A 57,671-nucleotide genomic window follows, 5' to 3' on the forward strand; every position below is an offset into this window, starting at 1 on the left:
GGTCCAATGCCATTGGTTGAATTATTCTACCGGATTAAAAACAATCATTGTTATCATAACTATAACATAAGACACCAATCCCGACAAAAAGGTTCTCAATAAAATATAATGAAACAATTTGAATTGAAAAATATCGAGAAGACTTATTGTAAAACAATACACTAATATCATAATTGCAGCGTAAGAGGCAAACCACCTAAAGGTAATACTTGAAATAGTAGGAGATATATTCACTTTGTATCCTCCCCGGGGTTGTAAATAATAAATTACATATGGCCTTATGAAACCAATGAGGGTTGCCGCACCTGCATTAACCCCAGGAGAATTATTAAAAATATCTATTACCAACCCCATCAAAAATGATATTAATATCAGTGCATTTTTGGGTGTACGAAGAGGAAGCAACAAAATGAATAATGGAAAAATATAAATTTCTATAAACGGTACGGCATTCCATTTGATTCCAAAAAAATTGAAAATAAATACTTGCGCAAAAATTAATAAGATAAACCTGATAATATTCACTCTGTATATGGACATTCCTATTCCTCCTCTTGCTTTTCAGATAAACGATCAACGTTCTCCCCATTGTTATTAGAAATTTCATTTCCCACTCCCCATTGGTCATTAACTACGAGGCAATTTTGCAATTGGTAGAGGTTTCCGATCAGACGAACCGAAACCGTATAATCATTTTCTCCGCTTTCTACATTATATTTTTCCACCACTCCAATTGGTACACCCTCTGGGAAAGAAAATGAGTAACCGCTTGTAACCACTGTATCACCCATTTCAATATCAACATGTCGGGGAATTTCTCTCATCACCATATACCGGAGGTCATAGGGTTCCCATCGTACTATTCCAAGGGCATTGTTCCGTTTGATCTTCGCACTTATTACAGTTTCAATATTGTACAGTGAGATAACCTTAGAATAATTATTTGAAGCACTTACGACCAATCCTACTGGGCCCTGGGATGACATTACTCCCATTCCTGGCCTAATATTCTGGTTCTTGCCAACATTGATTGTAAGATAATTATGCAGAGAGCTAAATGAATTGGATATAATCTCCGCATTGATAATCTTATATCGGTCTAACTCCTGATACTCCTTGCCAATAAAACCAGTGTCCTGAACTACGGTATCTACTCTTTTTTGATAATTTAGAATGGCCTTTTTCAATGCAGCATTTTCTCTGGAAAGGGTGACATTCTCTTCTTTGAGGTCAAAATAAGCATTTGCCGTACCCAGTTGAGACTGAATATATCCCGAAACAGTATTAGATGTGCTTAGAAACAGATTTTTTCTTCGATTGTCATAGTTTATAGCCAGATTAATACTTATCAACTCTAATATTAAAAATAGAATGATAGGTAAATTCTGTAAAATAAATCGAATATAGTTTCCCATATTTTCTTAAAATTCTCACACATTCTTGCGGTCGATAAGGAAAGAAAATTTGCCAATATTATCCAACGCAATACCGGTACCAATAACAACGGCTCTTAAAGGGTCTTCCGGGACATGCACATCAAGTTTGGTCTTGGCTGCTATTCTCTTGTCCAACCCCCTCAACGCTGCTCCACCACCTGTAAGATACAACCCCTTTCTATATATATCCGCGGCTAATTCAGGAGGTGTAGCCTCCAGGGCTTTCAGAATAGCTTCTTCTATTTTTGCAATGGATTTATCTATTGATCTTGCAATTTCCTGATAAGATATAATTTTCTGCTTGGGGATACCTGTCATCAAATCCCTTCCATTTACCGGAATATCTTCAGGAGGTTCATCGAGTTCTTCCATAGCAGACCCCACCTTCAATTTGATAATTTCCGCTGTACGCTCTCCTATCAATAAATTATGTTCTCTCCTCATGTAATTTACAATGTCAGAAGTAAACTCATCTCCGGCCGTACGTATTGATTGATCCGCCACAATACCAGAAAGTGCAATAACTGCTATCTCAGTTGTTCCACCTCCAATATCTATGATCATATTTCCTTCAGGTTCTTCTACATTCAACCCTATACCCAAAGCTGCTGCCAATGGTTCGTGGATCAAATATGTTTCTTTTGAGTCAACATGGTCTGCGCTATCAAATACAGCACGTTTTTCTACTTCAGTTATTCCCGAAGGAATACATATTACCATTCTGAGATGTGTAAAAAAGCTTTTTCGGCTGTCAATCATATTAATCAACCCCTCAATTAAACTCTCTGCGGCTTGAAAATCAGCAATTACTCCATCCTTAAGTGGACGAATAGTTTTTATATTTTCGTGAGTTTTTTCATGCATTTGCATGGCTTTAGTCCCCACTGCTATGGTTTCTCCAGTCCGTCGATCCATTGCCACTATGGATGGTTCATCAACTACAATCTCCCCATTTTGTATGATAAGGGTATTGGCCGTACCCAGGTCTATAGCAAGTTCTTGTGTAAAGAAGCTAAATAATTTCATATTTTCTATACATGAATAATTGCACTAAGTTAAATTAAAATCTAACCACTAAATTTATTTGTTAAGTATTTGTGAATCAAATTTAACATCAATTTACTACTACAGTGAATAATTGTTCTTTTTTCAAATATTTTTTTGCAAGTTCCATTATATCTTCAGATTTCACCTGGTCAATCTTTTCAAAAAAATCAAATACCCATTTTACATCCATACCCTCAATTGTCAATATTTTCACAATTTCAGCTTTGGAAAAAACGCCATCCAGAGAGCTTAACAAATACCCTTTGATATAATTTCTTACCATCCGTATCTCTTCCCTTCCTACCAACGTACTTTGTAGTTTGTATATTTCACCATATATCAATTCGAGAACTTTTTTGATATTTTCAGTTTTAATATCCGTACCAATAATAAAATAAGCATCATATTTCATCGGCTCTAGATCCGAATAAATATTATATGTCAAACCTTCCTTTTCTCTTATGTTTTGCATAAGTCGTGATCCAAAAAACCCTCCTAAAAGAGTATTTAAAAAATGAACCCCCAAATATTCATCGTGATCTCTCTTGATAATTCGCTTCCCAATCTTTATTGAACTTTGTGCATTAAAAGCATAATTGTTCTTCATATAAAATTCATTGGGGGGTTCTGCACTCACCTCCGGTATTGATTGTTCATTTGCATTCACAGGGTTGGGTATTTTATATAAATATTCCTCCACCATACTGATAATATCCCCATCAATGCTTCCTGATATATATGCTTTAAAAAATGAACTTCTATAATTCCTTTTATGAAACTGATATAAGTCATCAATAGTGATAGCTGTTATATCATCTTCTGTAGAATTATACCCATAAGGATGATCATTCCCAAATATTTTCTCTGTAATGATACGAAATGATAAAGCATCATTGTCTGCCGTTGCTAACTTGAGCTTTGACTTTGCCCTTTTCTTAAGCAATTCCAATTCTTCCGCATTAAAAGAAGGAGCTCCAATTATTTCAAAAAACAATGGAATTAATTTCCTCATATATTTTTTGATACACATCAAACTAAAAGAAGCATAATCAAGATGATAGCGAACTTGAAAATCCGCACCGTAATAATCAAAAAAATCGTTTATAGCATCACTTGAGTGATTTTCACTCCCTTCCTTGAGCATTCGGGCACAGAAACGCGAACTCAATCGCTTCTCCTCGTCGTATCGGCCCTTGTTAAGGACTACCTCTATTTTAACCAGTTCCAGTGAGTGCGAGGACGGGATTGAATATAATTCTATCCCATTTCCCGTAGAATAATAATCATATTCAAAAGGAGTGGGTGTCTCTATTTTATTGATTGGTGGTATTTGGATTAAGTTCACGTCAGATTTGAATTAGTGGATTGCAATATTAATGCGAAGGTGCAAAAATAAACGAATGTCATAAAAAATGTATGCAATGTTTTTAACCTTGAGGTTTTCACAGATACAGATACCAAGGTATTATTATTTTCCTTAAGTTTATCGATTTGATTATTTTTGCTTCAAATACGGTTTTTAATTTTTCAAAACGGAAAGTAATAGCAAATAAATATAATTTATGAAGTTTTCAGTTTCTTCTTCAGACATCCTAAAAAAAATTCAAATAGCCAGTGGCGTATTACCAACTAATGCTATTATGCCCATATTGGATGATTTCTTGCTTGAATTATCAGGTAATGAGCTTACAATGGTAGTTTCAGATTTAGAAACCACAATCCGGACCAGAATTCCCGTTAATGGAGAAGAAGACGGAACCATTGCAGTTCGTGGAAAAATCCTAAGTGATACCATTAAAGCACTTCCCGAGCAACCCATTCAATTCGTCAAAGAGGAAGGATCCAACACTTTACTGCTTAAAACCAATAATGGCGAATATCGACTCGCCTGTGACGATTTTGAAGAATTTCCACAAATACCTGAAACCGTTACTTCCGAACCAGTGGAAATTCCCATAGCTGTGATCGAGGGAGCTATCACTCAAACCATCTTCGCTACCAGCAATGACGAAATGAGACAGGCTATGATGGGAGTCTATATAAATATTCAAAAAGACAAAGTGATCTTTGTAGCTACGGATGCCCACAAATTGGTCAAATATACATACCTTGATTTCCAGGCACCTGAAGAAGGTACTATGATTATTCCTAAAAAATCATTGGTCCTGGTCAAGAACGCTTTAAAAGGAAGTGGAAACCTTAAAATTGATTATAGCAACTCCCATGTATTTTTTGAATTAGAAGATACGGAAATAGCCTGTAGGTTGATTGATGCGCAGTTTCCAAACTACAATGCCGTAATACCTACTGACAATCCCAACCTTCTTACTATCGACCGTGTTTCATTTTTGAATTCTATTAAAAGGATTTCTATTTACGCAAATAAAACTACTAATCAGCTCGTACTCGATCTTAATTCAGAACGTTTACTAATTAAAGCCCAGGACTTGGACTATTCAAATGAAGCAGAAGAAAAACTGGAATGCCAATATTCTGGAGACCCAATGGAAATAGCTTTCAATTCAAGATTTCTAATAGAAATGCTCAATGTCCTGGACAGCGAAGAAGTCATGATGGAATTATCCACTCCCAACCGGGCTTCGTTGATTCTTCCGTCTTCCTCTGCTGATGACGAAGATATGTTGATGCTGGTAATGCCTGTAATGGTGAACCGGTAATGTGATGGAGATAGGATTGTTTTTCGGTTCGTTTAACCCTGTTCACACCGGGCACATGATTATAGCCAACCATGTAGCGAATTGGTCCGGCCTCGACGAAGTGTGGATGATCGTAACTCCTCAAAACCCCCTCAAGGAACGATCCAATTTAGCCAAGGATTATGATCGGTTGCATATGGTTCAACTGGCGATCGGCGACAATCCCAAATTACGTGCTTCAAATATAGAATTTTCCCTTCCCAAGCCTTCTTATACTGTAGATACTCTGATTTATCTCAAAGAAAAATATCCCGTTCACGAATTCACCCTCATAATGGGAGGTGACAACCTACAGAATCTCCACAAATGGAAAAACTATAACGTTCTTTTGGAGAATTACAAAATACTCGTGTACAAACGTCCGGAATATTTGGAAAATCAGTATCAGGATCGAAAAAATATTTCTTTAGTTGAAGCTCCCTTAATGGAGATATCCTCTACATTTATTCGTAAATCTCTGAAAAAAGGTAAATCGGTCAGATACCTGGTTCCTGACCCTGTCTGGGCATTCCTTGAAAACAGCACATTGTACAGGTCCTGAAAAAAAATCTGTCGGTTCTATAGTGTTGGAACTACCTGCTTTTTTTCGTATTTGACACCCTTCAAGCTGAGATAATAAGGCTATTATTCTATAACCAAACTCGTAATACCTTCCGGAATGTAAATATAGGATTGATCAAAACCCAACAACACAAGTATTTCCATCATAGCCCCCCATACCAATTGGAGAACCGTCGGGGATTTTTAGTGAATACTGTGATCGGTACTCCACTGGATTTTCCAGGAATTGACTGATTCTTCGAACCATCTCTTTGGCAGTTTTATCTTTTCGACCTGATAATACAGCTCGAATTTCAACCAGGTTGGCCATAGTTATCGAATGAACCTGTGGATATGCTTCCTGTGTTTGTGCAAGATTCATCAAATGATCGAGAAAACGAAAGGCTATCATATTTTGCACCTCGTCAATGTATCCCTCCTGCGAACCGTTTGACATCGTACTTTGAAATGTGAAGTCAATGACTTCATCGAGACTGAGTTGCCCATTATCGAGGGCCTTTTGCTGCACCAGCCGGGACGCCCTTGCAGGGTGGAATAAAAATTGTAGTGTATAATCTGCAGCAGTCCCCGCAGCCGAAATAGCATCAAATGCAACACCTGTTTTGCCCTGGAATGATTCCCGGGTTCTCGGGTTCCCATATATCCTGGGAGGAAACAAATCCAGCAATTTTTCCGGCACTACAATTCGGGAAGCATTAACGGTCTTAAGCACTGCCTTCAGGGCTGCAATTTGTTGGTCACGCGGCAATGCCTTAACTACGGATTGTCCATCTCCCCTAATTGCGTAATTATATTCCAGCCCTCCGATTAATTTAGTTGTTGCTTCCGTCTGATAGCGATGGAAGAAATAAAGAGGGACAAACACATCTTCCAACTCAGAGTAACTTCTCCCATTCTTGATATTATAAATGGAAAATTGGCGAATAGCAACATCCCTTATTTTCAAAACTCGCTCCAATTCCGAAACTGCATCTCCTCCGTTATCCCACAGATGAGCCGAGACATGTGCGCCCCCTGCGGGACGTGCATCCTGATCCGTAATAAATTGCAACCCACCCCGGTACGCCTCCAGTAAGATCTGATCCAACAAATCACTTTCTTTAGTTCCTTCCGGAAAATCCTGGTATGCATAAGCCACTGAAACTTTATCCCATTCACCGATACCTTTATCATAGGCATCAGAAAAATCCAGTTTTCCGGTTTGATCATCCAAATCTATATAAGGATGCGGATAGTCCATAACCGAAGCCCTATTTTGAGTACTTGCTGAAAAATTATGGGCAAAACCCAATGTATGTCCTATCTCATGGGCCGAGAGTTGGCGGATACGTGCCAAAGCCAGTTGGAGCATTTTGTCATCATTATCATCCTTCTCTTTATATGGCTTATTCATCAAGGCCTGGGCAATCAAAAAATCTTGCCGGATTCTCAGACTTCCGAGACTCACATGTCCTTTTAAAATTTCTCCGGTCCGGGGGTCACTCACACTGCTTCCATAACTCCAGCCCCTGGAAGAACGGTGCACCCACTGGATTACATTATATCTGATATCCATAGGATCAGCCTCTTCGGGAAGTAATTTAACCTGAAAAGCATTTCGATATCCGATGGCTTCGAAAGCATCATTCCACCATCGGCCTCCTTCCAGTAATGCAGATCGCATGGGTTCAGGTGTTCCATTGTCCAGATAATAAATAATGGGTTCCACCGGTTCACTGACTTCAGCTGTAGGATCCTTTTTCTCAAGTCGATGCCTATAAATAAACCGCTGTTCTGTAGGCTCATTAACCGGAGTGGAATAATCGTAAAATACAAATGGAAAAGATCCCGACCGTGGGTCGAATCTCCTCATATCAAAACTTTTCTCAGGCAACTGTACAAAAGAATGGTGTTGAACAACTGTTACCAGAGAAGAATGTGGAACCACCGACCGTATCTCCCAACTTTCCGGTTTTCCAGCAAAAGTAAGCTCCGCTTCAAATTCTACGTTCTTTGGGAAAGCCCGCGTACGCGTCAGTGAAAGCGCACTTTTACTCAAGTCCAATCTATAGTCTCCCTGTCCCGTTTCCTGTAGTTTTTCAACAACTCCATGTGTATCCTGTAACAAAAAACCCGTAATATCAATTATATAGTGTCCATTTTTGATTTCATCTACAATAGGAAACCCATATAGAATCGACTTGGCAAAGGCCTGTTCCACTGATTTTCTCTCTAATTCATTTTGTGAACTTACCCTATATTTTAAATTAGGTTGTACCAATAATAATTTGTGACCTGCCTTCTTAAAATAAACCACTTTTTCTCCTCCCAATTGTCCCCGATCAAGACCGATATCATTGCTGCCGATACCACTGCTCAGGGAATGTATATAAAGAAAATCCTCATTCAATTTATCAACTTCCAAATATATTTTGTCTTCATGTTCATCATAATAAAAGTTGAATAATCCTGGGAATGCTTTTTTCCCTTCAGAAGAGAACTCCTGTGAATATATATTAATAGGTATCAGGAATAAAAGGATCAAACTACAACTTTTCATTATTATGTTTTTTCTAAAATTAAGAAAGTGTCTTTACAAAGCCAATTTTCTAACTGCTGTTGCGCTGCAAATACAGTCATCTTTTGAAAACATAAAATAATTTAAAATAATATCCCATATTAGAGTTGAAGTAATACCAAAAATAGCGCCAAAAACCAACATGAAGTTTAATAAAAAGAGCCTACTTATCATTTCCGGATTAATTCTATTTATTCTATTTATAAGTTTTGTCCGAATCGACCCGGATCGACCGGAACTTGTGTATACCGCCGGAATTGCCATACTTATGGCTTTCTGGTGGGTTACGGAGGCACTACCTATTGGAATAACATCACTTCTTCCGGTACTTTTATTCCCTGCTTTTGGCGTCCTGAGTAGTAGCGATACAGCTGCCGCTTATATAAACAATATTATCTTTCTCTATATCGGGGGGTTTATCATGGCATTGGCTATGGAAAAGTGGAACCTTCATAGAAGGATAGCTCTTTTTATCATGTTAAAAATCGGTAGGAAGCCCGTCACACTTTTGTTAGGATTTATGCTGGCCGGATACTTTTTGTCCATGTGGATGAGTAATACCGCGACCGCTATGATGATGGTGCCTATCTGTCTTTCTGTTCTGGCAAGCCTGAAATCCTATTATGATGCAGCCGATATTAAAAATTTTGGTAAATCCCTATTTATAGGCCTGGCTTATGCTTGTTCGATTGGGGGCATAGCCACCCTTATTGGTACACCTCCCAACTTGTCTTTTGCTCGAATTTTTAAACTTACATACCCTGAGGCTCCGGAGATTACATTCTCCCAATGGTTTATTTTTTCCCTTCCACTTAGTATTGTTGTTCTTGGTTTTGCTCTATTAATCCTGTATCTCATATATGTACCCAAAAAGGGGATGGGAGCTGTTCCCAATACCGTAATAATGGACAGTTATAAAAAATTGGGAAAAATTAGCAATGAAGAAAAAAAAGTATTAACGTTATTTATACTAATGGCCTTATTATGGGTGTTCCGTTCTCCAATCAGTATTGGTAATTTTTATATTCCCGGATGGTCATTACTTTTCAGAGAGCCTTCATTCTTAAACGATGGGACGGTGGCAATAGGGATTGCCATAGTGTTATTCCTCATTCCTTCCAGGTCCGGTCAATCTCTTATGGATTGGAAAACTGCCGTCAAACTACCCTGGGATATTGTATTATTGTTCGGTGGAGGTTTTGCTCTGGCCCAGGCAGTAAAAGATACCGGGTTGGGTCTGTGGCTGGGTCAAGCAGTTACTGAGAACTCCGACACCACGGCACTTGAAATGGTTTCTATCCTCACTGCTGGTATGTCACTAATAACTGAATTCACTTCCAATACGGCTACCACTGAAATGGTGCTTCCTATTGTTGCCGGAATTGCATCCTCAGCAGAAATTCACCCCCTTTGGTTAATGATCCCTGTTACCCTGGCAGCTTCAATGGCTTTTATGTTTCCCATAGCTACACCTCCCAATGCCATTGTGTTTGGAAGCAGCCCATTAAAAATGGTCGATATGCTCAAGGCGGGAATCTTTCTGGACATAATTGCAGTTATACTTATCATTCTTTCGCTCTATTTTTGGGGACAGAGTATATTTGATTTTGATCTATCCGTATTCCCGGAGTGGGCCAAAAAATAGCCTTTAACGAAATAAAACTTCATCTACAAAGATCCAGGCTTTGTCTCCTTTTCCCCGATGCCAGGCAGGAATTGGGTTTACAGATTTAAACTTTAATTTAACACCTTTTAAATCCTGCCCCGGAATTTCAATCGCCTCTATAGATTTTTGAAATTTACGTTTTTCGGGCTGTTCTGGTGTATGTGTCAAAAGTTGGCTAAAATCTTTGCCATTTTGCGTAACAAACACCTGGATTTCTTTTGCTGGAAAAATATAACTATCTGTTCTAATAATTCCACTTACTAAAATTTCTGATAATTTAATCGTACTGCCAAAGTAAAAATCAACTTCCATTTCATTTTTCCTATATCCTAGATATGCCCGGTCCTGGAAATCATCCGGTCCTTTTTTCAAATCAACGAGGCCATCTCCTCCTGTACCCGTATATTTTTCATTAGGTTTGGTTACTAATTTTACTGAATCAGGAGTATACTTCGATTTATAATAAGAAGCTTTGACAGGACCACTACCAAGCCACCCTTCCTTATAAGCTTTGAAAGTAAATTGCTTATCATCAGAAAAAAGTATTGGTCTTTCATACAGGTATGAAGACAAACTATCGGGCAAAGATTCATCTTCCGTATACCGTATTTGTACTCCGTTAATTACATGACTGGCAGTCAGTCGGATAGAATCCTTAAAAAATCCCTCTTCTGGTTCTAGAGAAGGTGCATTTAATGCTATCGGTTCTATTCCGAATTCATCGGATTTTCCTATTATTTGGAGTGCTGGAAACTTTTCCTGCAAATCATTATGCTCAATATCAGAAATATTGGTATTCCACACATAAATTTTGCGAATGGGATTTTTCTCAAGCAATTCAGAAACCCCTTCATATGAAACTTTTGTACCTATGAGAGATAATACAAATAATTCATTCAATTCATAGAGGGGAGCCAATGACTCATCTGTAATTCCTGTATTATTTAAATTGAGGACCTGCAAATTTTTAAACGCCTTAAGATACTCCATACCTGAAGCTGTTAATTCCAGGTTATGAAGATTTAAATCTACTAGTTGATCAGAAACAGCCTGCAATTCCGCCAATTGACTTTCTTCAAATTGATTCCTACTTAAAAACCTACCGTACAATGCCGGGGATTTGGACGCCAGAGGTTCGAGCAAGCGATAATTATCATTGAGTTTTTGAATAGTTCGATCACTTGCCGGCTTAAACTGATATGTTGGTTCTTTCTCCTCAGAATAAACAGCTTTTGACAACAGAAAAAGGGAGTCATTCTCCTCCAGTTCTGATACCTGTAAATTAAAGGGTGCCCCATATCCGACCCAGGACTTAATTAATTCGATTTCTATTGGGGTTAATTGAGGTTTGCCCTTAGGTGGCATATGATCATCGTGATTTATATCCAATAGAATGTTTTCCAACAGTAAACTTTGTATTGGATCATCGCGGTTGATAATAGCACCATTTTCTCCACCAGCCAATATATTGCTGCTATCAGAAAGGATCAAATCACCTTTGGACTTATTTGGGTTGTGGCAGCTAATGCATTTATCCTCCAGAACAGGAAAAATAATATGAGCAAATAACTCAGCTTCTACCAGAGGAGTTTTTTCAACTTTTTGTTGGATAGGTTCAGTCAAAAATCCTTCTCCGTGGGTAAGCGTAGCTCCAAAATGACCAGCAAATACTAAAATTGCCAGAGTAACTATAGAGCCATAATTTAAAAACTTGATATTATTATTGGTTCTTAATAATGCATATTCAATAAATAAGATACCAACCCACACAGCTACACCCGTCCATTTATGCCAAAAAACTGTAGAACCGCCGTAGCCCTCTTCCTGTGACAAGATTAAACCAAAAAGTACGGTTAATGCACAAAATACGTGCGTAAGGGATACATAGTTTTTTAAAAACTGATTTTGTAGTTCTTTAGTACTTTTCAAAAAATTGAACAGTACAGATAAGAAGGGCAAAATAACCAGCAAAACTATGGGAAAATGAAGAATCAAAGGATGAGCTCTCCCCGGAACTTGTACAATTTCCGGTATGACAATACGGTGCTCAAATAATAAAAAAAATATAATAAAAATATCTAGGCCAAAATTAATTTGGCGTAAGAGAGTCCATAGTTTTCCCATTATGAATACATTCTATTATCGGTCCTCAAGATCTTGTTTCAGGAGTTTTTATACCATTATATCATTTACCACTTTGCCTGCAACATCAGTTAATCTATATCTTCTTCCCTGGTGTTTGTAGGTAAGTTTTTCATGATCAAGTCCCAACATATTTAATATTGTAGCGTGAAAATCGTGAATATGCACGGGATCTTTAACAATATTGTATCCAAACTCATCCGTTTCCCCATACACTATTCCAGGTTTGACACCTCCACCAGCCATCCAGACAGAAAAACTGCGGGGATGATGGTCCCGGCCATATTTTTCTGCGGTCAATTTGCCCTGGCAATAATTTGTCCGGCCGAATTCCCCCCCCCAGATAACCAGGGTATCTTCCAACATCCCTCTCTGTTTAAGGTCCATGACCAATGCTGCAGATGCCTGGTCCACATCTTTTGCCTGCCCCGCCATTTCATTGGGTAGGTTGCCGTGTTGGTCCCACCCCTGATGATACAGTTGAATGAACCGAACACCATTTTCAGCTAATTTTCGTGCCAAAAGACAATTGGCAGCATATGTTCCGGGCACCAAACAATCTGCACCGTATAATTTTATTATATGATCTGGTTCTTTGGACAAATCGGTTACTTCCGGAACAGATGTCTGCATTCGATATGCCATTTCATACTGGCGAATCTTGGCGGTAATTTCCGGATCACCAAAAGCATCGTACTGATGTTGATTGAAGGCAGACAATTTATCAAGCATATTCCTTCTGGAATCCATATTTGTACCATGGGGATTGCTCAGATATAAGACGGGATTTTCACCCCCCATTAGTTGTACACCCTGATGGACAGAATCTAAAAATCCATTTGTCCATAACTTAGAATATACACCTTGACCATTCCCATCACCTTTAGATACAAGCACACAAAAACCCGGTAAATTTTCGTTTTCACTGCCCAACCCATAACTCAACCAGGCCCCCATACTGGGCCTGTTACCCTGTTGTGCCCCAGTCTGAAAAAAGGTAATGGCCGGGTCGTGATTAATAGCGTCGGTATGGAGACTCTTGATAATACATAGCTCATCAACGATCTTGGCTGTATATGGGAATAAATCACTCACCCAAGCACCGGATTCACCATATTGTTTGAAGCCATAATAGGATCCTACTAGTGGGAATTTTTCCTGGTTCGCAGTCATACCCGTAAGTCTCTGACCATCTCTTACAGAGGCGGGTAAATCTTCGCCCATTCTTTTATTTAACAAAGGCTTGTAATCAAAAGATTCGAATTGAGAAGGGGCACCACTCTGAAATAAATAAATCACCCTTTTAGCTTTCGGGGCAAAATGAGGAATAGCTTTTTCCAGTCCACTCATATCCCCTTTTCCACCGTTTAACAAATCGGGAATAAGAAGAGAGCCAAGTGCAGCACTTCCGATCCCAATACTCAGCTTTGAAAGGAATAACCTTCGACTCACCTGTAATTTTGCGTCATTTATTTCTTTATCATTCATAACTGAATTCTATGTTTTATTAATAGTCTCTTCCAGATTATACAGCAGGTGTATAACAGACATCAGTGTAGCGTGTTTGACAGGGTCTACTTTATCGTTAAAAGGGTATTCTCCTACATTTATAAATGAAGCTGCAGAGGTCGGATCGGACTCATATCTTTTTAATTCTTCCCGGTAATATTCCTCCAACATAGAAATCTCCTCGTCATCGGGATATCTGCAAAGAATTCTCATAAAGGACTCTTCCAACGCTCCATTTGTTTCATTTTCTTTATATTTAGAGATCAACTCTTGTGCCAAAACTCTCGAACACTCCAAAACGATAGGATCATTCATCATAACCAACGCCTGAAGTGGGGTATTCGTTTCTGCCCTGTCCAACTCACATAAATCTCTATTACTAGCATCAAATATCAACATATTAGGAGGGGGTACTGTTAATTTAATAAACACATACATTCCCCGGCGATAGATTTCCGATCCGTGGTCTTGTACATAAGTTTTAAGTGACCCTCTTCCCGAACTGGTCACTTCCCAAATTCCATCAGGTTGATAGGGTTTGTAACTGGGTCCTCCTATTTCCCGATTCAAAAGACCACTGGATGCCAATAGATGATCTCTGATTAACTCTGCACTTAACCGTATTCTGGTAGACCTTGCTAAATATATATTCTCGGGATCAAGCCTATTCTTTTTTTGTGACATCTTGGATGATTGTCGGTATGTCGAAGATGTAACGATCTGTCTTATTAAGCGTTTAATATCCCAACCATTTTCCATAAAATCGACAGCAAGCCAGTCCAATAATTCGGGATGACTTGGCAAATCCCCTTGATTTCCAAAATCTTCCTCAGTAGCCACTATACCCCGGCCAAAGATTTTACCCCATATATGATTTACGAATACCCTTGCAGTTAGCGGATTCTCACGATCAATGGTCCACTCTGCCAATCCCAGGCGATTCTGGGGATATTTTCCAAAATCAAATGCATGAATAGATTTTGGTGTCCCTGGACTCACTTTCTTACCATGTTGGTCATATCCTCCACGCTCCAACACATAACTTTGTCGGACGGAATCTTTGAGATCTTCCATCACTGAGACCAAAACTTTATTGGTATCCGGTGCATTAATAAAATTAAGAACACTATCGATTTGATGCTGATCAAACTCCATATAAGGTATTTTGGCAGGATAAGATTCTCCAACCGTAGCCTCTATCCCTACCTCTGGGGTATTGTTGAAAAATGAATACAATTGAAAGTATTCCTCTTGAGAAAAAGGATCGTATTTATGATCATGACATTGGGCACATTCCATTGTAATACCCAATATGCTTGTACTGTAAGTATTGGTTTTATCAATTACATAGGTTACGCGATATTCTTCCTGTATTACTCCTCCCTCTTCTGTAATTTTATGGTTTCGATTAAACCCCGTCGCAAGCTTTTGTTCCAGGCTTGCATCCGGAAGCAGGTCTCCTGCCAATTGCCATGTTATAAACTGGTCATATGGCATATTTTCGTTAAAAGCATGGATTACCCAATCTCTCCACGGCCATTGGGAACGAACTTCATCATCCTGATACCCATATGAATCAGCATATCTTGCTGCATCCATCCAATGCAGAGCCATTTTTTCTCCGTAGGCAGACCTACTCAACAAGTCATCAACCAAGGTGCTATAGGTTTCTTCAGACCAATTTTGACCATATTCTTCCAAATCCTCAACGGAAGGAGGTAATCCTGTAATATCTACAAACAGCCTTCTAATTAAACGCATTTTTTCAGCCTCCTTATTGGGTGCAAGGCCAATTTCATTCATTTTAACCAAGGTAAAATGGTCTATTTCATTTTTTGCCCAATCGCTAGAAACTTCTGGAATTTCTGGCTTTTGTGGAGGTATAAATGCCCAGTGATCTTCATACTCAGCTCCTTGTTCCACCCACTTTCTCAAAATCTCCTTTTCATAATCCTTTAATTTGAGCCCTGATTCTGCTGGCGGCATCATAATAGCCTCATCTTCCGAATATATCCTTCTTACTAATTCACTGTGACCGGGATCTCCGGGGACAATGGCAAACACATCCGGATTGTCTTTCAAGGCGCTGAAAGCTGATTCTTTAATATCCAGCCGCAAATCCGCTTCGCGGGCATTTTCATCTGGCCCGTGACAAGCATAACAACGATCCGATAAAATGGGCTTGACATGGAAATTAAAATCAACCTCATCCGGTATATTTGTCGCTAAATCCTCTGCATCCTTATTTTTGCATTGATACAATAAGACCAGTACAGAAACAGATAAAAGGGTTGCTATTTGTTTTTTATATATAATGATCATTAATTGTTCGTATTAAAAACACCTAGGTCAAAAGCCCTATAAATTTACAAAATTAATACAATTATTCAAAATATAAATTCCACAACAAATTAAACTGCCCCCATTGATATCTCTCAATATATTTAGCTTCCTCTATTGTAGTCCACTTGAACAAAATTTGGTCGCCAGGTCCGAGGTAAGCTAATTTATACATATCTCCCCGAATAACTTGAGCCACCCTTGGATATCCTCCCGTAGTCTGGCTATGGTTGAGTAGTAAAATAAGATTTTTTTCAGAAGAAGCTTGAATCGTTCCAGGATGTACGAACGAAGACAACATATTTTTATTTACTCGCAAAACAGGTATTTCAGAAACTAGTCGCAAGCCCATCCTATTACTAGTTCTGTCTATCGTAATTATATTGTCCGACAGATGGTTTTTTTTACCGTTTTTCAACAAGTTACTTTCCGGTCCTGTTAAAATTCTAATTGTTTTCAACCCGGTCCTTCTCACTAAGATTTCCTCTGGTATAGAGACACTGTAATCAATAGGTACAGTATCATTTTCAATAGATACTTTATCACCTTTCTTTAACGCCCTCCCCAATAAACCGGCAAATGGAGTCAGGAGATCTGACGAAACACTTCCTAAAGCTTTGTCCAGATTCCAATTTCCTCTAATTCCGAGATATATGGTTCCGTTTTCATTGATTTTACCAACTTTCAGTACCTGGCCTTTTTTTACCTTATATGGTCTAAAAAGATGCAATTTTTTATCATCTAAAAATGTCTCAGCCGAAAAACCAGTAAGTGCAATTAAATGATCCGTGTCAAATTCAATTTCTACACCAATCATCTTCATTTCAACAATGGGGTTATATCTGGAATTGCCCAATATCCCATTAACCCAGAAATATCTATATGGGTCCAAAACACCTGAAATGGGTACACCAGCTCCCCGAAATCCCATCCTTCCCAAATCTTTAATTAAGGATTGTAATCCACCATGTAAAACCTTAAATCCCATATTTCAAGAAAATTCCATTTAAATATTCCGCTGCATCAAAATCATCAAATTGCTTTTTGCTAATCGGAAAAAAAGTAATTCTATCCAAGGGCTTGAAAAAAGACAGCCGGTCTCCTTTGATACTAATCAAATCAATTGGAGTCCTGCCAATCAGGTTCCACCCCCCTGGACTTTCAGTAGGATAAATCCCGGTTTGCTTGCCTGCTATTCCAACAGATCCTTTAGGGACACTTTTCCTGGGATTAGACAGCCTCTTGCACCAAAGGTGTTCATCAAGTTCACCTAGGTAGAGGAATCCTGGCAAAAACCCCATCATGTAAACAATATATTGTTTACCAGCATGTAAGGCTACTATACTTTCAAATTCCAACCCCGTTTCCTCTTCTAATTTTTTATTGTCCAAGGCAAACCTTTTATCGTAACATACTGGAACCCTAATTTCCCTATATTCCCATTGTTGACTTGATGCTTTTGTTCGAGTAGCTATTTCTTCCAACACCTCTTTAATCTCTTCAAATGAATAAGCGAGACAATTATATACAACCGCCAATTCATTATAAGTGACAACGGTCTCCCGAATATAATTTTTGCGTTCGCTATTCAATAGTTCATCTACGGAATAAAGCCATTCCAACATTTCTAATGAAATCTCTTCCCTGCATTGAAGCAGGGCTACATTTTCCCCAAACGCTACGATATTAAAATTATGATTCATAAGTAAGGAGTGCTTTTTATCCATACCCCCTTACTTTCCAAAACTTCATTTACTTTTTTGGCAAGCGCAGCGGAATCATTGTGGTCACCGTGCAAACAAACTGTATCAGCGAATAAAGATATGGAACCACCATTGTAGGTCTTTACCTTATTATCTTCTATTATTGTCGTTAATTGATCAATACTATCTCTTTGATTTTTTATAACGGCACCCTTTTTTGTCCTTGAGGTTAATTCCCCTGAATATTCATATCGTCTATCAATAAAAACTTCCCTGCAAATTTTGATATTTTCTTTTCTGGCCGTCCTGGCGAGCACTGATTGATCAGGGCAATATAACCACAATTCTTCCGGCCAATTTTTGAGCACCTCGATAACTACTTTTGATATTTCCTCAGAATTATTGGCATCGTTGTACAATGCTCCATGTAATTTGAGATGGTGCAATCTCCCTGATTGTAGAGTTATCATTCCCGATAAAGCAGATATCTGGTAGCATATAATTGAATACAATTCCTTTGCCACAATTTTCATTGATCTGCGACCAAAACCCATAAGGTCGGGATAAGAGACATGGGCACCGATTGCAACATTCTTCGACAAGGCCCAACGAATTGACTCCTGAATGGTATGTGGATCTCCTCCGTGAAATCCGCAGGCAATATTACAACTGCTTATATAATCCATCATTCTCTCATCATTGCCAATCTGAAATCTTCCATAGCTTTCGCCGAGATCGCAGTTAATATCAATTGTACTTGTCTCCATATTAAAACTTGTAATTCTGCGCGAATTCAAGATAATAAGGAATTGTGAGTTTAGACCTAATTATTAAAGAACAATTTTTTGAAAAAACAAAGGCTGTAATTATAAAATTACAGCCTTATATATAAACTATGAAAAGATTATTAGCAATTAACCCTAGTATATTCTATTTGACAATGTCTATTGAGTAATTACCTCTGTCGTTCCTGCGCCACGCAGGGTAATATCTACTGGTTCATTAGTTTTCCAAGCTCCTGCAGTAAAATCCGGAACATCAACGGAAGTAGAACGATTGGCAACAGATTTTTCACTTAAAGGTGCCATTGCACTCCAAAGTGCGGCATCGTAGACATCCTGATCAAGGGAAATTCCATTTCGCAGGCAATCTATTAACCTCCAATCCATAATAAAGTCCATTCCACCATGGCCACCAATTTTTTTGGCCATATCGCCTACTTTACGTATAAGTTCTGGTGTATATTCCGCCTCCAGCTGTTTAAATTCCTCTTCTGTTTTCCATTCATGCCCGGTTGCTATGCGAGAAGGGGAAGGGTATTTTCTGGCCACACCTTTAGTTCCGCTTATCAAATGAATACGAGAGTAAGGTCTCGGAGATGTCACATCGTGTTGGATCATTATGGTACGTCCTTTCTTTGTCTTCACCGTAGTCGTATTCATATTACCCCGGTATTTTTTACTTGCCCACATATTGAAAAAAGGATCGTCCTCAGAAAGTTCTTTCGCATGTGGAGCCATCATAAAATCATTACTAGACATAGCGACAAGATAATCCATCTGATCCCCTCTATTAATGTCCATGGCCCAACAAACCGGCCCAAGTCCGTGCGTGGGATATAAATTCCCATCCCGGGTAGCATTTTCTTCCAAACGCCACATCTGATAATACCCCTCTTTGTTAAAGTTCAGTCCTAACAGATCATGTATGTAAGCTCCTTCTGCATGTATCAAATCGCCAAAGTACCCCTGGCGGACCATGTTTAATGTCAATAACTCGAAAAAGTCATAGCAACAATTTTCAAGCATCATACAGTGCTTTTTCGTACGCTCTGATGTCTCCACCAATTGCCAACATTCATCTAATGTGGTAGCAGCTGGAACTTCTGTGGCAGCATGTTTCCCATTTTCCATGGCATATACACACATTGGGGTATGCCAATCCCAGGGCGTACAAATATAAACCAGGTCTATATCATCTCGATCACATATCCTCTTCCACTCCATAGCTCCCCCAAAGTACAAATCGGGATTATGATTTGTATCTTTCAAACGCTCTTTCGCCTTTAACGCCTTGTCCTCCCGAATATCACAGAGTGCTTTAATTTCTACGCCCTGAATTTTACTTAATCGATTTACTGCCCCGGGGCCACGTTGGCCCAATCCTATGATGCCTACACGAACTTTATCCATTTTCGGTGCGGCAAAACCCGACATGTTTTGCAACTGTGTGCGCCCACTCTTATAATGCCGAGAAGAGATTTCGTTGTTCTTAGCTGACAAAAATCCAGAGCCTGCCAAGCCTAATCCCGCCAGTCCTGATCTTTTTATAAAATCACGTCTATTATTTCCCATTTCCTGATATTTACTTTAGCAATTAAATTCCTGACGTAATTTACATAAAATATTGATTAAATTAAATTTCGCTATAATAAAGTTATTTGTCTCTCCTGCCACCCCTAAAAAGAAATCAATTATTTTGCAACAACATCTATTTCCGCAATTATAAATTCCTTCTTATCACCTATCGTTTTGGTGGCCTCAAATTTTAAAAACCTGGCCTTTGAACTATTAAAATTCACTTCTTGTTCAATGGGATTATTTTTAATATTAGAAAACTCTCCGTTACTTACCTCTTTCCATTTTTTCCCATCTTTACTTACCAATATTTTGTAATGAGATGCGATCCCGGAAGCATACCGCCCCTGGTCTGGCAAATACTTTACACCCGTTAATTTATACTCCTTTCCCAAATCAATCACTAAAGGCATTCCTTTTTCTGTTTTCCCTTTCGTGGCCGGATTCCCATCGATCATATTTTTCCATGTTTCTATATTTTCTACATTACCAATCGGTTGCCAATTGGACTTAGAAATACCCATAATTACCGCAGTCACCGGGCTTTTCATACGGGTCAAAGGATCAATCACTACTGCCTTTATTATGCCTTTATTTTCATGTTTAAAAGCGCCCTCATACCGTGACGCATTTTTATCCGGTATGCTTCCATCAACAGTAAAATAGACTTCTACACTCTTATCAGCAGAATAAATCATCACATTATCCAATTCGTCCCTTCGTACAATCGGAGGACTCAATACCTTTGGAGCATTGTATATACTAATCTTACTAATTGCAGGTGAAGCCAGTGATGACACTATATTCAACCGAACTTTCCGGGTCCACCTATCTTCTAAACGCAGTATTCTTTTATATCCTATGGTTGTCTCTTCGGCAACTGTTTCCCAATCTCCACTTTCAGAAAGAACTTCTACAGTAAAGGAATCCACTCTTTGACCTAATGGAATGTACTCCTGAATTAACAACCTATTGAAATAAATTTTTTCGCCGAAATCAATTATTAATTTACCACTTCGAGTAAAATCATCCGTTGACCAATACGTTTCAGGATCATCATCTTTTACATTTTCAGCGGAAAACACAGAATTATTTAGCCTATGTGTAGAAGCTTTTACTTCAGCTTCTTTCATCAAATCATCGGCAAAATCCTTTTTCAGTTGATTAGCCAAAGCCATCAGCTGCATTGAATCCTTTTCATGTACCTGCCCTGTCCGGTCTATCGGTATATTGAGTAAAAAAGAGGCATTTCTTCCCAAAGAATTATAGTAAATATCCAGTAAGTTGGGTAAGCTCCTGACTTTATGGTCTTCAGATTCATGATAATACCAACCCGGTCGGATTGACACATCTACTTCGCCGGGCACCCAGTGCGTTCCTTGCTTATGACCACTAGTCAATTCTTTGTACCTGGGCCATCCCGGCCAAGCTTCATCCCTGTTCAGTGTAGCCCAATTCGTTTCTCCTGCAAACCCGCTTTCATTCCCTATCCATCTCACATCAGGCCCGGCATCACTAAATATGGTAGCTCCAGGCTGCAACTCCCTTACCAAATTCCATATCTCCGGCCAATTATAATAAGTCTTACGATCAACTTTCCTCATTTCATTCGCCCCGCCATAATATCCATCACCGCCATTGGCACCGTCAAACCAAACTTCAAAGATATCTCCGTATCCGGTAAGTAATTCTGTAAGTTGCTTATGAAAATAGGAAATGTATTGATCAGTTCCATAATCAGCATGATTGCGATCCCAGGGCGAATAATAAATCCCCATTTCCAACCCATAAAAGTCGCATGCTTCTCGTAATTCGCGTATGACATCTCCCTGACCATTCTTCCAGGGACTGTTCTTCACAGAATGTTCTGTATATTTCGAGGGCCACAGGCAAAATCCATCGTGATGTTTTGCCGTAATTATGATTCCTTTCATTCCCGCCTCCTTCGCAATCTTTGCCCATTGCATGCAATCGAGATCCGTAGGATCAAAAGTCTCCGGGGTCTCTCCTCCCAACCCCCATTCCATATCGGTAAACGTATTCATATTGAAATGTACAAACATGTAAAACTCCAATTCATACCATTCCAATTGGCGCTCCGAAGGTACAGCACCATAAGGTGAGGGGGGTTGTGAAAAACAAGTATTCAAATTAGAGACTAATGAGAAAACCAGTAAAATTCTTACTAAACCAATCATAGTGAGTTAATCAAATTTTATGGTGAAAATAATATTATTCTGATCAAAACAACCAGATAGTCATCCATTTTCGACAGTATAGTATAAGCAAATGGACGTCCATACTCTATTCCTTTATTCGATTTTTATTCTATCAATTTCGGCTGCCGACATTTAGGATATTTTCTTTTCAAAATAGGAATATTGAGTTGGGAAAAAGTAAAAAACCACTCAAGACAAACCCTATTATAATACCTGGGTCACACATAGATAATTATACCTCTATATTCGAAACTAAAAAGATCATTATACTCATTGAAAAATCAATCTAATTATCCTCAAATACTTCCCCGGCATAGATCTCCACTTCATGATTAGTGGAATAGGTCTCCATTACATTCGTGAAATTGGCCCTTACGGCTTCTTTCTTCTCTTTCAAAGTAGAAATAATATAATAAAAACCAACTCCTGGCTGTAATGCACTTAATTCCTCAGGTGTAAAAACCAATTCACCGGCATCCACTGAAGACTTTTTAAGAACCGTATTATTTTTGACATCTGAAATTACCACAGTTATTAAGAACTTTTCTTTCCCCTTGTCATCTCTTATGTTATAATCTGTAGCTTTCCAGCTAATCACCCATGGACGGTCACGAAATAAACTATCTACCTCAATATTTGGTGTCCGGGGCATACCCAACCTGACAGTTGCTTTATCAGGTAATATATTCAATTGAAATTCATTCGAATTGATAGTGTCTACCAGGAAATATGTAAAATAACTATTATCCATCTGACCCGAACGAGCCAGTTTTTCATCTATTTCAAAATGATATAATCTCGGATCTGGTACCAAAGAATCATTTTGTGTTAATTGATAAAAATTTAAATATCCTTTCAACTGTCCTTCACTTTCCAAATATCGGAAAGTAGTTTTAATTGTCCCCTTTTTTGGTGGAGAACTCGTACTTCCCGGACCGCATGATGGAAATAAGAAAAATAGACAACAAAACGTAAGTAATACCAATACAGGAAAAAGCTTACTTCGACCTAAGCCAAGCCAATAAAAGAACCGAATAGTCCACAAGTCCCTCCAAATAACTTGCATCAAAAATTAATTTTGCTCATATATCTAATAAAATTTTCGACTATCCCAGTATTTTTGCGTTTTTATAATATTGAAGCCGTTTTACCGCTTTTTGGGTAACTGCTCGGCAAATTTACAAAATGAAAAAGAAAATACTCATAACGGATGGGGTTCATCAGGTTTTGCTCAAGCAATTGAAAAATGCAGGGTTCACAGTAGACTATCGTCCTAAATTATCACTGGAACAGGTTCGAGAAATTGTTGCTCCGTACCATGGGATTGTTATAAATAGCAAAATCATTGTAGATGAAGCTTTTTTGACCCGGGCACCCAACCTCGAATTTGTTGCCCGGCTGGGAAGTGGGATGGAAATTATAGATCAAAACGCCACTGATAGGAGACACATTTCCGTTTTTAATTCACCAAATGGGAATTGTAATGCTGTAGCAGAACACGCTATGGGGATGATATTAATGTGGCACAATAATTTGTATCAGGCTAATAATGAAGTCAAATCTATGATCTGGAGAAGGGAAGAAAATCGAGGAACAGAGATCATTGGCAAAAATTTAGGCATCATTGGTTTTGGACATACGGGTTCAGCCCTGGCTCAAAAATTAGAGGGCTTCGGCGTTTCGGTTTACGCATACGATAAATACAAAAAGGGGTATGCCACAGGGACATCATATATTTATGAATGTACCTCGCTTGATGAAGTCCTGAAAAAAGCAGATATTCTGAGCTTCCACCTGCCCTTGAATTTTGAAACGGTAAAATTAGCCAATAAAAGTCTATTTAATAAAACCAAAAGAGGGGTACTTATCGTAAATACTTCCAGAGGCGGAGTAATTGATACTCCGGATTTGATGGAAGCTATTCTATCCGGACAGGTCGCAGGAGCCTGCCTGGATGTTTTTGAAAATGAAAAACCGGAAACGTATTCCCCTGAAGAAAAAAATATGTACCAGACTTTATTTGCCATGCCCAGTGTCCTCACAAGCCCGCATATAGCAGGATGGACAAAAGAGTCTAAATTTAAACTGGCGGATATATTACTCCATAAAATTTTAACACATTATGGAATAGATATTGAAGGAAGTAAATCGTTACGTTAATGTGCGTTTTAGGAAGAGAAGGAAAGCTTTCACCACCTGACGCCTTAAGCTTAATTGGAAGCTAAAGCAAGGAATTATCTTTGCCTTGGGTGAAACTAAGGACATAAATCTAGTAAGATTTTCGTTTCTGGCACTCATTTCCGCAATACGATATCTTAGGATATTGCCTTTTTACAATAACAAGTGAAAGAAACAAAGATCCATCAGATTCACGGTAAGTTAAGTAACTTACTGCTATCGAAAGAGCTGTAAATTTTAAATAAATTTTATATTTATACTCGAACAGGGAATGGTCTAAAATTTGATGGTATTATTCGATAGATCCATGAAGATTATATTCCCGCTGAGGCATCTTTGATTTGCAGTCTGAAATAGTAATTAAACATGAAAAGATTTTTTACAATTATATGCCTTCTGGTATCCGCACAAATTATGGCGCAAACTTCCATTGAAGGGAACGTAAAAGACGAGCAGAATGGAGATAATATAATTTTCGGGAACGTTGCATTATACAAAAATGATGTTCTGGTCACGGGAACGGAAACCGATGAAAATGGCAATTATGCTATTTCCAATATTGACCCGGGCACATACGATGTGGTCGCCAGTTACGTAGGATATCAACCAAAAAAAATCGAAGGGGTCATTCTTTTGGCCGGTAAAAATACACGTGTAGATATAGAGATTTCATCCGGAACCGTACTTGATGAAGTAGTCATTGTAGAATATAAGGTGCCGCTCGTCGAACAAGACAACACTACTACAGGTGGGATTATCACGGGCGAACAAATAAGAAACCTGCCAAACAAAAGCGTAAATAGCCTGGCGGCTTCCGCAGCAGGTGTATCCTCATTTAGTGGAGAATCTGTAGCCGTGCGGGGATCAAGAACGAATGCAACTGATTATTACGTAGATGGTATTCGAGTAAGCTCCAGCCTGGTTCCCCAATCAGAGATTGACCAGCTTCAGGTAATTACAGGTGGAGTAGAAGCCAGGTACGGGGATGTAACGGGGGGTATTATTTCCATTACTACAAAAGGGCCTTCGGAGATATTCCGCGTAGGTGCAGAGCTGGAAACTTCTCAATACCTTGATCCCTATGGGTACAACGAAATTAATTTAAATACCAGCGGCCCCTTATTGAAAAACAATGAAGGGCAGTCCATTTTGGGCTTTCGACTTGCCGGAAGGTTCAGGAGTTACCTGGATGATAGCCCTGGTGTACTTCCGAGCATTGAGGTGAAAGACGAGGTCCTACGTGAGATAGAACAAGACCCCATCCGGTTTGTAGATGGGATCCCCTTTTCCAATGCCGAATTCCTTCATGACAATGACGTTAATTTTGTATCGACCAATTCCAATAATCAAAGCCATTCTTACAATTTTACAGGAAAATTGGACGCCAGGATCACCAAAAATATTGACATCACCCTTTCAGGAAACTATACAGATGGATACGATCGATTTCGTCCATCACGCAGTTACGCTATTTTGAATAATGAAAATAACCCTGTAAGTAATTCAGATTCTTACCGGGCTAACCTTCGTTACAGGCACCGTTTCCTCAATCAAAAAGAAAAGAGTGGTATCATACGAAATGCTACATTTGTCGTCAATGGCAGCTACGAACAAACCAATGACCTCAATGAAGATATAAGACACAGGGATAATTTATTCAGATACGGGCATGTGGGGAATTTTGACTTTAGCTGGATCCCGGTAGAAGGAGAATCCCAATACTCCGGAGCTACAGAAGGCTTGGCCCATGCTGGCTATTTGCAAATCCTGGAATCTCCCTTTACACCATCTGAATATAATCCGGTACTCGCGAATTTCAACAATCATATCGATCAAACAAATTTCAACAATTACGTATCATATAATGGCTTTTTATCAGGCAACTTTTCATCTCCATGGAATTTTTACAATAACGTAGGATCTGTTTATAATTCATATTCAAAGAGTCACCTCGACAAGTATAACTTCAATGGCAGTTTGAGCTTTGACCTATTCCCCGGGGGATCTGACAAGGGTCGACATGCTATTGAAATTGGAGTGAATTATGAAAAAGTGAAGTCGAGAGGATGGGGTGTAGCTCCTTATGGTCTCTGGCTCGTAGCCCGCCAACAGGCCAATCGGCATATTATTGGTGTAGACACTACCTCTATTATCGGAGAATTCCAGGGGAGGGTATCCAACGGCGTTTATCCAGAATTTGACCGTTTGATCACTGACTTACCCGGTGGTAAATTTTACAGGGCGGTTCGTGAATTGATAGGTACACCAATTAACGACTATGTAAATGTTGACGCAATAGATCCTGACCTTTTATCTCTGGATTTATTTTCTCCCCTTGAACTTAACGACAACGGGATTGTAAATTATTTTGGTTATGACTACACAGGTGAAGAAGTATATGGTAATACATTCAATGATTTTTTTACCGGAAGGGATGAAAATGGCAATCGTACATTTTTAAATCCAGCTTTTGAGCCGATCTATGGGGCTGCATATATACAGGATAAATTCTCTTATAAGGACATCATTTTCCGGCTAGGGCTCAGAGTTGACTATTATGACGCCAATACCAAGGTTTTGAGAGACCCATTTTCTCTTTATCCAGTAATGAATGCAGAAGATTTCTATAGCCGCTTTGAAGGGGACCGTCCTTCAACGATTGGCGATGATTTCAAAGTGTATGTAGATGGTGCCAATTCTGATGTTGTAAAAGCGTATCGAGACGGAGACCAATGGTACTTTGCCAACGGAACACCAGCAAATGACGGGAATGTTATTTTCGGAGGAGAAATTGTTTACCCTAAATATTATGATGAAAATGTCAATGATATTAAAAATGATAATTACGACCCTGATATCTCCTTTAAAGAGTACGAACCTACTTTGAGTTGGATGCCCAGGTTTGCAGTTTCATTTCCAATATCAGACAAATCCAATTTTTTCGCCAATTACGATGTACTTGTACAAAGACCACCAAGCAACACTTTTACCACTCCACTTGAATGGTATTATTTTGAAGACCGTCAATATTCTGCAGGGAACCCTATTAACAATGCCAACCTAAAGCCCGAAAAAACTATTAATTATGAAGTAGGGTTCCAGCAATTAATATCGCCCTTGTCTGCGTTAAAGGTAAATGCCTTTTACAAAGAACTTCGGGATATGATCCAGCAGCAAACATACCTATATCTTCCTTCTCCAATTAGTACGTACACCACATATGGGAACCTGGACTTCGCGACCATAAAGGGCCTTTCTATGGAATACCACCTTAGACAAACACAGAACTTGTCAATGCAAGCCAATTATACATTGCAAATTGCCCAGGGAACCGGTTCTGATGCCAATTCCCAGGGAGGATTAACTACACGAGGGAATATAAGGACCCTTTCTCCATTGGACAGAGATGAAAGACATGCACTAAAGCTGGTATTGGATTACAGGTATGGAAGCGGACGAGCCTATAATGGGCCAAGACTTTTCGATGTGGATATTTTTGAAAATGCAGGGATTAATTTGCAATCTTTTTTGGTTTCTGGAAGACCTTATACCCAACGGATTCGCGCTACACCTTTCGGAGGTACGGGCTTTGAAGGCTCCTTTAACGGTGCCCGAAAGCCCTGGACATATACATTGGACCTAAGGGTGGATAAAACTTTTACATTACCGACAACCAATAAAGAAAGACCACTATTTCTCAATGTATCCCTGAGAGTATTAAATTTATTAAATACGGCCAATCCAAGATCTGTTTATCCCGTAACCGGTTCGGCGTACGACAGCGGATTTTTGGAATCACAGGATGGAGAAGCCAGCCTGGGGAATATTTCAAATGCAGGGGAAAATGTGATAGAACAAGGTCGCGATGTAGATGCCTATATTGATGCGTATAATTGGCTCGTTCAAAATCCTAATTTGTTTTATCCTCCGCGTCGTATATATTTTAGTTGTCGAATAGATTTTTAAGATGAAAAGAAACAACAATACCATATTAATCTTTCTTGGATTTCTGATTTTACCTTTTACAGGGAGGTCTATACACCCCGATTGGCTAAAAGAAGACTCTGACAAAAAGAAAGAAAAGAATGAAGTTCAGTTTAGTTTTAGGGCTGATTGTGCCCCTTCCCGATCTGAACTCGACATGTCTATTAATAATGTCCGGGCTAGATTATTAGGGGGAGGTGACGTTTGGTGGGACTTGTCCGATGGAAAATATATCGTACCTAAAGTAGAACCAGGCTCCGGTCTACCGGAAGTTTCTGCCCTGTATGCGGGTGCAGTCTGGCTTGGAGGGTATGACCCGGTAGGGAATCTTAAACTTGCTGCACAACAATTCAGGAACTCGAATGCCAACGATTTTTGGCCAGGACCTCTAAATCCTTCAACAGGAACTGTTGAGCGGGATGTATGTGCCAACTGGGACAAACATTTTCGCGTATATGGAGACGATATAAGACAATTTATTCAGGATTTTGAAGTAGCTCAGGAAAGCGGTGAAGAGTTAGATGTGAATGATATTCCCGAAGACGTCCTTGGCTGGCCGGCCAGGGGTAATCCACATTTCCGTGGAATTCATGGTTTTGATCTTCCCAACACTTCCCAGGGGCTAGCAGGCTTTTTTGATGCAAATAATGATTTTGCTTATGACCCATTGGATGGGGATTATCCCATAATTGAAGTTCGCGGCTGTCCTGTCCCCCAATATCCCGATGAGATGATTTTCTGGATTTATAATGACGCCGGTTCTATTCATACCCAAACCCAGGGAAACCCAATTCAAATGGAAGTTCAGGTCCAGGCATTTGCCTACGCTACCAATGACGAGATCAATAACATGACCTTCCAAAGATACAAATTGATTAATCGGGCAACACAAAGTATTGACAGCACTTTCTTTGCGATGTGGGTTGACCCGGATTTGGGATGTCCTCAGGATGACTACATTGGTTCCGATACTTCCAGAAGTCTGGCGTATGTATATAATGAAGACCAGGTTGATGGGATTACAGGTTGTGAATGTAATGATGTCAATACATACTGTGAAGATGTTCCTATGCTAGGGGTTGATTATTTTCGCGGACCATTAGATGAAAACAACGAAGAAATAGGTATGTCTTCATTTACCTATTATAATAATGGGGGCGTAGGTGAGTGGCCTGATGCCCAAACAGATCCGGAAATTGCCCTGGAATATTACCGCTACATGAGTGGCTCCTGGAAAGATGGCTCTCCATTTACCTATGGTGGAGATGCATATGACATCGGTGGAGATCCCATTGATTACGCATTTACAGATGCCCCTAATGATCCGGATGGCTGGTCTATGTGCAGTGCCAATTTGAATTTTGGAGATCGAAGGACTATTCAAGCTTCCGGCCCGTTCCGGCTTGACCCCGGAGCCGTAAATGAATTAATAATTGGAGTAGTCTGGGTCCCGGACATTACGGATTACCCTTGTCCCAGTATTGAACCCTTGATCTATGCTGATGAAACTGCCCAGGCATTGTTTGACAATTGTTTTGACATAACAGATGGTCCGGATGCCCCGGATGTAGATATTGTAGAGCTGGATAGAGAGCTAGTCCTTGTTTTGTCAAACGACATAGCATCCAATAATTACCGCGAAGCATATGAAGAAATTGATTTGAAAGCTCCTACTTCTCTTCCTGAAGAAGAAAAGAAATACAAATTTGAAGGTTATAAAGTGTATCAACTTTCAGAAGTAGATGTCTCAGCGGCGGAATTAGAAAATGCAGAAAAAGCAAGGTTGATCTTTCAAACAGATCTTGAAAATGATGTAACACAAGTTGTAAATTGGGATCCGATTCCTCATCCCACTTCAAGCGGTGAACTCATTTTCGAGCCTACAGTGGAAGTAATTGGCAACAACGATGGCATAAAACATACTTTCCGGGTCACGGAAGATCAATTTGCAAGCGGGGACAGGTCACTTGTCAATCACAAAAAATACTACTTCATGGCCGTAGCATATGGCTATAATAATTATGAAGAATTTGATTATAAGGCGGCTACTGGCCAACGCGCTCCATATCTGGAAGGAAGACGGAATGTAAAAGTATATACAGGCCTGCCCCGACCATTATCTTATACCCAGACCTTTGCCACCTATGGAGAAGGGGTACAGGTCACCCGGGTTGACGGTCAGGGAACCGGAAATAACTATTTAAATATTACCCAAGAAACCGAGGACGCTATTATTAATGGAACCTTTAATGGACGGATAACGTATGAAAAAGGACAAGCTCCTATTGAGGTAAATATTTACAATCCTCTGGAAGTACAAAACGGGGAATTTATCCTCCGGTTTGTAGACGAAAATCCCAATGATAATTTAGTGGACACCGCTGCCAGGTGGGAATTACAAAATCTTAATGCATCCGATGAAATAATTGCCTCCGAACGGACAATAGAAGCACTAAATGAGCAAGTAATTGGAAAATATGGGTTCTCTGTAACCCTTGGACAAGTGGAAGAAGTTGGAGAATTTTCCCAGGAAAATCGTGGAGTAATTGGATCTTCTATCAATTTTGAAAATGCAAATAATCAATGGCTTGGCTTTGTACAGGATGATGCAAATCCCACCTTGAATTTTGTAAAAACGGCAATAAGCGAACCAGATTACGATTTGGACCCTAATCAAATTTTTAGTACAGAATTCAATGGTTGGGTCCCTTTCTATCTATCGGATTACCGGTTGACTGAAGAAATTTACTTCTCACCAGCATGGATTGACCAATCAGGAGGTATGAGCCTTTCCCGTCAACGCACCTCTCTTGAAGATCTCAATAACGTAGACATTGTTTTCACTTCGGATAAGTCGAAATGGTCAAGATGTGTAATTGTTGAAACGGCACAACCTGCCCATTTTTCGCCCTCTTTAGGCGGCCAGTACAACACCATCGGAAATTCGGCGAATCTAGAACTTCGAAACTCTCCATCTGTCGGGAAGGAAGACGGCAATGGAGATGGCATACCGGACGAGGACGGGGATGGTATAGGTATGGGTTGGTTCCCGGGATATGCTATCGACGTAGAAACGGGCAAAAGACTGAATATCTTCTTCGGTGAAAACTCCGTTTATAGTGAAGCGAATGAAGATGTACTTAATAGTGGTGGAGAAATAGGGGGGGATATGATGTGGAACCCCGATGATCAACTTGTCTATGAGGAAAGTCCGGGAGACATTTCATTATTCAAAATTTTTGGACAACACTATATTTATGTAACCGATACGGAATATGATAGTTGTCAAATATTCCGTGACAGACTAGCACCTGGAAGTATCTTTGCCAGAAAGTTTAATGCCATGGCTCGAATTATTTGGGCGGGAATTCCCTATACTAACGGAACCTTGCGGTCTTATGCAGAGGGCCTTATACCCAACGAAGCCAAAATACAACTCCGGGTCACCAATCCTTATTCAGTAAATGAAGGAACCGGTGTAAACAACGGCCACCCTGCATACGAATTTCAGCTCCAGGACGTAGCGTCTGAAGATTTGGCTGAAAAAGGGGTTGATTCTACACTCCAGGAAATCAATGTAGTACCCAATCCTTATTTTGCCTACTCCGGATATGAAACTTCTCAGTTTACTAATATTGTCAAAATAACCAACTTACCGCCAAGGTGCCTGGTCACCATATATAGCCTGGATGGAAAATTTATTCGACAATATAAACGGGATGAATCGCCATTGAGCAACAATGACAGAATTAACCCCGGAACCAACTATAAACAGATTACACCAGATCTGGAATGGGACCTCACCAATAACAAGGGGATTCCTATTGCCAGCGGATTGTACCTTATTCATATCAATGCATATGAGCTGGGGGAAAGGACATTGAAGTGGTTTGGAGTCAATAGAAAATTTGATCCTAGTGGCCTTTAAAAATGCCTATATGAAAAGAAAATTAATACAATTAATCCTAATGGTACTTTTGCCATTGCTCACCTTCGGAGGGAATCCGGATCGTCAGGGAGAAGCAGGAGCCCGGGAACTATTACTGATTCCCTGGGCTAAAAGTGCTGGTATGCACAACATCGCCACTTCCATGATCCGGGGCATTGAATCCATGCGCCTCAATGTTGCAGGATTATCAGGGGTCCGCAAAACAGATATAGCTTTGGCTTCTGCAAGATACCTGGTAGGTACTGATCTAAACATGCATGCCCTGGGTCTCGCGCAGCGTACAGGCGAAAACAGCGTAATAGGATTGACACTGATGGCTATGGACTTCGGAGATATAGATATAACTACGTACGACCAGCCGGAAGGAATAGGCGCTACCTATTCACCCAATTTTTTTAATATAGGCCTGGGATATGCGTATACCTACGAAAACAAAATTTCTGTAGGTGCTACTTTGCGAATCATTTCCGAAAGCATTTCAGATTTAAGTGCGATTGGAGTTGCCCTGGATGCAGGTGTACAATATGTAAATGGTCCAAAGGACAATTTCAAGTTTGGTGTTTCTGTAAGAAATGTAGGCACTCCTATGCGTTTTGGGGGAGAGGGATTATCTTCCAGAGCTGACAACCCTACTGGAAGTCCGAGCTATGAACTCACTTATAATCAAAGAGCTGCCAGTTTCGAAATTCCATCCCTCTTGAATATTGGTCTATCTTATGACTTTTATCTAAATACAGTCAATAGATTGTCTGTTGTTGGGAATTTTACTTCAAATTCTTTTTCAAGAGATGAAATTGGTGCCGGAATCGAATACTGTTTCAATGACATAGTTTCACTCAGGGGAAGTTATAAAATAGAAGTAGGACAGACGGCAGACGGAAATATACCCGGTAGTGTTTATGATGGATTGAGTGCAGGTCTCAGCCTGGATATTCCTTTTGGAGAAAAAGACATGAAAAAGCTTGGAATTGACTATGCATACCGTACAACAAACCCCTGGAATGGAACTCATAATCTTACTTTGCGGTTGAGCATATAATAATTTTATTATTTTTGCATTATATATGGTAATGCGTGTTGTTCATCGAATATATGAACGATAAGAACAAACCTATAGAACAATTTCACTTTAGAAGTTTTGTTCTAGAAATATAACCCAGGTATTTGCAAATGATAGATTGGATAAACTGGACGAATGTAGTCGGGTTTATAACTTGGTTACTACCCAAAACATCCGATTTATGAGAGTAATTTCCTTCGCTTGGTGTAATAGTAAACTAGAGCGTAAAACAATTTGACACAATATTTAAAAATTTCACACCTTTTTCAGTTTGTTTATTATAAACAAAAGAACAGAGGTTCATTGTATAAAAAATACGATTATGGCAGATAATATTTATTTAACACAAGAAGGATACGATAAGATTAAAGCGGAACTAGACGATCTAAAGACCCGCGGACGAAGAGAAGCAGCTGATGCTATTGCAGAAGCCCGCGAAAAAGGCGACCTCTCAGAGAATGCTGAATACGATGCAGCTAAAGATGCTCAGGGCATTTTAGAAATGAAAATAAATGACCTGGAAAAGAAAATTGCACATGCTAGAATCGTGGATGCTTCCCAGATCGACACCGACAAAGTAAACATTTTAACAACTGTAAAACTCAAAAACATAAAAATCAACAAGAGCATTGAATATACATTGGTTGGAGAATCTGAAGCAGATCTGAAGGCAAAAAAGATTTCTGTCAACTCACCTATTGGCAAGGGACTGCTCGGTAAAAAAGTTGGGGAAGTTGCTGAAATTAAAACCCCCGGAGGTGTTATACAGTTTGAAGTATTGGAAATAAGTATAAAATAAAATATGAGTTCCATTTTTACTAAAATTATCAACAAAGAAATACCTTCCCATACCGTAGCAGAGAATGAAAATTTCATTGCTTTCTTAGACATAAATCCAATTTCCAAAGGACATACTTTGGTCGTACCTAAAAGAGAAATAGACTATTACTTTGATCTACCGGATGACTTGTTGGGCTCATTGAATATTTTCGCTAAAAAGGTAGCAGAAGGTATGAAGAAAGTAATTCCCTGCAATAGGATTGGGGTAACTGTAATAGGGCTTGAAGTCCCCCATGCTCATATACATCTGATTCCAATTGATGGGATATATGATATGGATTTTGGAAAACCAAAATTGGAAATGACACAAGAGGAGCTCGCTGAAATTGCAGCTGAAATCGGAAAAAATGTAAAATTTTAATACATTCTCCGAACTAAATAGGAATCATTTGAGAGACCAACAGGACATTTTGATTAATGACACAATTATTTACGTCAAAAACGAGCTTAAAAATGCCGAAGGTGGTCATGATTGGTGGCATATTCTCAGAGTTTGGAATACCTCCAAACACATTGCGGACCAAGAAAACTGCTGTCGACTTGTAGTAGAATTAGGTGCCTTGCTGCACGACATTGCCGATTCGAAATTTCACAATGGCGATGATACTATAGGCCCTGAAAAAACCAGGCAATTCCTTCAGGTAAAAGATGTGGAGACATCAGTAATTGATCACGTTGTAAAGATTGTAGAAAACATATCTTTTAAAGGAGGTAATTTACCAAGAAAATTTACTTCGATAGAACTGGACATTGTCCAGGACGCAGATCGATTAGATGCCATTGGAGCCATTGGGATTGCAAGAGCTTTTAATTACGGTGGCTTCAAGAACCGGGAAATACACAATCCCGGCATCCAACCGAAAATAAATATGACTCCGGAGGAATATAAATCGAATAAAGGACCAACTATCAACCATTTTTATGAAAAACTGTTAACTCTTCGGGAAAGAATGAATACCAAAACGGGAAAGTTTTTAGCTGATGAAAGACACCGATTTATGGAATTATATTTAGAACAATTTTACAGGGAATGGTCAGGGAAGCCTTCAAGAAAGACATAAGTAACATGAACGCTTCCAATCAAAATTCAGTAAGTCTCAATAAGTATATAAGTAGTACCGGAATGTGCTCGCGCAGGGAAGCAGATAAAATTATTAAAGAAAACAGGGTAACGATAAACAATGTCAACGCTAAGCTGGGGATGAGGGTATTTGATGGGGATACCGTAAAAATTGATGGTCAACCCATTAAGTCAAAAACTCAAACACTTTATATCGCTTTTAATAAGCCGGTAGGAATTGTATGTACTACCGATTCCAAAGAACCCAAAAATATCATTGACTACATCAACCACCCCCAACGATTATTTCCTGTAGGAAGATTGGACAAACCCTCCCAGGGGCTTATATTTTTGACCAATGACGGAGACATAGTCAATAAAATTCTCCGGGCCGGGAATAATCACGAAAAAGAATATATCGTAACGGTAGATAAAAAAGTAAATCAGAAATTTATTAAAAATATGTCCCAGGGTGTACAAATACTGGGGACCGTGACAAAAAAGTGCAAAGTTGAACCCATTGACAAGAATACATTTAAAATCACCCTGACTCAAGGCTTGAACCGGCAAATTCGCAGGATGTGTAAACACCTGGGTTACAAGGTACTTCGCCTTCAGAGAATCCGGATTATGAACATAACGATCGAAGGATTGAAGCCCGGAGAATGGAGGGAGTTTTCCCTTCAGGAGATTACTCAATTGCAGAAACTAATAAAAAACTCTTCAAAAACGGAAGAAGCATCTAAGCTTCCAAAAGCTATGAAAAAGAAAAGAAGACGATAAGCATTACCTTATCAGTAATACTTCTTTTCTCTTAATTAACACAATATATCCGAACATTTCAGCTACCTTCGCCCCCAATAAATTAAAAATCAATGACATTCAAAGACTTACATATATCTACTCCTATTCTAAAAGCACTCGAAATTCAGGGTTATTCTACACCTACGGAAATTCAGGAACGATCAATCCCTATACTTTTGGAAGGGAAAGATTTGTTAGGATGCGCCCAAACCGGCACAGGAAAGACTGCTGCTTTTTCAATTCCTATTATTCAACAATTATCCAGTCCTGAAAAAAATAGCAAAGGGAAAAGAAAAATAAAATGTTTGATCGTTACACCTACCAGAGAACTAGCTCTACAGATCGTCGAAAACATCAGGGCATATTCCAAGTTTACGAATTTGAACAGTACAGTAATTTTTGGAGGCGTTAAGCAAAAATCACAGACTGATGCCCTGAGAAGAGGAATAGATATTTTAGTTGCCACACCCGGGCGGTTACTTGATTTAATTGGTCAGGGTTTTATAAACCTTGATGATATCGAACATTTTGTACTTGATGAGGCTGATCAAATGCTGGATATGGGCTTTATTCACGATATAAAGAAGATAATCGCCAAACTTCCTGCCAAAAGGCAGTCTTTATTCTTCTCTGCTACTATGTCCAAAGAGATCGTGGAATTGTCCAAAAGGATTCTTGGAAACCCGGAAAAAATCACTATCAATCCAGAACAAACAACTGCAGAAAAAGTAAAGCAAGAATTATTTTTTGTCCATAAAAAAGATAAGATCAAGCTTTTAATAGATTTACTGAAAAAAGATAATACTGATACAGTCCTCGTTTTTTCAAGAACGAAGCACGGAGCCAATAAAATTGTGAAAAAATTGGATAGGGCTAGTATCAAAGCAGAGGCCATTCATGGAAACAAATCACAAAATTCCAGGCAACGGGCTCTCAAAAATTTCAAGACCGGCAGAACAAAAGTTCTTGTAGCCACAGATATCGCAGCTCGTGGAATTGATGTAGACGAATTATCACATGTAATTAACTACGATTTACCAAATGTAGCCGAAACTTATGTTCACAGAATTGGAAGGACCGGACGAGCAGGGGCGAGTGGAACGGCATTTTCTTTTTGCGCAGCGGACGAAAGACCCTATTTGAAGGATATACAAAAACTTATCAAACAGGAACTTCCTGTGGTAGAAGAGCACCCATATGTGGATGATGGTAAAGCTGTAGAAAATGAAAATAATGATAATCAAAACAGGTCTGAAAACAATTTCACAAGAAAAAGATCCAATAATTCCAGAAGGAACTTCCACAGGAAAAATAAACAGCGTACTAACCGACAAAAAAATCAAAGAACAAATTAAGTTCACTTTGAACTTTACCATATTTAGTTAGTTTTACTCAATAGATTATCTTATATTTGCACTCCATCTAAAACTAGGGTTGATTTAATAGTTTTCTCCATAGGGTGAATTCCGGTAAAATTGACCGTTTTATAGATAGTATGGTCGCGTGGCCGAGTGGCTAGGCAGAGGTCTGCAAAACCTTGTACGGCGGTTCGAATCCGCCCGCGACCTCCATTTTTTCCCACACAATATTAATTATCAACACTTTATGTTTTCCGCTTTGTCAATGCGGGCACTATGCGGGGAGTTTTTTTGTCAGTCATAAAATATCTAACCTCTAGCAAAAACACTTTAATCAGAAGTTTGCTCTCAAGGCTCAAGAGAGCACTTTACATCAAATTCGCAAACTTTAAAAATCCATTTTTGAAATTGGTTTTGTTGATTATCAATTATTTATGAAGATTTAGCGCAATAAAACGATCGATACCCCCCCTATTTGATTACTCCCCCTATTGAAAATTTTGACAACATTTTTGCAGGCTTACGCGCGGGGTTCCTACTGGAAATGTCCAGTGATTATCAACACCCCCCTACCTACTCCTGGTTACTGTACAGCTCTGTTATGTTACTTTGTCATTGTCTATTCTCCTGTATTGATATTCTTTCAATAATGCTAAGTGTTTGTATTCATTTCTGTACTCAACACTTCTATTTAGTTGAAATCGTGACAACTTGCACCTGATAATACAATAGTTTTTGATTGATTTAGGCTGGTTTATTTTTTACTTTATACACTTACGCTTCAATTACTAACTTCTTACTCATCCTATTACTATTAATTATATGATATCTGACATTCATAATAATCACAGCATATTAGCACTTGAAGGGGATTAATCGTTTAATTTCCGACTGCATGGAATCAGTTTATACAATATGTATTTTCAATCTTTCAATTGTTTATCATTGAGACTAACTAACACATATGACATTTGCCACTATTTGTAGTTACATGATATTAACATCAATAGAGGTTTCGCTCTTGACTTGTCTTATTGAAATCATAAGGACACATTCCTTTATAAATACAAAGGTCAAGTGTTACCTTAACCTTTATACCGACCGGGCTACCCCAATCCAATTTTATCAATCCTTCTATATTAATTCTTCGAATTGTGTGGCTTTTCTAATAACTCTACCATGTCGATATCAATCATCGCTCTTTTTATTAAATATATAAATAGAATGAAAAAAGTCAATTATAAACCAAATTACAAATATCCCAATTAATATTTTGTACCATTCCATACCACACAATTTCTTTTAAGGTAAATAAAAATTTAGCCCTATACAATTATTTGGATTTATTATTTCTTGCGTAGACGCATTCGATAATTAGGCAAGGCACTTGATGGATTGTATGCTAATAAAACACCATTCTCATATAACTCAAGGTTCAATTTAGTAGTTCGTCTACCACTTTTCGCAGATATGTACCAAAACTTAATACTAGCTTCATAAACATCTGTGGCAGGGAATATACTATACCTTCCCTCTTGTGTAGGGTTCACGCTTTGACTACTAGCATAATATTCATATGTTAGATCTTTGTAAAAAATATATCTCTCACCACTATCGTTCCATTCCCCCACTAACAGGGAGAGCAAATCATCATAGTTCTTGAAGTCTATTTCCTTTATTACCTCATTCTTTGAGCAGGAAACTATTAATAATAATCCGATAATGTAAATTACATTTTTCATCATAATTCAATTTGTTCTATTGGGTTAGTCATTTTACAGACTACTGCAAATTATTCTATTCTTACATGTACACTTTTTTCTATTTTTTCAATTCTGCCCACATCGGATATTTGTCTGTATAAACATAGCAAAAAATAAGCCTCCCATGCAAAATATTGAATGCTATACAAGCACTGTCAATTAACTTTCCTAAACAGTTTTTCAATATTTCTTAATAGAATCCTTCTGAACACACTAAATATTTTTTTGATGCCGAATATTGCAATTATGCTTATTAGGCTAATGTTACGTTTCAACACTTTACTATAGTGAATTCGTAACACTTTTTCAGTTTTAGTGTTTTGTTCATCTGCTTCACAATTTTGTAAATTCGTAACACTTTTTGTATTTCTTACATTGTTTATGTCTGGCAATTCTGATGCAAGTCCATCAAATTTGGATTCGATCTTTGACCGCAATTCATCCCGGATTTTTAAAAGATCGTACTTTGCTAAAATTTTATTGGCATCATTCCACTTTCTTCTAAATTGTGTCCTTTGATTAGTTTCCCGTGCTTTTTCCCTCAATGTTTTCCAATACACCGGATTGATATAATCCTTTAGTTTGTCATGGTCTATTTTATTATCAATCCGGTTCCAATCAATATTGTCCGCAATTAGGCAATTATTAAACTTTTCCAACAATTCCTTTTTTAACCGTTCAATGGTTTCTAACCTGAAAAGATCAGTACTATTTCCCAACTTCAACCGCGTACTACCTCTTTCCCTAATTTCATACCTCAATATATTTACCGGCCTTTTACATTGCCGGCCTTTGTCATAAAACTTAATGGTATGATTACTCATTTCAAATGAATGTAAACAACCATCGTGACCAATATTAAAATACTCCACTGTATCCTTTTTTAATGGTTTTCTATAATATTTAATATTGCTTGTGATTATTTCCATTGGGGATTTGATAGTATTTATATTTAGACCATATTCCGCACTCTTTACGTTCATTTTGTCCAATGGAGTACTGAAGGCCTTGCTAAGACTTTTAAGCGCATTATAGGCATTCATATAGCTAAAATCATTGTGATTTTGCCATCCATTACCGTTTATCTTATTCCAGTACTTATGTATTGACCCCGAAATAGATAATTTCTTACTGTCTGGGTAATACAATACTTCTAACCCTCTGTAGTCATATCTCAAACAATCTGTTCTATTTGAAATTTTAGTTTCAAGTAAATTTATCGATTCGATAACATCACGATCAACCCCGTAAATCATTATTTTCCCATGATCATACATCCACCATCGAAACTACCCCCTTGTAAGTTTCCTCGCTACATCGGGTCTTTGATTAAATATAACCCTCACTCTATTAGCACATTCTTTAAGTGTATAAACACCCTTTCTACTTGGAAAGTAAAGTTTTGCAATGCTATTGTTAACCGATATTCCTAAAATTATAAGGGTTTGAAATTCCCCCCGGTCATTGTTGCCAAAATATATATTTCCATATCCGTATAATTTCCATAAAAACGTATTAATAATAGTCTTCCCGTCCTTTTCTATTGTTAGTTTAAAAACTTCACTCCCTTTTGGTCGAGTTCTTTTGTAAAGGTTGACGCAGTCTATTCGGTTTGTATTTATCGGATTATAATGCCGTTGATTTTTTAGCCGTTTAAACTCCTCACATCTTATTACTCCATTCATGGCATAATAGATTTGTTGCAAGAATGATTTTTTTGCATCCTTACACATTAAAAAATGTACTTGCTATACTGTGAGATTCTTATTATTTAGGCAGGCTGTAAGTCAGGATTTTTGTATCTTAGCTTTCAGTCTGAATTACTAAAATGCTTTTTTCGGTATTGCGCTGGATTAAGCATTTTTTTTTGCCAGAATCAAGGCTTTTTTAATTTGTCATATAATTATCTTTCTAAGGCAGTCAAGGCCTTTTCTACTTCATCCATTGAATAAAGTACTCTTCGGCCTATTCTTTTATTATTAATTAATCCCTCCTTAGTATACTGATGAAGTGTAGGCAATGTAATGTGTAATTTCGCGGCTGTTTGCTTCCGGGTTAAATACTCCTTTTGCTTTTTGGTCTGCTCAGCATTTTTAATTAAGGCTTGCTCAATTTCTTCCCGGACTATATCCCGGATTGTTTCCCCTGTCGGTATTGTAAATTCCATCGTATCAAATTTTACGTTATTCAATATGACAAATTTATCTCTACTGTATTCTATTAAACCATGATAGGGTTATCATTTAGGGTATCTATTTATTTTTTATTCCTATATTTTGCAGTATTTCGTCTGCGTTCTTTATTGGAGTGTTTTTAAATGGGTAGTGTTTTGCATTGGCATTGTACCAACTGTTTATGGCAACTCTTAATGAATTTTCATTCTTACCTGTTATTTGGCTCAAAATATAGGCCTCTTTTTTATTGCTGTGATTAATCCCCATTCGTTCGCGCAATTTCTCTATCAATCCCAATTTGTCCATTAAAACTAAGATGGTATTGATTGAATTATCAATATTAATACTGTCTTCATCCAATATATTTTTGTCGTTAGTTTCGATGGTACCTTTTTCACTAGCTGGATTGTTAGAGTTTTCAGCTATTTCCTTATTTGTTCCCATGATAGTTTTTACTGTACTCTCTAATTCATTATAATCGCTTTCTGTCATAGAAAATGGGCCGCAATATAAACCTGTTCCATATTTTAATATGTGGTCGAATGGAGAAAATACATCACCTTCAATGACATTAAAATATAATTCAACAATATCCGATTTAAATACTAAAGCCCTGTAGGCAATACTATCCTCCGAATTTGACTTTGCCAGGTAATATAAATCACCATCTTTAAAGGCTCTTTTTATTTCCCTCCATATTATCCTTATTGCCGCTAAGTCATTTTCTTTATGTGCTAAAAATATTCGTTTCTCAAAGTAGCTTTTTAGGTAGCCAGATTCAAGTTCGATTTTTTTAGTAATGTGATCTGTCCAAAAACCAGGACTTATTTTATCAAGGATATCCTGATTAAAAATGATCTTGAATAAGGATTCATTTACTCGATTTAATAAACCCTCCTTTTCCTCATCCGGCAATGAATGGTAATGATCTTCGTCCTTATAGATTATACCTTTATCATAGTTAGGTACACTTGAATATTTTTTCATGATACATCTGAAATTGAATTATACCATAAAAGGTAATAATTCTATCCTTAACCGACATAGCTCATTTTATTTATTTTAATCCATACTAAATACCACTTGATACAATCATGTCTTATTTAGATTAAAATAAAGGAATGTCTATAAATCTAACTAAGGTTGTTCCCTTTAATCTGTTTAAAAGAATCTTTTAAAGTTTGTATCTCTACTCCCATTTTATTTACAGTATTTTTCAACTTTCTGATTTCATCAAGTACCTTTTGCAATTCAATTATTAATTCAGATTTTTCCATTGGTTTGATTATTTTAATGTTAGTAATTATTTTTCATCCGGATTATGGTTCTTAAATCCTATCGGCCTTCTTTCGTATTTCGGACTTAATAGGTAATTCAATGCCTGATTGATGTCCTCAAACTTTAGGTTCATTTCTTCCTCCAACCGCTTTATTTCCTCCTTTAAATCCTGATAGTCGGCCAAATGCTGCCGGAGTAGTACAAATGCTCTCATAATCGCGATATTTACCTCTATGGCCTTCTTAGAACGCAATACACTGGATAGCATGGCCACACCCTGTTCCGTAAATGCAAATGATTTATGTCGCAATCCACCCCAATCTGAACTTGACATCACAATTTGTGATCTCAAGTTTTCCATCTCTGATTCGGTCAATTCAAACATAAAGTCATCCGGGAATCGGTCAATATTTCGACGCACGGCTTGTTTCAATGTGCGGGTTTCGGTTTCATACAGTTCCGCTAAGTCAAAGTCCAGCATGATACGTGTTCCCCGGATCGTGTAAATCTTTTCTTTTACAATTTGTATTTCCATAGTCTTACTTTTACCGGTCGTCCCAAATTTGGATAACCTAATTATTTACAATTGTAGGTATCACATTTTGTGATACCACATTTTTTTTCACCATCGGAGAAAATGTTTTAAGATCACAATTTGTGATCTCAAGTTTATTACTTCGACACCTTCAAAGGATTTCCCCTGAAAAAGGCATTATTAATTAACCTGGTTGCCGTTTCCTGTTTGGTTGTCCGTATATACTTCATAAAACTTTTCTCGGTCTTATGGCCTGTTATTTTCATTATATCAATGGCCGGTATTCCTGCCAAATACATCAAAGTCGCTGCCGTCCTTCTGGCTGTATGGGTTTTGATTAATTCGTACCTGGGAATATTTTTAATGACCTCACTCCCTCCTATGATTTCCTTTTTTTCGATGGTCCCGGATATTCCTGCACGTTGGGCTATATCTTTGATTTCAGCGTTCATCTTTTGCTCATAAACCTTTGGCACTCGATATTCATATTTTTTCAATATGGCTTCTAATTCCGGTCGTATAGGTACTATAATTTGTTCCCCAGTCTTCTTTGTAATAATATCTATATACGATGGTCCGTTCTCTTCGTCTCTTTTGATGTTTTCCCTTGATATCCGGCTGAAATCTGAAAAACGCAATGCAGTATAACACCCGATTAAGAAAACGTCTCTCAATAGCTCTGTTCGCGGTTCCTTTGATAAGTCCAGTTCGTATATGGCCCTTACCTCCTTTTCTGTCAAATACACTTCATCAACCTCGGTACGCAATACTTTAAAATCTTCACTTCGGAATATTTCATTTTCGTGAATCCCTTCTTTATATGCATATTTGATAATAGACTTTAGTTGTTTGATGATCCGGCCGGTATAGTTGTATCTGTAGCCTTTTTTATTACAGTAGGTTATTAAGTTTTTGTGAAAATTCAAATCAATATCAGAGAAACGAAATCTTTGACGTTTGGCTTTTTCCAGTTCATCCCAAAAGGAATGAAATTGCTTATAGTTCTTTATTGTTCCTGGGGCATACTTACGTTCTTTATCCGGTGTCCGGCGCTCCCCTGTCTCCATACCATCAATGAAGTGATCCGTATAGTTTGATACATATTGGAAAGCCCTTTTGTCCGATGGTAAGGTTTCGTCTGACTTTATGCTTTTAAATTTCGCATTAAGTAGTGTTCTCAATTCCTGAAAGTCAAACACTTGATTATTTAACCGGGTCCGCTTATCATAGTCCCGTATAAAATGCTCTATTTCATCAATCCTTTCGCGTACATCTTCGATTTCATTCAATACGGAATTGTCCCCACCCATTATTTTTTTAAGCTCTGTAAGGCTATTTATGGGCCTGTCTGTTTCCGGGTTCCAATACTTAGGATTTATTGAAATTCCCGTTCCCCATTTAAAGCGTTTCACGTAGTTTAGGTTTAATTGAATGGAGGTATAAGTATCTGCTTTGGGTCTGTTAAGTCTGAACCTAATTTTCATAGTCTGTCTGAATTACTCCCCGCAATATACGAATTGCGGGCACTATGCGGGGAGTTTTTTCTTATTTTTCATTATCTTATTTTATTTCTATCGCTTTATTTAAAACGACACAACCCTTTATTTATAGTCATTTCAGGCAATATTGACTAAATATTAAGAATTGTACAAAATCAAGCGAAACAAATATTTTGAGGTCCGCCTGAGACCTCCATTTTTTATCACATCTACTTGCATTTCAGCAATTTAATTATTGAACTTTGCTTTTAAATACCTCCTTTAAATTGTGATATTATGAATCAGTTTAAGATTTGAAAAAATATTGTTACTATTTTTGTAAGATCAAAAGCTGAAACAATTTTGAATATACTTCGAGACTTATTTCGATCTCTTCGTTCCGACTTCGATTTCATGGAATTGGTTAAAGGAGGAAGCATTTTTTTTGCTGTGAAAATTTTCGGTACGATAGGGGCATATGCTTTTACATTGTTGGTCTCGCGCCATTACGGTCCGGGCGGCAACGGGACGGTGGCATTTGTGTTGACGCTGGCGGTTCTATTATCCTTTATTTCCAATCTGGGGCTCAATACTTATGCCGTAAAAATCATACCTCATTTTATCCAAGCAAAAGAATTTCTGTCCGTCCGTATTTTTTACCGAAAATCTCTTTTGTCAATTTTTGTAATTGCGACCGGTATTAGTGTATTAGTGTACTTCAGCTCGCATTTCATGCCATTCCCAGGGGATTCTAGCTATCCTGCCGAACTAAGACTTGCTTCGATACTCACCTTGCCGTTGGCCATTTTACTTTTTACCTCTTCCGCTTTCAAAGCGATAAAAAAAATTACAATATTTTCATTGTTACAAAACAATGTCATCCAGTTTTTCGCCCTGGTTATACTTGTTTTGCCCTTTTGGTCAGGAAGTTCTAATTCCGAACCTGCTATTGCATTGTGCATCGCAGCGGTAATATTTGCTTTTTCCAGTATAATATCTTGGAAGGTCCCAGAACAAAAATCCTTCAATACCCCGGATATTACATTCAAACTACCCACTCATCTGAAATCCGCCTTTCCAATGCTGGTAGGAGGTATTGCATTTTTCATCCTCAACCTTACCGACAGACTAATGTTACGGTTTTTGGACTCTACAGAAAATCTGGGAATATACGATGTAGCATTGCGAATTGCCAACCTCACCTTATTTGGACTACTATCACTCAATGCCATTGCCGAGCCTAAGTTTGCCGAATTACATACCAGGGGGGACTTAAAAGGATTAAAAAAATTTGTACAACGCAGTACTTTCCTCGGTCTTATCATTACTATTCCGGCCATACTTATTATAATTTCATTTCCTGATTTTTGGTTGGGGATGTTCGGTACCGATGGAAGCTATTTGAAAGGCGAAAAAACGCTTTTTATCTTGTGTGCAGGTAATGCAATAGGCAGCCTGTGCGGAGCGGTGCTCACACTACTCAATATGAGCAACAGGCAAAGGAAAGTTCAAAACATACTCATTTTTGCCGCATCCATAAATATTGGATTAAATTTGATCCTTATTCCCCATTTCAGTATCCAGGGAGCTGCAATCGCTACCCTGGTAAGTACTTTAATTTGGAATTTCCTAGGCTTGTATGTAGTCTATAAAGACCTTGGATTCTATACATTTTCCCTTAAATGATGAAAAAAGAAGTCGACTTTATAGGAATAGGAACCATTAAATCCGGGACAAGCTTCCTGGCAGACCTTTTAATGCAACACCCGGATGTACTATGGGCTTCAAAAAAAGAAGTTAACTATTTTAACGAATTCGAAGTTACCGGAAATATAAATCCCTATTCCAATTTACCTTTAAGCTTTTACTACAGTTTTTTTAAAGAAAAAAATAATCTAGACATAAAACAAGGGGAATTCAGTCCAATCTACATTTATGATCAAAATACCCTTATTAGAATTAAAAAAATATTTCCCCAAATAAAAGTTTTAGTTGCTATACGCAATCCCGTCCAAAGAGCATATTCACACTATTGGTACAGTATTAATTTTACAAAAATCATACCGAAGGACATAAGTTTTGATAAAGCCCTTACCCAATACCCCTTTCTTTTAGAACTCGGGCTTTATTCCAGCATGATTCGAAATACCATCTCAACTTTCTCTCCAGAAAATACCCTAATATTGACATTTGACCAATTAATTAATAACACAGCAGAATCAATTCGCTCAACCTATAATTTTATTGGGGTCTCAACTGATTTTTCACCCTCGATAAAAAAGGTTAATGAAAGTAAACAAGTGAAAAATGTAATGTTGGATAAGCTATATGGCTTTCCGGGAAAAGTAAAAAACTTCCTCCTTGAAAAAGAGATATTGAGTGAACCAGCATTCCAGGTGATATTAAAAAGTCGGCTTTATAATTGGATAAATTATAAAAAGTACAATGCTATTGACAAAAATGTTGAATCATTCAATAAACCTAGAATGCAAAAAGAAACAAAAGACTTTTTGTACAGCTTCTATTATGAAGATGTTATTAAATTAGAACATTTAACTGGCTTTGATTTAGCAGCCTGGAAAAATCCTTCTAGCGAAACATAGCATTTAATGCTACCCCCAGATAAGATCCCTCCTATTTAGAAATTAAATGGCAATTTGATTCATACCATTAACCATAAAACAGCTTCTCGACTATTCCGACAACAGCCAAGGTATATTAAATCTAGCTACCCGTCCGTTTTCTGCCCCTTCGTAAAACAAATAAATATACCCAGCACTCGGGCTATTATCTTTACCATAGGTCATAGATGAATAGGCAAAACTTCCAGCATCTATCAATTTCTTATATGGCCAGGTTTTGCCATCATCTTCACTAACCCAGACAAACCCATTTTTCCGGATATCATCTGATATTATATTGCTAAATAACAGCAAATCTTTATCTCCATGCGACAATTTTGTCAGCCCTGCCATTAGACCATAATCCCTGCCTTGATCACCGTCGGGGAGCTCTGATACCACCTTCAAATCCATCCAGGTTTTGCCCCCGTCTTCACTTATAGCTGTATGTCTTCTTTTGGGATCCCGTCCATCGGTTGATTTGTGACGCCTCGAATTGTAATATAATGTGCCATTGGATAACTCCACGATAGCTGCTTCTCCCGTACCTGTTGCTGGAAAAGGCTCTGAAGTCTGCCAGGTGTCACCATGATCATCACTATACATAGCATTGGTATAATGATCATCCCAAAAGGGACGGTCATTTCCCTTCCCGTAGTACCGGGTAGGTTTTATAATCCTTCCTTTATATTTTCCATACTTCAATGTAATGCCAGCTTCATTCATGTGCATGGAGGGGATATGTCCCAATGAATTTTCAGTTATTTTTATAGCTTTTTTGTGCCATGAAATACCGTCATCATCACTTATATACATTTTTGACTTCGCAGGTGGATGCTTTTCTTCAACAAACACAAAAACTCTCCCCGTGTTGTCGTCAACTATAGCGCCGCCACCATGCAATCCCCGCCCTATCGTAATTTCATGTGACCAAGTATTTCCACCATCTTCACTCCGCTTTACCCGGACTGTTTCTCTTCCCCAAATAGCCAGAACTGTGCCCTTCGTAGTTACAATTATATTTGGAAATCTTTCTCCATGAAAGATTTCTTTAATTTCAAAAAATGGAGGTTGCTCACTTTCTTCAACATTGATTTTATTTTGTCCTTGTAAGAAAATGGATTGAAAAAAAACGCAGAAGAATAGAAAATTAAATTTGTGATAAATCATCTTTTGACTATTAATGAAAACTAAGCTTTTGACAACATATACGGGAGTACATCCAATTCCTTAATTCGCTTTTCAAAATCATTAATTTGTTGACTCGATAGATTATGGGCCGGCGACCTTAAAGGTCCACAATCCACTCCAATCATTTTCATTATTGGTTTTCCGGCAATTACACCTCCCCCGAATCGGATCAGCTGGCGGACGTATTTAGCTGCTAGTTGCTGGTATTTTCGCGCATCCTCCATTTCTCCATTATTGAATGAATTAATTATATTATGATACAACGGGGCCATATAATTATACGTGCTACCCACCGCACCATTAACACCAAAAGCCAACCCGGCCAGCAATGTCTCATCCTGTCCGTATAGTATATCCCACTTCCGGTCGGATGCATTGAGGCACAAGTTCAAATCCATCAAATTGCTGTCAGTATATTTGATCCCAGCCAGAGAGGGAAGTTCTGACTCACCCTTTTCCAGAAATTCTATCATTGGAAAGTTTACACCCGAAATACCTGGGATGTGGTAGTAATAAAAAGGAATATCCCCTGTGCAACTCACAATTTCCGTGCAATAGTGGATCAAATCATCCAAATTCTGCGGCCTCAGGAATAATGGCCCCATGGTGCTTATCGCATCTGCCTTTATTTCACCTGCATGTTGACCAAGAGCACTGGCATCCCGGTATGAACTTGCTCCCACGTGGACAATAACCCGGAAGGTATCTGATTGGTGTTCGATCCAGGCCGTAGCCAAAGCCTTTCTTTCTTCCACTGTCATCAACATTCCTTCGCCTGTGGTTCCACCTACAAAAACCCCTGAAACTTTATTTCCCTTAAGAAAACTGGCATACAGTGGAATTACATCAAGATTAAGATCTCCTTTTTTAGTAAAAGGGGTATAAGGGGCCGCAATTAAGCCCATCAATTTTTTAAACTTCATTTATTTGCTTTTTTTATTTAGATCCCGGTACAAATAAAGATGGCCTTTAATAGCTGCCACATATTTCTTCCGGTCCTTTTCCTTCAATGTATTAAATAAATCCAGGTGAGTAATCAGTTTCCCTTCGGCCTTCAATTTTTTGTTAATAGGCTTTATATGAGAATCGTAATTGTTTTTAGCGTATTCAAAAATAATATGAACTATTTTCTGAAACTGACTTATAAATGGGTTACCTGCAATTTGATAAATGCGCATATGAAATGCTTTCTCCAGGTCCACAGGCCAATTATTATCATCATAGATACTCCCCTGGTTAACAATTTTATCCAATTCATTGATATCCTGATCAGTGATTTTATCAAATATAAAATCAGTAATTCCTACTTCGAGGGCAATCCGCATCTCTATGATACTCATTATCGTTTCTTCACTAAATAAATACGGATTCGTCACTTTTTCCAAACCGACAAATAATGGAGGCTCTACTATTGTAATACCTCTTTTTGTACGTGATTGAATCAACCCCAACATTCTAAGCCTGCTCATGGCTTCACGCGTAACATTTCTGCTTATCCCCATATCCTGTGAAAGCTGGGTCTCATTGGGCAACGTATCCCCGGGCTTCAACTTACTATCACGGATATAATTTATAATTCTTTCTTCCACCTGATCCACCAATGTCTTCGTAGCAAATTGGATTTTACCATTTCCTGAGTTCATATGTACCTTTTTCATTCACTTTTAAAATTACAATGCCGTCAACATTATAAAAACACTAATACAAGTTTACTTCTTATTTGTATTATTTATACTACAAATATAACATTATATATCCCTTCGTCAAAATATTTGTTTCAACCATAGTTTAAATTTAAGAGCCAACTTCTTTAATTTTTCCTTGCATAAAAAACCAAACTTACGATATAACTCAATACATAGCAGGAGACAAAACCCGTTGCCGCAAATAACAGCACATGCATGTGCGTATATTGGGTCAATACGTATTGAATAATTGTACTCATTATCAACCCTGCAACCGCTCCCTTCCCATTGGCTTTTTTACTCGTCATTCCCAAGAAAAACAACCCTCCTAATCCTCCGGCAAACAACCCGATATACAACTGAAACTGATCCCATAACGACTGTATATTCCAGGAAGCCATCATCAACGCAAAGGCCGTACCCATTATACCAAATATTAATGTAGAAACCCTGGCTGCTTTCAAATCACTTCCCCTGGAACCCCAGGAAAACCGATGATAAAAATCGGTAATAAAGGCTGTAGAAACCGAATTCATACTACTGCTTAAACTCGACATGGCCGCTGAAAAAATACCCGCAATCAACAACCCCGAAACACCCTTCGGCAATTCGGATACGATATACCAGGGAAAAATCGCATCGTCATTGGATATCGATGGATTAAGGTTGTAAGGGTGACCTGAATAATAAAGATACAACGCCGTCCCAATGGTAAAGAAAATCAGTGTAGCCGGAATCGCCAATAGGGCGAATGTCCATACACTCTGCTTTGCCTCCCGCTCATCCGTCGTGGTCAAATATCGCTGTACCATCGTCTGGTCACTACCACTGGTGATCAAATTCGCAAAAATACCACCCAGGATTACCACCCAAATGGTAGGCCGGGTAAAATCAAATGATGTATCCAGTATTTTGAATTTTTCTCCTGCCACAGCAGAGCTATAGGCCTCTGTTAAACTAAAATCCATCTGGGTCAGTAATAATATCAAACATAAAAATGCTCCCCCCATCAAAACAATAACCTGCAATACGTCGGTCCAAATCACTGCTTCTATTCCGCCCATCATAGTATATATAATACTCACGACCCCCATGACCACAATACATAGCTCTATACTTACCCCTGTCACCAAATTGATGGCGATCGAAGGAAGAAAAAGAACGATTCCCACCCTTCCCAACTGCAAGATCATAAATGACAGACTGCCCAACAACCTTGTCAGCAGGTTAAATCGATTTTCCAGGAACTCATACGCACTGGTTATATTCAGTTTTCGGAAATAAGGGATATAAATGGCTATCAATATCGGTGCAACCAAAAGAGGCGTCATTTGAAAAAAGAAATACCCCCAGTCCGTCATATATGTTTTGGCAGGGATCGCCATAAAAGTAATCGCGCTCAGGCTGGTCCCAAATAAACTCAGTCCGGCCGCCCACCATGGTATTCTCCCCCCGCCTTTGAAATAATCGTCGGTAGATTTCTGGCGCCGGGCATATTTTACTCCGATCAATATCATTACCAGGAAATACAAGGCAACAACTCCATAATTGATCCATCCGAATTTTCCATGAATTCCCGAAACATGACCTTTCCACAAAACAGGGGTCCGAATACCGGGATGGATTTCACCACTGGTAATAAAATAATCTTCATTCCATTTTATGGCATTAGTTGTCACCGGGAGATGGGAAGAAAAAGTATCAATAGTTGTCCAGGTATTGGTCACTGTATGATAGGATAGTATCTTCCTGGAAAACCCTTTGTGGCCTTCAAATAACCGGGAAAGCTTAACTTCCAGCGCATTTCGACCTACCAAACCAGATGCATTTTCAATTTCCTGAGAAATCTTTGCCCTTTCCAATAGGTCTTTCCCGCTATCTCCGCCAAAAACCAAAATATGACTGGCACCAATCTCTATTGAAGATGCTCCCATTATACAATGTGGTGCAGAACCATCGATGGAAATATTGCCCAGGCTATTCCATTTATCCTGTACCGGGTCGTACATATACCCATCTGTCAGCAATTGGATTTGTCCATCGGGATTCGTTGTCCTGCCACTAAACAGAAAAAATCCTTCCACACGTCCATTTCTTTGCACTTCCCCCACAGAAAAAGACCTTGGGGGGCCCGGACATCCCGATAATTTAATCCAGTTTCCTGAACTTTCATCCAACCGAAAGAGAACATTTTGATTCTCCTTTATTCCATGTACTAAAATTTCTCCGTCACAAACTCCTCCGTTCACAGCTCGAACCCCTTCCGGTAAAGAAGTCAATGACTTTATTTCCACTTCCCTATTTTCAGCATTCCATGTGAGCCCCACCACTTTAGTTACCGGACCATCTTTATTTTCCCCTCCTATACAAATTAATTCATTACCTCTTACTATTGACACTCCATATCCCATGGGTACAGGAAGTGAATACACCGAATCCTCCCACTCATAACTTCCATTTGTTTTCTTTTCCAATACATAAATATCCTCCCACCACACCTTTTGTCCACCTTTCCAGGGCTCTGCATACGGAAAGTTTGCCCCACCGGCTACGATTAATGCCCCATTCGACACTCCGGAATATGCACCTGCCAGACCGGGTTGCGTATTGTCTAATTCTTCGATTGCTAATGATGGATTGGGAGGTAAGGAATTCCACTCTTGCCAGTCAATTGAAATTTGGGCAATGGCAAAATTAATTTGAAAGAAACACCAAGCCAGTAACAGTATACTCTTAAATCCTTTTTTCATCATCGTATTTTAAACACCTTAGAGTTCTGAGTGAACAAATAATAGTCACCACTAAGACACGGAGTCCACTTAGTATCACTAAGATATTTATTTGTGACCTTAGGATATTTCCACCACCTGATATACAACACTCCTTTATTGCTTGTCTTCTCTGCAACCAAATTTTCATCTTCATACTTTTAATCCCTTAGTGTTTCTTTGTGCTCTATGTTCCTTAGTGGTAAATTTAGCACCTTAGCCCTCTTAGTATCACTTAAACCTTTTCAACTCCACCACCTGAAAAAAAATATTCTCGTACGGATTATCTCTCCCTCCTTCATAGAACAACGCCACATTGCCATTATCCAATTTTGCCAGGCTTGAATAAGCAGAAGGCCCCGGGAATACCGTCCGAATAACGGGCCAGGTTTTACCATCGTCATAGCTCACCCGCAAACTCATATTCCTACGCCCCCCCGAAGTAGCCGGATTCAAAAAAAGTATAGTATTTTTTGCGAATGTACCTGGCCAATCATATCTCAATATACTCGCTTGACAAACAGGCTCTACCAGCTCGTCCACATTGTAAGGCTTAGTCCACGATAACCCGCCGTCATAACTTTTCGAATGTGTCCGCTTATTATCACCGAAATACGATCGCATATTCATCAAGAGGGTTCCATTCCCATCCGCTATTTCCACTACCTGGCATTCATTCACTTTGGGACGAATAGTTCCACCCAATTGCCAGGTCTTACCGTGGTCATCACTATATATGGAATGAGAACCGTATTCATATGGCCCATTCCTTACATTACCTTCCGGATCGTCATAACTGTGGTCACAGGGTATGACCAACCACCCCCTTTTCGGACCGTGCTTGATTTGAATTCCCACTCCAGGACCTGTTGCATACCATCCCCATTCCTTCTTTTTGGTAGTAGAAGTAATATCCTGAGGTTCAGTCCATGTCTTACCATCGTCGCTGCTCCTCATTACCCAAACAGTCCGGGTAGACTCACTGGTTTTGTGGATAATGTCCGATTCGTGATCACTTCCCAGATTATGGGTCAATAAAAGATGAATTTCTCCAGTAATTTCATCCACTACCGGGCATGGGTTCCCACAAGTATTGCCTTCATCATCCCACAAAACAACCTGATCTCCCCAGGTTTTTCCGTTGTCCTCCGATCGCTTCATCACAATATCGATATTTCCTGCATCACCCCTTCCCTCCTTTCTTCCTTCACAAAAGGCAAGTAAGGTTTCACTGTTCGTGGTCACTATGGCAGGAATCCGGTAGGTATCGTACCCGTCGGTTCCGGAGATAAATAATGCGGTGGAGTCGAGGATGTTTACTTCCTGGGAAAAATTATTGGTAGCAATTAGCAGAGCAAAAAACAAAACAATATATTTTATATTCATAAGTTTTTGGTATTTATATGCAAAATATTTTAATTATACACTAGCTTTATTAATTTACTTTTCCATACGCTTCTAGATAATTCATCTTTTTATATGCCAGAATTCTTTTTTGTAATATTTTTGCTATTTCTCTATACATTGGATCTTCTGCCAAATTTAATTTTTCAATAAAATGGTCACCTTGATCTAAATGATATAATTCTTCTTCATATAAAATATCAGTATCTTCATCAAACCATCCTACATAACGATAGTCTTTTACTCTAACACTATAGCCTATATTCTCAATTTCATTTTCCACTTTGAACAAACTTTCATAAGGTCTAATAAATTGGTTAAATGCTACATCATTCCAGTCTTCCTTATATTCTAAATTTCCTTTCATTAGACCTTTTAAACTTCGTCCAGATAATTTATGTCTTGAATCAATGCCGCATAATTCAGTAACCGTTGGATAAATGTCAATCAACTCCACAATCTCTTCTACATTATCACTTTGGGATTCAATCCAGGGACAATAAATCAATAAAGGTACTCTGGCAGCTAATTCATAATTAGTAGATTTACACCATACTCCTTGTTCTCCCAAGTGGTACCCATGATCACCTACCACTACTATGATGGTATTATTATCCAAGTGATGTGCTTTTAATTCCTTAATTATCTTTCCAACTTGCGTATCAACATAACTTACACAAGCATAATATGCATGCCATAATTCTTTTTCTTTTTCCACTGATATTTCTCCCAAATCAGGAATATCTGTATAGCCTCTAAGTTCTTCAGAATTATGAAAAGCCAAATCCGGTGCTTCTTTCGGTCTACCTTTGAACTGAGGAGAATAAACCTTTTCTCGATCATATAAGTCAAAATATTTTTTAGGTGCGGTAAAAGGTAAGTGAGGCTTTAAAAACCCAACTGCTAAGAAAAACGGTTTTGCAGATTTAGATAAGTTTTTAAGATGTTGGATTGCCACATCTGTAAATTCCCCATCTAGATATTCATTGTCTTTAACATCAGCCATTTCCCAGGAACTTGCCTTCTTTCCAAATTTTTTATTTTCTTTCAAATAGTATTGCTCACTTTTGATTCCAATACTTTTGTAAGAAGGTATTGTCCAACTTAAGGTATCTTGTGTTCGCTTCTTGCCATGGAAAACTTTACCTACTCCAAAAGATTCATATCCATATTCCTTAAAGATTTGGGGTAAGGTATATATATCCGTCTTTTTCTCACGGAAATGACTCACCAAATTAACAACCCCTGTCTCATCCGGCCTTAAACCTGTTAGAAAAGAAGTCCTGGAAGGATTACAAACAGCACTTTGGCAATACGCTTTATTAAATACAGTCCCCATTTTCGCTAATGAATCTAAATTTGGTGTTATGGCTCTTTGATCACCGTAACATCCTAATGTGGGGCGCATATCGTCAATTGTTATAAACAGTACATTTTTGAACTCCGTATCGGAGATATTTGGGGAACAACCTAATACGTAGAATGTAAGAACGCATCCAATTATAATATACTTTAAATTAAACATAATAATTTTTTAATTCAAGTCATCTACTTGCTCAGCATTTAATTTGGGCATATATGCTTTTAAGTTATTAATAATCTCACTGTATTTTCCTGTACCTGCCAAATTATACCACTCATTAGGATCATTTTCATGGTCGTACAATTCCTCACTTCCATCATTATATTGAATATACCTCCACCTTTCAGTACGGACCGCATGGTTTCCTTTCAAATAAGTAGTCAATGCTGGTGGATACTGACTAATCGCTCTCTTTAATAATGGGACTGCACTTTTGCCGTCAAGCTCGTCGGGCTCTGTAAATCCACACAATTCAACCAGCGTTGGATATATGGTAGTCAAATCAACCGGGTTTTCAATAATTGTACCTGGGGGAACCTGTCCCGGGGCTACAATAATAAAAGGCACATGAGTTGCTTTTTCCCACAATGCAAATTTTTCTATATGCTGTTTTTCACCGAGATGAAATCCATGATCTGACCACAACACAATAATCGTATTATCCCGGTATGGACTATCATCCAATGATTTAATTACCTTCCCAATCATTTGATCTGCAAATGTAGCGCAAGCCTGGTATGCCTGAATGAATTCTCTATATGAATTGGGATGTTCCTCTTTGGCATTCATCATACCCTTCCAAAACCATTTGGTCTTGGCCATGAGCGCAGAAGCACCGTCAGGCAGGTCCTTCCAGTCCTCTTCATTTAGTTCAGGCATGACCAAATCAACCTGGGGATATTCATCAAAATATTCCTGTGGTGCAAAAAAAGGTGAATGGGGTTTGTATATTCCCACATTGAGGAAAAAAGGGGCTTTGTGTTCTTTTGATAAAAAGTCTATAGCGTATTCTGATGTTTTATAGTCCGCCGTCTTTTCAATTTTTTCCGGCCAACGGCCCCAATCCGTATTTCTTGAACCGTATTCTTGTAAATCGTTTATTTTCTCCGGAGGATAGGGTTCGTTAATTTTCATCATCAAAAATTCATCAAAGGAAGCATTGTCGTGAAAGGCCCAATCTTTGTGATGATGAAAGATTTTTCCCGCACCTCCCACATAGTACCCTTTCTCCATAAAGAACTGCTGAATCGTTTTTGCATTGGGAAGTGCTTTTCTCCAATCTGATTTATTGCCATAAACTCCTGTTTTATGGGGACGTGTTCCGGTCATTACAGAAGCACGCGATGGATTACATGCAGAGGAAGAACAATATGCCCTTACAAAAAAGGCACCCCGTGCAGCGAGATCCTTAATATTGGGTACTTTAATTGGATTGCCGGGATCATACAAAGTATTCCAATCGTTTAAATCGTCGACGGCTATAAATAATACATTGGGTTTATTTTCGGAACTCTGTTCTGAAAAAGGATTTTGTGTATAACATGTGATGCTTGATGATAACAAACATATAGTAAAAATCAAGTTCTGCAAAACCATTCTCATTTCTTTTTATTACCGAAATAATCCCAATTCATATACTGGTCATAGGGAATATCCACCCTTTCAATATTAGTATTGACAACATCCTGAAAAAGTCTATTTGCCAAATCTTTATCAATCAATGGGTCTTTTGATCGACGCTGCCATTTTCTAAGGACTTTTTTTAATCTATTCAACACATTCGTATATTGTTTATCATTCGCCAAATTATACCATTCGTACGGATCATTTTGTAAATCATAGAGTTCAAATTCCGGAGGATGCTTCATCCGGTCGTAAGCACTTTGTACATGTTTGGGTGCTGCTTCAAGGGTTTTAGCAACAT

Annotated in this window: 45 protein-coding genes and 1 tRNA gene (2 of these 46 running past the window's edge); 16 read left to right on the top strand and 30 right to left on the bottom strand. The window is 38.4% G+C overall.

Annotated elements, in window-relative coordinates; genetic code table 11:
- On the bottom strand, nucleotides 1–13 hold the beginning of the coding sequence (gene mrdA / locus LVD47_RS01605; protein WP_236973768.1) for a penicillin-binding protein 2. The gene continues 1,841 nt to the left of window position 1, outside the view; only the first 13 of its 1,854 coding nucleotides appear in the window; the start codon lies at nucleotides 11–13; its stop codon lies off the left edge, out of view.
- Nucleotides 14–280: 267 nt separating this feature from the next.
- Between mrdA and LVD47_RS01610 the strand changes: the two genes are divergently transcribed.
- A complete protein-coding gene (locus tag LVD47_RS01610; RefSeq protein WP_236973769.1) occupies nucleotides 281–430 on the top strand; it encodes a hypothetical protein in 150 nt (49 codons plus the stop codon).
- 112 nt (nucleotides 431–542) lie between these two features.
- Here LVD47_RS01610 and mreC read toward each other — a convergent pair whose 3' ends face one another.
- The 3 genes from mreC to LVD47_RS01625 form a co-directional block, all read right to left on the bottom strand.
- Entirely contained in the window at nucleotides 543–1,415 is an 873-nt protein-coding gene (mreC, locus tag LVD47_RS01615; protein ID WP_236973770.1) for a rod shape-determining protein MreC, read from the bottom strand.
- Nucleotides 1,416–1,430: 15 nt separating this feature from the next.
- Nucleotides 1,431–2,462, bottom strand: coding sequence for a rod shape-determining protein (locus tag LVD47_RS01620; RefSeq protein WP_236973771.1), 1,032 nt, complete (start codon nucleotides 2,460–2,462; stop codon nucleotides 1,431–1,433).
- A gap of 88 nt (nucleotides 2,463–2,550) precedes the next feature.
- On the bottom strand, nucleotides 2,551–3,828 hold the full coding sequence (locus LVD47_RS01625) for a M16 family metallopeptidase (RefSeq protein WP_236973772.1): 1,278 nt from the start codon (nucleotides 3,826–3,828) through the stop codon (nucleotides 2,551–2,553).
- Nucleotides 3,829–4,045: 217 nt separating this feature from the next.
- Between LVD47_RS01625 and dnaN the strand changes: the two genes are divergently transcribed.
- Together dnaN and nadD are read left to right on the top strand one after the other, a co-directional pair.
- Nucleotides 4,046–5,161, top strand: coding sequence for a DNA polymerase III subunit beta (gene dnaN, locus LVD47_RS01630; protein WP_236973773.1), 1,116 nt, complete (start codon nucleotides 4,046–4,048; stop codon nucleotides 5,159–5,161).
- Between the two features lie 4 nt (nucleotides 5,162–5,165).
- Complete coding sequence (gene nadD, locus LVD47_RS01635) at nucleotides 5,166–5,741, top strand: nicotinate (nicotinamide) nucleotide adenylyltransferase (protein ID WP_236973774.1); 576 nt, start codon at nucleotides 5,166–5,168, stop codon at nucleotides 5,739–5,741.
- Nucleotides 5,742–5,876: 135 nt separating this feature from the next.
- On the opposite strand, the gene LVD47_RS01640 is transcribed toward nadD, so the two are convergent.
- Entirely contained in the window at nucleotides 5,877–8,300 is a 2,424-nt protein-coding gene (locus LVD47_RS01640; RefSeq protein WP_236973775.1) for a zinc-dependent metalloprotease, read from the bottom strand.
- A gap of 160 nt (nucleotides 8,301–8,460) precedes the next feature.
- Between LVD47_RS01640 and LVD47_RS01645 the strand changes: the two genes are divergently transcribed.
- Nucleotides 8,461–9,963, top strand: a complete 1,503-nt coding sequence (locus LVD47_RS01645; RefSeq protein ID WP_236973776.1) for an SLC13 family permease — start codon at nucleotides 8,461–8,463, stop codon at nucleotides 9,961–9,963.
- Nucleotides 9,964–9,966: 3 nt separating this feature from the next.
- Here the strand turns inward: LVD47_RS01645 and LVD47_RS01650 are convergent, their stop codons facing one another.
- The 9 genes from LVD47_RS01650 to LVD47_RS01690 all read right to left on the bottom strand — a co-directional run bounded on the left by LVD47_RS01650 (nucleotide 9,967) and on the right by LVD47_RS01690 (nucleotide 23,320).
- Nucleotides 9,967–11,913 (bottom strand): c-type cytochrome domain-containing protein, encoded by a 1,947-nt coding sequence (locus LVD47_RS01650; RefSeq protein ID WP_236973777.1) that lies wholly within the window; start codon nucleotides 11,911–11,913, stop codon nucleotides 9,967–9,969.
- A gap of 243 nt (nucleotides 11,914–12,156) precedes the next feature.
- Nucleotides 12,157–13,614, bottom strand: a complete 1,458-nt coding sequence (locus LVD47_RS01655) for a DUF1501 domain-containing protein (protein ID WP_236973778.1) — start codon at nucleotides 13,612–13,614, stop codon at nucleotides 12,157–12,159.
- 9 nt (nucleotides 13,615–13,623) lie between these two features.
- Entirely contained in the window at nucleotides 13,624–15,957 is a 2,334-nt protein-coding gene (locus LVD47_RS01660) for a PSD1 and planctomycete cytochrome C domain-containing protein (RefSeq protein WP_236973779.1), read from the bottom strand.
- Nucleotides 15,958–16,018: 61 nt separating this feature from the next.
- Nucleotides 16,019–16,963: a 5-oxoprolinase subunit C family protein gene (locus tag LVD47_RS01665; protein ID WP_236973780.1), complete on the bottom strand. Its 945-nt coding sequence runs from the start codon at nucleotides 16,961–16,963 to the stop codon at nucleotides 16,019–16,021.
- Entirely contained in the window at nucleotides 16,953–17,678 is a 726-nt protein-coding gene (gene pxpB, locus LVD47_RS01670) for a 5-oxoprolinase subunit PxpB (RefSeq protein WP_236973781.1), read from the bottom strand. Before pxpB ends, LVD47_RS01665 begins: the two co-directional genes overlap by 11 nt.
- Entirely contained in the window at nucleotides 17,675–18,445 is a 771-nt protein-coding gene (locus tag LVD47_RS01675; RefSeq protein ID WP_236973782.1) for a 5-oxoprolinase subunit PxpA, read from the bottom strand. Before LVD47_RS01675 ends, pxpB begins: the two co-directional genes overlap by 4 nt.
- 177 nt (nucleotides 18,446–18,622) lie before the next feature.
- Nucleotides 18,623–20,032, bottom strand: a complete 1,410-nt coding sequence (locus LVD47_RS01680; RefSeq protein WP_236973783.1) for a Gfo/Idh/MocA family protein — start codon at nucleotides 20,030–20,032, stop codon at nucleotides 18,623–18,625.
- A gap of 119 nt (nucleotides 20,033–20,151) precedes the next feature.
- On the bottom strand, nucleotides 20,152–22,233 hold the full coding sequence (locus LVD47_RS01685) for an alpha-L-fucosidase (RefSeq protein WP_236973784.1): 2,082 nt from the start codon (nucleotides 22,231–22,233) through the stop codon (nucleotides 20,152–20,154).
- Nucleotides 22,234–22,540: 307 nt separating this feature from the next.
- Nucleotides 22,541–23,320 carry a hypothetical protein gene (locus tag LVD47_RS01690; RefSeq protein WP_236973785.1) on the bottom strand — a complete coding sequence of 260 codons (780 nt, stop codon included), beginning with the start codon at nucleotides 23,318–23,320 and terminating at the stop codon, nucleotides 22,541–22,543.
- A gap of 119 nt (nucleotides 23,321–23,439) precedes the next feature.
- On the opposite strand from LVD47_RS01690, the gene LVD47_RS01695 reads away from it, so the two are divergent.
- The 10 genes from LVD47_RS01695 to LVD47_RS01740 all read left to right on the top strand — a co-directional run bounded on the left by LVD47_RS01695 (nucleotide 23,440) and on the right by LVD47_RS01740 (nucleotide 37,700).
- Nucleotides 23,440–24,414, top strand: coding sequence for an NAD(P)-dependent oxidoreductase (locus LVD47_RS01695; protein ID WP_236973786.1), 975 nt, complete (start codon nucleotides 23,440–23,442; stop codon nucleotides 24,412–24,414).
- Between the two features lie 384 nt (nucleotides 24,415–24,798).
- Nucleotides 24,799–28,398, top strand: coding sequence for a carboxypeptidase regulatory-like domain-containing protein (locus tag LVD47_RS01700; protein ID WP_236973787.1), 3,600 nt, complete (start codon nucleotides 24,799–24,801; stop codon nucleotides 28,396–28,398).
- A gap of 1 nt (nucleotide 28,399) precedes the next feature.
- Nucleotides 28,400–32,344 (top strand): hypothetical protein, encoded by a 3,945-nt coding sequence (locus LVD47_RS01705; RefSeq protein WP_236973788.1) that lies wholly within the window; start codon nucleotides 28,400–28,402, stop codon nucleotides 32,342–32,344.
- Between the two features lie 10 nt (nucleotides 32,345–32,354).
- Nucleotides 32,355–33,404 (top strand): PorV/PorQ family protein, encoded by a 1,050-nt coding sequence (locus LVD47_RS01710; protein ID WP_236973789.1) that lies wholly within the window; start codon nucleotides 32,355–32,357, stop codon nucleotides 33,402–33,404.
- Between the two features lie 343 nt (nucleotides 33,405–33,747).
- Nucleotides 33,748–34,224, top strand: a complete 477-nt coding sequence (gene greA / locus LVD47_RS01715; RefSeq protein WP_236973790.1) for a transcription elongation factor GreA — start codon at nucleotides 33,748–33,750, stop codon at nucleotides 34,222–34,224.
- Between the two features lie 3 nt (nucleotides 34,225–34,227).
- Nucleotides 34,228–34,626, top strand: a complete 399-nt coding sequence (locus LVD47_RS01720; RefSeq protein ID WP_236973791.1) for an HIT family protein — start codon at nucleotides 34,228–34,230, stop codon at nucleotides 34,624–34,626.
- Nucleotides 34,627–34,654: 28 nt separating this feature from the next.
- Nucleotides 34,655–35,326, top strand: a complete 672-nt coding sequence (locus LVD47_RS01725; RefSeq protein WP_236973792.1) for an HD domain-containing protein — start codon at nucleotides 34,655–34,657, stop codon at nucleotides 35,324–35,326.
- The gene (rluF, locus tag LVD47_RS01730) at nucleotides 35,296–36,108 is read left to right on the top strand and encodes a 23S rRNA pseudouridine(2604) synthase RluF (protein WP_236973793.1); all 813 of its coding nucleotides are present in this window, start codon (nucleotides 35,296–35,298) and stop codon (nucleotides 36,106–36,108) included. The genes LVD47_RS01725 and rluF overlap by 31 nt, the downstream gene beginning before the upstream one ends.
- A gap of 92 nt (nucleotides 36,109–36,200) precedes the next feature.
- Entirely contained in the window at nucleotides 36,201–37,484 is a 1,284-nt protein-coding gene (locus LVD47_RS01735; protein WP_236973794.1) for a DEAD/DEAH box helicase, read from the top strand.
- A 142-nt stretch (nucleotides 37,485–37,626) separates the two neighbouring features.
- Nucleotides 37,627–37,700, top strand: a tRNA-Cys gene (locus LVD47_RS01740).
- A 1,133-nt stretch (nucleotides 37,701–38,833) separates the two neighbouring features.
- On the opposite strand, the gene LVD47_RS01745 is transcribed toward LVD47_RS01740, so the two are convergent.
- The 8 genes from LVD47_RS01745 to LVD47_RS01780 all read right to left on the bottom strand — a co-directional run bounded on the left by LVD47_RS01745 (nucleotide 38,834) and on the right by LVD47_RS01780 (nucleotide 44,721).
- Entirely contained in the window at nucleotides 38,834–39,232 is a 399-nt protein-coding gene (locus tag LVD47_RS01745) for a hypothetical protein (RefSeq protein WP_236973795.1), read from the bottom strand.
- Nucleotides 39,233–39,405: 173 nt separating this feature from the next.
- On the bottom strand, nucleotides 39,406–40,506 hold the full coding sequence (locus tag LVD47_RS01750) for a hypothetical protein (protein ID WP_236973796.1): 1,101 nt from the start codon (nucleotides 40,504–40,506) through the stop codon (nucleotides 39,406–39,408).
- Nucleotides 40,507–40,539: 33 nt separating this feature from the next.
- A complete protein-coding gene (locus tag LVD47_RS01755) occupies nucleotides 40,540–40,935 on the bottom strand; it encodes a hypothetical protein (protein ID WP_236973797.1) in 396 nt (131 codons plus the stop codon).
- Between the two features lie 218 nt (nucleotides 40,936–41,153).
- Nucleotides 41,154–41,417 (bottom strand): helix-turn-helix domain-containing protein, encoded by a 264-nt coding sequence (locus LVD47_RS01760; RefSeq protein WP_236973798.1) that lies wholly within the window; start codon nucleotides 41,415–41,417, stop codon nucleotides 41,154–41,156.
- A gap of 85 nt (nucleotides 41,418–41,502) precedes the next feature.
- Nucleotides 41,503–42,411 carry a hypothetical protein gene (locus tag LVD47_RS01765; RefSeq protein ID WP_236973799.1) on the bottom strand — a complete coding sequence of 303 codons (909 nt, stop codon included), beginning with the start codon at nucleotides 42,409–42,411 and terminating at the stop codon, nucleotides 41,503–41,505.
- 146 nt (nucleotides 42,412–42,557) lie between these two features.
- Nucleotides 42,558–42,701, bottom strand: a complete 144-nt coding sequence (locus LVD47_RS01770) for a hypothetical protein (RefSeq protein WP_236973800.1) — start codon at nucleotides 42,699–42,701, stop codon at nucleotides 42,558–42,560.
- Between the two features lie 26 nt (nucleotides 42,702–42,727).
- A complete protein-coding gene (locus LVD47_RS01775; protein ID WP_236973801.1) occupies nucleotides 42,728–43,237 on the bottom strand; it encodes an ORF6N domain-containing protein in 510 nt (169 codons plus the stop codon).
- A 137-nt stretch (nucleotides 43,238–43,374) separates the two neighbouring features.
- Nucleotides 43,375–44,721, bottom strand: a complete 1,347-nt coding sequence (locus LVD47_RS01780; protein WP_236973802.1) for a site-specific integrase — start codon at nucleotides 44,719–44,721, stop codon at nucleotides 43,375–43,377.
- Between the two features lie 357 nt (nucleotides 44,722–45,078).
- Here LVD47_RS01780 and LVD47_RS01785 point away from each other — a divergent pair, with 357 nt between their 5' ends.
- Together LVD47_RS01785 and LVD47_RS01790 are read left to right on the top strand one after the other, a co-directional pair.
- Nucleotides 45,079–46,401 carry a flippase gene (locus LVD47_RS01785; protein WP_236973803.1) on the top strand — a complete coding sequence of 441 codons (1,323 nt, stop codon included), beginning with the start codon at nucleotides 45,079–45,081 and terminating at the stop codon, nucleotides 46,399–46,401.
- Nucleotides 46,398–47,318 (top strand): sulfotransferase domain-containing protein, encoded by a 921-nt coding sequence (locus tag LVD47_RS01790; protein WP_236973804.1) that lies wholly within the window; start codon nucleotides 46,398–46,400, stop codon nucleotides 47,316–47,318. The genes LVD47_RS01785 and LVD47_RS01790 overlap by 4 nt, the downstream gene beginning before the upstream one ends.
- Nucleotides 47,319–47,408: 90 nt before the next feature.
- Here LVD47_RS01790 and LVD47_RS01795 read toward each other — a convergent pair whose 3' ends face one another.
- The 8 genes from LVD47_RS01795 to LVD47_RS01830 all read right to left on the bottom strand — a co-directional run.
- The gene (locus tag LVD47_RS01795) at nucleotides 47,409–48,506 is read right to left on the bottom strand and encodes a sialidase family protein (protein ID WP_236973805.1); all 1,098 of its coding nucleotides are present in this window, start codon (nucleotides 48,504–48,506) and stop codon (nucleotides 47,409–47,411) included.
- 20 nt (nucleotides 48,507–48,526) lie between these two features.
- Nucleotides 48,527–49,450 (bottom strand): dihydrodipicolinate synthase family protein, encoded by a 924-nt coding sequence (locus LVD47_RS01800; protein ID WP_236973806.1) that lies wholly within the window; start codon nucleotides 49,448–49,450, stop codon nucleotides 48,527–48,529.
- A complete protein-coding gene (locus LVD47_RS01805) occupies nucleotides 49,451–50,170 on the bottom strand; it encodes a FadR/GntR family transcriptional regulator (RefSeq protein WP_236973807.1) in 720 nt (239 codons plus the stop codon).
- 167 nt (nucleotides 50,171–50,337) lie between these two features.
- Nucleotides 50,338–52,962, bottom strand: coding sequence for a sodium:solute symporter family protein (locus tag LVD47_RS01810; protein ID WP_236973808.1), 2,625 nt, complete (start codon nucleotides 52,960–52,962; stop codon nucleotides 50,338–50,340).
- Nucleotides 52,963–53,211: 249 nt separating this feature from the next.
- The gene (locus LVD47_RS01815) at nucleotides 53,212–54,366 is read right to left on the bottom strand and encodes a sialidase family protein (protein ID WP_236973809.1); all 1,155 of its coding nucleotides are present in this window, start codon (nucleotides 54,364–54,366) and stop codon (nucleotides 53,212–53,214) included.
- A 49-nt stretch (nucleotides 54,367–54,415) separates the two neighbouring features.
- Nucleotides 54,416–55,909, bottom strand: a complete 1,494-nt coding sequence (locus tag LVD47_RS01820; RefSeq protein WP_236973810.1) for a sulfatase — start codon at nucleotides 55,907–55,909, stop codon at nucleotides 54,416–54,418.
- A 9-nt stretch (nucleotides 55,910–55,918) separates the two neighbouring features.
- On the bottom strand, nucleotides 55,919–57,343 hold the full coding sequence (locus LVD47_RS01825) for a sulfatase (RefSeq protein WP_236973811.1): 1,425 nt from the start codon (nucleotides 57,341–57,343) through the stop codon (nucleotides 55,919–55,921).
- A 2-nt stretch (nucleotides 57,344–57,345) separates the two neighbouring features.
- A protein-coding gene (locus LVD47_RS01830; protein WP_236973812.1) for a sulfatase family protein crosses the window boundary here: on the bottom strand, nucleotides 57,346–57,671 show its 3' end. 1,156 nt of this gene lie beyond the right edge of the window; only the last 326 of its 1,482 coding nucleotides appear in the window; its start codon lies beyond the right edge, outside the window — the gene reads right to left on this strand; the stop codon is at nucleotides 57,346–57,348.

Source organism: Membranihabitans maritimus (assembly GCF_021729145.1).
Lineage (GTDB): Bacteria > Bacteroidota > Bacteroidia > Chitinophagales > Saprospiraceae > Membranihabitans > Membranihabitans maritimus.

What these genes read in the sequence shown, in the direction of transcription:
- LVD47_RS01610 (WP_236973769.1), top strand. Translation starts at nt 281, where the DNA reads ATGAAACCAATGAGGGTTGCCGCACCTGCATTAACCCCAGGAGAATTA.
- mreC (WP_236973770.1), bottom strand. Translation starts at nt 1,415, where the DNA reads ATGGGAAACTATATTCGATTTATTTTACAGAATTTACCTATCATTCTA.
- LVD47_RS01620 (WP_236973771.1), bottom strand. Translation starts at nt 2,462, where the DNA reads ATGAAATTATTTAGCTTCTTTACACAAGAACTTGCTATAGACCTGGGT.
- dnaN (WP_236973773.1), top strand. Translation starts at nt 4,046, where the DNA reads ATGAAGTTTTCAGTTTCTTCTTCAGACATCCTAAAAAAAATTCAAATA.
- nadD (WP_236973774.1), top strand. Translation starts at nt 5,166, where the DNA reads ATGGAGATAGGATTGTTTTTCGGTTCGTTTAACCCTGTTCACACCGGG.
- LVD47_RS01640 (WP_236973775.1), bottom strand. Translation starts at nt 8,300, where the DNA reads ATGAAAAGTTGTAGTTTGATCCTTTTATTCCTGATACCTATTAATATA.
- LVD47_RS01645 (WP_236973776.1), top strand. Translation starts at nt 8,461, where the DNA reads ATGAAGTTTAATAAAAAGAGCCTACTTATCATTTCCGGATTAATTCTA.
- LVD47_RS01655 (WP_236973778.1), bottom strand. Translation starts at nt 13,614, where the DNA reads ATGAATGATAAAGAAATAAATGACGCAAAATTACAGGTGAGTCGAAGG.
- LVD47_RS01660 (WP_236973779.1), bottom strand. Translation starts at nt 15,957, where the DNA reads ATGATCATTATATATAAAAAACAAATAGCAACCCTTTTATCTGTTTCT.
- LVD47_RS01665 (WP_236973780.1), bottom strand. Translation starts at nt 16,963, where the DNA reads ATGGGATTTAAGGTTTTACATGGTGGATTACAATCCTTAATTAAAGAT.
- pxpB (WP_236973781.1), bottom strand. Translation starts at nt 17,678, where the DNA reads ATGAATCATAATTTTAATATCGTAGCGTTTGGGGAAAATGTAGCCCTG.
- LVD47_RS01675 (WP_236973782.1), bottom strand. Translation starts at nt 18,445, where the DNA reads ATGGAGACAAGTACAATTGATATTAACTGCGATCTCGGCGAAAGCTAT.
- LVD47_RS01680 (WP_236973783.1), bottom strand. Translation starts at nt 20,032, where the DNA reads ATGGGAAATAATAGACGTGATTTTATAAAAAGATCAGGACTGGCGGGA.
- LVD47_RS01685 (WP_236973784.1), bottom strand. Translation starts at nt 22,233, where the DNA reads ATGATTGGTTTAGTAAGAATTTTACTGGTTTTCTCATTAGTCTCTAAT.
- LVD47_RS01690 (WP_236973785.1), bottom strand. Translation starts at nt 23,320, where the DNA reads ATGCAAGTTATTTGGAGGGACTTGTGGACTATTCGGTTCTTTTATTGG.
- LVD47_RS01695 (WP_236973786.1), top strand. Translation starts at nt 23,440, where the DNA reads ATGAAAAAGAAAATACTCATAACGGATGGGGTTCATCAGGTTTTGCTC.
- LVD47_RS01700 (WP_236973787.1), top strand. Translation starts at nt 24,799, where the DNA reads ATGAAAAGATTTTTTACAATTATATGCCTTCTGGTATCCGCACAAATT.
- LVD47_RS01705 (WP_236973788.1), top strand. Translation starts at nt 28,400, where the DNA reads ATGAAAAGAAACAACAATACCATATTAATCTTTCTTGGATTTCTGATT.
- LVD47_RS01710 (WP_236973789.1), top strand. Translation starts at nt 32,355, where the DNA reads ATGAAAAGAAAATTAATACAATTAATCCTAATGGTACTTTTGCCATTG.
- greA (WP_236973790.1), top strand. Translation starts at nt 33,748, where the DNA reads ATGGCAGATAATATTTATTTAACACAAGAAGGATACGATAAGATTAAA.
- LVD47_RS01720 (WP_236973791.1), top strand. Translation starts at nt 34,228, where the DNA reads ATGAGTTCCATTTTTACTAAAATTATCAACAAAGAAATACCTTCCCAT.
- rluF (WP_236973793.1), top strand. Translation starts at nt 35,296, where the DNA reads ATGGTCAGGGAAGCCTTCAAGAAAGACATAAGTAACATGAACGCTTCC.
- LVD47_RS01735 (WP_236973794.1), top strand. Translation starts at nt 36,201, where the DNA reads ATGACATTCAAAGACTTACATATATCTACTCCTATTCTAAAAGCACTC.
- LVD47_RS01745 (WP_236973795.1), bottom strand. Translation starts at nt 39,232, where the DNA reads ATGATGAAAAATGTAATTTACATTATCGGATTATTATTAATAGTTTCC.
- LVD47_RS01750 (WP_236973796.1), bottom strand. Translation starts at nt 40,506, where the DNA reads ATGATTTACGGGGTTGATCGTGATGTTATCGAATCGATAAATTTACTT.
- LVD47_RS01755 (WP_236973797.1), bottom strand. Translation starts at nt 40,935, where the DNA reads ATGAATGGAGTAATAAGATGTGAGGAGTTTAAACGGCTAAAAAATCAA.
- LVD47_RS01760 (WP_236973798.1), bottom strand. Translation starts at nt 41,417, where the DNA reads ATGGAATTTACAATACCGACAGGGGAAACAATCCGGGATATAGTCCGG.
- LVD47_RS01765 (WP_236973799.1), bottom strand. Translation starts at nt 42,411, where the DNA reads ATGAAAAAATATTCAAGTGTACCTAACTATGATAAAGGTATAATCTAT.
- LVD47_RS01770 (WP_236973800.1), bottom strand. Translation starts at nt 42,701, where the DNA reads ATGGAAAAATCTGAATTAATAATTGAATTGCAAAAGGTACTTGATGAA.
- LVD47_RS01775 (WP_236973801.1), bottom strand. Translation starts at nt 43,237, where the DNA reads ATGGAAATACAAATTGTAAAAGAAAAGATTTACACGATCCGGGGAACA.
- LVD47_RS01780 (WP_236973802.1), bottom strand. Translation starts at nt 44,721, where the DNA reads ATGAAAATTAGGTTCAGACTTAACAGACCCAAAGCAGATACTTATACC.
- LVD47_RS01790 (WP_236973804.1), top strand. Translation starts at nt 46,398, where the DNA reads ATGATGAAAAAAGAAGTCGACTTTATAGGAATAGGAACCATTAAATCC.
- LVD47_RS01795 (WP_236973805.1), bottom strand. Translation starts at nt 48,506, where the DNA reads ATGATTTATCACAAATTTAATTTTCTATTCTTCTGCGTTTTTTTTCAA.
- LVD47_RS01800 (WP_236973806.1), bottom strand. Translation starts at nt 49,450, where the DNA reads ATGAAGTTTAAAAAATTGATGGGCTTAATTGCGGCCCCTTATACCCCT.
- LVD47_RS01805 (WP_236973807.1), bottom strand. Translation starts at nt 50,170, where the DNA reads ATGAACTCAGGAAATGGTAAAATCCAATTTGCTACGAAGACATTGGTG.
- LVD47_RS01810 (WP_236973808.1), bottom strand. Translation starts at nt 52,962, where the DNA reads ATGAAAAAAGGATTTAAGAGTATACTGTTACTGGCTTGGTGTTTCTTT.
- LVD47_RS01815 (WP_236973809.1), bottom strand. Translation starts at nt 54,366, where the DNA reads ATGAATATAAAATATATTGTTTTGTTTTTTGCTCTGCTAATTGCTACC.
- LVD47_RS01820 (WP_236973810.1), bottom strand. Translation starts at nt 55,909, where the DNA reads ATGTTTAATTTAAAGTATATTATAATTGGATGCGTTCTTACATTCTAC.
- LVD47_RS01825 (WP_236973811.1), bottom strand. Translation starts at nt 57,343, where the DNA reads ATGGTTTTGCAGAACTTGATTTTTACTATATGTTTGTTATCATCAAGC.